At 43.2% G+C, this 57,671-nt stretch carries 46 protein-coding genes (1 of these 46 running past the window's edge); 22 read left to right on the top strand and 24 right to left on the bottom strand.

Annotated features, from left to right (window positions below):
• Window positions 1-723, bottom strand: the 5' portion of a protein-coding gene (locus ACMA1I_RS14160) for an acyloxyacyl hydrolase (protein WP_337069035.1). 489 nt of this gene lie to the left of the window's left edge; only the first 723 of its 1,212 coding nucleotides appear in the window; its start codon is at window positions 721-723; the stop codon falls past the left edge of the window.
• 680 nt (window positions 724-1,403) lie between these two features.
• On the opposite strand from ACMA1I_RS14160, the gene ACMA1I_RS14155 reads away from it, so the two are divergent.
• From ACMA1I_RS14155 to ACMA1I_RS14145, 3 genes are read left to right on the top strand one after another with little or no spacing between them, the layout of a single operon-like run.
• Window positions 1,404-2,660 carry a tyrosinase family protein gene (locus ACMA1I_RS14155; protein ID WP_337069034.1) on the top strand — a complete coding sequence of 419 codons (1,257 nt, stop codon included), beginning with the start codon at window positions 1,404-1,406 and terminating at the stop codon, window positions 2,658-2,660.
• A gap of 12 nt (window positions 2,661-2,672) precedes the next feature.
• Complete coding sequence (locus ACMA1I_RS14150) at window positions 2,673-3,713, top strand: hypothetical protein (RefSeq protein WP_337069033.1); 1,041 nt, start codon at window positions 2,673-2,675, stop codon at window positions 3,711-3,713.
• Window positions 3,697-5,361 (top strand): SCO family protein, encoded by a 1,665-nt coding sequence (locus ACMA1I_RS14145; RefSeq protein WP_337069032.1) that lies wholly within the window; start codon window positions 3,697-3,699, stop codon window positions 5,359-5,361. Before ACMA1I_RS14150 ends, ACMA1I_RS14145 begins: the two co-directional genes overlap by 17 nt.
• A gap of 194 nt (window positions 5,362-5,555) precedes the next feature.
• Here ACMA1I_RS14145 and ACMA1I_RS14140 read toward each other — a convergent pair whose 3' ends face one another.
• The 3 genes from ACMA1I_RS14140 to ACMA1I_RS14130 all read right to left on the bottom strand — a co-directional run bounded on the left by ACMA1I_RS14140 (window position 5,556) and on the right by ACMA1I_RS14130 (window position 9,595).
• Window positions 5,556-7,268, bottom strand: a complete 1,713-nt coding sequence (locus ACMA1I_RS14140) for a DUF5060 domain-containing protein (protein ID WP_337069031.1) — start codon at window positions 7,266-7,268, stop codon at window positions 5,556-5,558.
• A 152-nt stretch (window positions 7,269-7,420) separates the two neighbouring features.
• Window positions 7,421-8,689, bottom strand: coding sequence for a nucleoside hydrolase-like domain-containing protein (locus ACMA1I_RS14135; RefSeq protein WP_337069030.1), 1,269 nt, complete (start codon window positions 8,687-8,689; stop codon window positions 7,421-7,423).
• 72 nt (window positions 8,690-8,761) lie between these two features.
• Entirely contained in the window at window positions 8,762-9,595 is an 834-nt protein-coding gene (locus tag ACMA1I_RS14130) for a hypothetical protein (protein WP_337069029.1), read from the bottom strand.
• Between the two features lie 348 nt (window positions 9,596-9,943).
• On the opposite strand from ACMA1I_RS14130, the gene ACMA1I_RS14125 reads away from it, so the two are divergent.
• Complete coding sequence (locus ACMA1I_RS14125) at window positions 9,944-10,546, top strand: hypothetical protein (protein ID WP_337069028.1); 603 nt, start codon at window positions 9,944-9,946, stop codon at window positions 10,544-10,546.
• A 90-nt stretch (window positions 10,547-10,636) separates the two neighbouring features.
• On the opposite strand, the gene ACMA1I_RS14120 is transcribed toward ACMA1I_RS14125, so the two are convergent.
• From ACMA1I_RS14120 to ACMA1I_RS14095, 6 genes are all read right to left on the bottom strand, one after another.
• Window positions 10,637-10,864: a hypothetical protein gene (locus ACMA1I_RS14120; RefSeq protein WP_337069027.1), complete on the bottom strand. Its 228-nt coding sequence runs from the start codon at window positions 10,862-10,864 to the stop codon at window positions 10,637-10,639.
• 125 nt (window positions 10,865-10,989) lie between these two features.
• Entirely contained in the window at window positions 10,990-11,181 is a 192-nt protein-coding gene (locus tag ACMA1I_RS14115; RefSeq protein WP_337069026.1) for a cold shock domain-containing protein, read from the bottom strand.
• A 460-nt stretch (window positions 11,182-11,641) separates the two neighbouring features.
• Window positions 11,642-13,087: an NAD-dependent succinate-semialdehyde dehydrogenase gene (locus ACMA1I_RS14110; protein WP_337069025.1), complete on the bottom strand. Its 1,446-nt coding sequence runs from the start codon at window positions 13,085-13,087 to the stop codon at window positions 11,642-11,644.
• 294 nt (window positions 13,088-13,381) lie between these two features.
• Window positions 13,382-13,879 carry a VOC family protein gene (locus ACMA1I_RS14105; RefSeq protein WP_337069024.1) on the bottom strand — a complete coding sequence of 166 codons (498 nt, stop codon included), beginning with the start codon at window positions 13,877-13,879 and terminating at the stop codon, window positions 13,382-13,384.
• 269 nt (window positions 13,880-14,148) lie between these two features.
• Window positions 14,149-14,847, bottom strand: coding sequence for a DsbA family oxidoreductase (locus tag ACMA1I_RS14100; RefSeq protein ID WP_337069023.1), 699 nt, complete (start codon window positions 14,845-14,847; stop codon window positions 14,149-14,151).
• A gap of 41 nt (window positions 14,848-14,888) precedes the next feature.
• Window positions 14,889-15,521, bottom strand: a complete 633-nt coding sequence (locus ACMA1I_RS14095) for a nitroreductase family protein (protein ID WP_337069022.1) — start codon at window positions 15,519-15,521, stop codon at window positions 14,889-14,891.
• 115 nt (window positions 15,522-15,636) lie between these two features.
• Here ACMA1I_RS14095 and ACMA1I_RS14090 point away from each other — a divergent pair, with 115 nt between their 5' ends.
• A complete protein-coding gene (locus ACMA1I_RS14090) occupies window positions 15,637-16,056 on the top strand; it encodes a helix-turn-helix domain-containing protein (RefSeq protein ID WP_337069021.1) in 420 nt (139 codons plus the stop codon).
• 386 nt (window positions 16,057-16,442) lie between these two features.
• On the opposite strand, the gene ACMA1I_RS14085 is transcribed toward ACMA1I_RS14090, so the two are convergent.
• Together ACMA1I_RS14085 and ACMA1I_RS14080 are read right to left on the bottom strand one after the other, a co-directional pair.
• On the bottom strand, window positions 16,443-17,162 hold the full coding sequence (locus ACMA1I_RS14085) for a pseudouridine synthase (RefSeq protein ID WP_337069020.1): 720 nt from the start codon (window positions 17,160-17,162) through the stop codon (window positions 16,443-16,445).
• A 115-nt stretch (window positions 17,163-17,277) separates the two neighbouring features.
• Complete coding sequence (locus ACMA1I_RS14080) at window positions 17,278-17,736, bottom strand: cold shock domain-containing protein (RefSeq protein ID WP_337069019.1); 459 nt, start codon at window positions 17,734-17,736, stop codon at window positions 17,278-17,280.
• A gap of 700 nt (window positions 17,737-18,436) precedes the next feature.
• Between ACMA1I_RS14080 and ACMA1I_RS14075 the strand changes: the two genes are divergently transcribed.
• The gene (locus ACMA1I_RS14075) at window positions 18,437-18,820 is read left to right on the top strand and encodes a hypothetical protein (protein WP_337069018.1); all 384 of its coding nucleotides are present in this window, start codon (window positions 18,437-18,439) and stop codon (window positions 18,818-18,820) included.
• A 210-nt stretch (window positions 18,821-19,030) separates the two neighbouring features.
• Here the strand turns inward: ACMA1I_RS14075 and ACMA1I_RS14070 are convergent, their stop codons facing one another.
• The 4 genes from ACMA1I_RS14070 to ACMA1I_RS14055 form a co-directional block, all read right to left on the bottom strand.
• On the bottom strand, window positions 19,031-19,306 hold the full coding sequence (locus ACMA1I_RS14070; RefSeq protein ID WP_337069017.1) for a hypothetical protein: 276 nt from the start codon (window positions 19,304-19,306) through the stop codon (window positions 19,031-19,033).
• 217 nt (window positions 19,307-19,523) lie between these two features.
• Entirely contained in the window at window positions 19,524-19,904 is a 381-nt protein-coding gene (locus ACMA1I_RS14065) for an STAS domain-containing protein (protein ID WP_337069016.1), read from the bottom strand.
• A gap of 420 nt (window positions 19,905-20,324) precedes the next feature.
• The gene (locus ACMA1I_RS14060; protein ID WP_337069015.1) at window positions 20,325-21,761 is read right to left on the bottom strand and encodes an RtcB family protein; all 1,437 of its coding nucleotides are present in this window, start codon (window positions 21,759-21,761) and stop codon (window positions 20,325-20,327) included.
• 651 nt (window positions 21,762-22,412) lie between these two features.
• Entirely contained in the window at window positions 22,413-22,703 is a 291-nt protein-coding gene (locus ACMA1I_RS14055; RefSeq protein ID WP_337069014.1) for an isoamylase early set domain-containing protein, read from the bottom strand.
• A 522-nt stretch (window positions 22,704-23,225) separates the two neighbouring features.
• Between ACMA1I_RS14055 and ACMA1I_RS14050 the strand changes: the two genes are divergently transcribed.
• Together ACMA1I_RS14050 and ACMA1I_RS14045 are read left to right on the top strand one after the other, a co-directional pair.
• Window positions 23,226-24,050, top strand: a complete 825-nt coding sequence (locus tag ACMA1I_RS14050; protein WP_337069013.1) for a glycosyltransferase — start codon at window positions 23,226-23,228, stop codon at window positions 24,048-24,050.
• Between the two features lie 190 nt (window positions 24,051-24,240).
• Window positions 24,241-25,356 (top strand): glycosyltransferase, encoded by a 1,116-nt coding sequence (locus ACMA1I_RS14045; protein ID WP_337069012.1) that lies wholly within the window; start codon window positions 24,241-24,243, stop codon window positions 25,354-25,356.
• Between the two features lie 370 nt (window positions 25,357-25,726).
• On the opposite strand, the gene ACMA1I_RS14040 is transcribed toward ACMA1I_RS14045, so the two are convergent.
• Window positions 25,727-27,001: an O-antigen ligase family protein gene (locus ACMA1I_RS14040; protein WP_337069011.1), complete on the bottom strand. Its 1,275-nt coding sequence runs from the start codon at window positions 26,999-27,001 to the stop codon at window positions 25,727-25,729.
• A 400-nt stretch (window positions 27,002-27,401) separates the two neighbouring features.
• Between ACMA1I_RS14040 and ACMA1I_RS14035 the strand changes: the two genes are divergently transcribed.
• Entirely contained in the window at window positions 27,402-28,364 is a 963-nt protein-coding gene (locus ACMA1I_RS14035; RefSeq protein ID WP_337069010.1) for an NAD(P)-dependent oxidoreductase, read from the top strand.
• A 55-nt stretch (window positions 28,365-28,419) separates the two neighbouring features.
• Here the strand turns inward: ACMA1I_RS14035 and ACMA1I_RS14030 are convergent, their stop codons facing one another.
• On the bottom strand, window positions 28,420-29,127 hold the full coding sequence (locus ACMA1I_RS14030) for a pseudouridine synthase (RefSeq protein WP_337069009.1): 708 nt from the start codon (window positions 29,125-29,127) through the stop codon (window positions 28,420-28,422).
• 975 nt (window positions 29,128-30,102) lie between these two features.
• On the opposite strand from ACMA1I_RS14030, the gene ACMA1I_RS14025 reads away from it, so the two are divergent.
• From ACMA1I_RS14025 to ACMA1I_RS14000, 6 genes are all read left to right on the top strand, one after another.
• Window positions 30,103-31,152, top strand: a complete 1,050-nt coding sequence (locus tag ACMA1I_RS14025) for a M14 family metallopeptidase (protein WP_337069008.1) — start codon at window positions 30,103-30,105, stop codon at window positions 31,150-31,152.
• Between the two features lie 433 nt (window positions 31,153-31,585).
• Complete coding sequence (locus ACMA1I_RS14020; protein ID WP_337069007.1) at window positions 31,586-32,296, top strand: ABC transporter ATP-binding protein; 711 nt, start codon at window positions 31,586-31,588, stop codon at window positions 32,294-32,296.
• A gap of 1 nt (window position 32,297) precedes the next feature.
• Entirely contained in the window at window positions 32,298-33,719 is a 1,422-nt protein-coding gene (locus ACMA1I_RS14015) for an ABC transporter permease (protein ID WP_337069006.1), read from the top strand.
• Between the two features lie 3 nt (window positions 33,720-33,722).
• Entirely contained in the window at window positions 33,723-35,093 is a 1,371-nt protein-coding gene (locus ACMA1I_RS14010) for a DUF3526 domain-containing protein (protein WP_337069005.1), read from the top strand.
• Window positions 35,094-35,516: 423 nt separating this feature from the next.
• Window positions 35,517-36,569, top strand: coding sequence for a glycoside hydrolase family 43 protein (locus ACMA1I_RS14005; protein WP_337069004.1), 1,053 nt, complete (start codon window positions 35,517-35,519; stop codon window positions 36,567-36,569).
• Between the two features lie 1,046 nt (window positions 36,570-37,615).
• Window positions 37,616-40,165: a TonB-dependent receptor gene (locus tag ACMA1I_RS14000; protein WP_337069003.1), complete on the top strand. Its 2,550-nt coding sequence runs from the start codon at window positions 37,616-37,618 to the stop codon at window positions 40,163-40,165.
• Window positions 40,166-40,411: 246 nt separating this feature from the next.
• Here the strand turns inward: ACMA1I_RS14000 and ACMA1I_RS13995 are convergent, their stop codons facing one another.
• From ACMA1I_RS13995 to ACMA1I_RS13975, 5 genes are all read right to left on the bottom strand, one after another.
• On the bottom strand, window positions 40,412-40,600 hold the full coding sequence (locus ACMA1I_RS13995) for a hypothetical protein (protein WP_337069002.1): 189 nt from the start codon (window positions 40,598-40,600) through the stop codon (window positions 40,412-40,414).
• A 230-nt stretch (window positions 40,601-40,830) separates the two neighbouring features.
• Window positions 40,831-41,532, bottom strand: a complete 702-nt coding sequence (locus ACMA1I_RS13990; protein ID WP_337069001.1) for a hypothetical protein — start codon at window positions 41,530-41,532, stop codon at window positions 40,831-40,833.
• Window positions 41,420-41,935, bottom strand: coding sequence for an MFS transporter (locus tag ACMA1I_RS13985; RefSeq protein ID WP_337069000.1), 516 nt, complete (start codon window positions 41,933-41,935; stop codon window positions 41,420-41,422). Before ACMA1I_RS13985 ends, ACMA1I_RS13990 begins: the two co-directional genes overlap by 113 nt.
• A gap of 188 nt (window positions 41,936-42,123) precedes the next feature.
• A complete protein-coding gene (locus ACMA1I_RS13980; RefSeq protein WP_337068999.1) occupies window positions 42,124-42,570 on the bottom strand; it encodes a siderophore-interacting protein in 447 nt (148 codons plus the stop codon).
• A 351-nt stretch (window positions 42,571-42,921) separates the two neighbouring features.
• Window positions 42,922-43,734, bottom strand: a complete 813-nt coding sequence (locus ACMA1I_RS13975) for a helix-turn-helix domain-containing protein (RefSeq protein ID WP_337068997.1) — start codon at window positions 43,732-43,734, stop codon at window positions 42,922-42,924.
• A gap of 235 nt (window positions 43,735-43,969) precedes the next feature.
• Here ACMA1I_RS13975 and ACMA1I_RS13970 point away from each other — a divergent pair, with 235 nt between their 5' ends.
• Complete coding sequence (locus ACMA1I_RS13970; RefSeq protein WP_337068996.1) at window positions 43,970-45,328, top strand: glycoside hydrolase family 28 protein; 1,359 nt, start codon at window positions 43,970-43,972, stop codon at window positions 45,326-45,328.
• A gap of 288 nt (window positions 45,329-45,616) precedes the next feature.
• Here the strand turns inward: ACMA1I_RS13970 and ACMA1I_RS13965 are convergent, their stop codons facing one another.
• Entirely contained in the window at window positions 45,617-45,721 is a 105-nt protein-coding gene (locus tag ACMA1I_RS13965; RefSeq protein WP_414703919.1) for an integrase core domain-containing protein, read from the bottom strand.
• 896 nt (window positions 45,722-46,617) lie between these two features.
• On the opposite strand from ACMA1I_RS13965, the gene ACMA1I_RS13960 reads away from it, so the two are divergent.
• From ACMA1I_RS13960 to ACMA1I_RS13935, 6 genes are all read left to right on the top strand, one after another.
• The gene (locus tag ACMA1I_RS13960) at window positions 46,618-47,916 is read left to right on the top strand and encodes a CehA/McbA family metallohydrolase (protein WP_337068995.1); all 1,299 of its coding nucleotides are present in this window, start codon (window positions 46,618-46,620) and stop codon (window positions 47,914-47,916) included.
• Between the two features lie 593 nt (window positions 47,917-48,509).
• Window positions 48,510-51,590, top strand: a complete 3,081-nt coding sequence (locus ACMA1I_RS13955; RefSeq protein WP_337068994.1) for a TonB-dependent receptor — start codon at window positions 48,510-48,512, stop codon at window positions 51,588-51,590.
• Window positions 51,591-51,638: 48 nt separating this feature from the next.
• Window positions 51,639-53,387, top strand: coding sequence for a RagB/SusD family nutrient uptake outer membrane protein (locus tag ACMA1I_RS13950; RefSeq protein ID WP_337068993.1), 1,749 nt, complete (start codon window positions 51,639-51,641; stop codon window positions 53,385-53,387).
• A 10-nt stretch (window positions 53,388-53,397) separates the two neighbouring features.
• Window positions 53,398-54,516 carry a phosphatidylinositol-specific phospholipase C1-like protein gene (locus ACMA1I_RS13945; RefSeq protein WP_337068992.1) on the top strand — a complete coding sequence of 373 codons (1,119 nt, stop codon included), beginning with the start codon at window positions 53,398-53,400 and terminating at the stop codon, window positions 54,514-54,516.
• 108 nt (window positions 54,517-54,624) lie between these two features.
• Window positions 54,625-55,857, top strand: coding sequence for a CehA/McbA family metallohydrolase (locus ACMA1I_RS13940; protein ID WP_337068991.1), 1,233 nt, complete (start codon window positions 54,625-54,627; stop codon window positions 55,855-55,857).
• Window positions 55,858-56,022: 165 nt separating this feature from the next.
• Complete coding sequence (locus tag ACMA1I_RS13935) at window positions 56,023-56,889, top strand: metallophosphoesterase (protein WP_337068990.1); 867 nt, start codon at window positions 56,023-56,025, stop codon at window positions 56,887-56,889.
• The last annotated feature ends 782 nt before the right edge of the window (window positions 56,890-57,671 follow it).

The raw sequence follows: 57,671 nt of genomic DNA, 5'->3' as shown, positions 1-57,671 counted from the left end.
CCTTGATATGGGCTGGTAGCTTATGGCTACGCCTGCTGTGGGCCAGTTTATGCCTTTGTTAGGTTTGCTGAGACCTCCGTTAGAGATATGCTGATAATTAACCGAAGGATTTAGCCACCAATGCTCCCCTAACTGAAACCAAGCCCCCACACCTAACAATAAGTATGCGTTTAAATTGGTGCTGTACGACTGATTTGCCGGATTTGTAGCTTCATTGTGCGGGTTGTTTAAGTAACTGAATCCTGCCGACCCTTTAAATGAGAAAAATGCCTTGCCTGTAAGTTTATAAGTTGGCTCCAAAAAATAGGCTGCCGAAAAGCCTTTCCCCAGAATAGCATTATCGAAGTTATAGTAGTTGAGTAGTAACCCGTTGCGGGGAAAGCAATGGCATAGGTTCCAGGTATCGGGGTCGTTGCGTTGCCAGCTCAAAATGAGTTCGGTTCCAAAAGGGTTTGCACCTTGTGTATTTTGAACATCCTGAGAATGTGCAAATATGAACCCGTATTGGGTACCCAAGCCCACTGAAAATATACTCGGTAGCCTCCCATTTTCCTGGGTAGTATCAGTAGGTTCTGTCTGAGCAGAGGCTTTGGTTAAGGTAAAGATGAAAGTTAACAGGATCAGGTATGTTCTGTAATAGCTACAGAAGATTGAGAGGCCTCCTTTAGGAGAGTAAACACTAGCAAAAATCAGAAAACATACCAGGAATGCAAACAGAATCATAAGCCTTTAACTAGGTTTTGATACGGTAAAAATAGTGTTTACTAAGAACCTGAGCTTTTGATTTAGTTATTTTAGATTTTCTTTTAAGCCTATAGCTTCAGAAAGGTGCCAGCTTTAACTGAGGCAGCCTGCAGATGCCGAAGTCATAAATGCTGCAAATATGAGGCTGTTGCCAGAAAGGACCCTGTGATAGGCATAGCTGCCACAGCACGAGATGCATAAGTTGGCTTTGAAGTTCTAGCTACTAACCTCGAAATATGTTCTGCTTGGTAAGTTTACAACTTCTAAGTGTTTGTAAGTAGTAAAAGAATGCCTGCAAGTATTATTACATTTAAAAACAAATAATTATTATTAACGTAATTTTAATTGCATTTAAATAATTTTGTTTTTAAATTTTATGCTAATTGAGATAAAGCGAAGAAAAATGGTAACCATGCCATAAAACGATACTCAATCAGAGCCCCCTGCTGCCCCAAGATATTGATTTTGAAAAACGCTTAGAAGTAATTTGAAATTCTCAATAGTGCCCACAGCGCGTAAATGCCATTGTTCAACTTCAGATACCTGAAGAATAGATGGTTGCTCCCCAGTGTATTGATTTGCTTCCTGCTCACTTCATTAGGCTCCCCTTAATTTAAGTCACCTGCTATGTTAGTTTTATAAACCATAATTGAGGAATCATGGCTATAGAAATCCTTATCAACAATTCATTAAACTCAAGTGCCAATTTTATTTCTTGGAGCCCTGCTCCATGTCGTATTCGTGAGACGAACCCACCCGGTGGTACAACCCCTATTGCAGTTACCTTAAGAAACAGAACAACTACCAGTGGAGGTCAGATAGTTTTTTTACCCAGTATAACTGGCCCTGAACAGAACCAATTGCAGCTGAATTTGCCGGCTGATGGAAGCCCCGTTGAATTTTTTATTGCAGGGATGTTCGGAAGGCCCAGCGTAGCTAACAGAGACGCCATTATCCGGGTGGTGAACTCAGCAGGAAATACAGTAGGAGAGAAGCAACTCATGGTTCGCATCCGGAAAAATGCCAATAATTTGACAACCGGGGAACGAGACCGGTTTCTAAACGCCTTTGCCACCTTAAATAACCGCGGCATGGGGCGATTTAGAGATTTTAGGAACATGCACCTGTCCAACACAGAACAGGAGGGGCACCGGAATGTAGGTTTTCTTCCATGGCACAGAGCTTATCTGCTGGACCTGGAGAGAGAGTTACAACTGATCGATCCTAGTGTATCGTTGCCTTACTGGAAGTTTGACGCGCCAGCACCCAGGGTTTTTAGCAGAGAGTTTATGGGCACTACTGGATCGAATGGGCGTGTGGTTTTTAACTCCTCAAATCCCTTATCCGTTTGGGCTACTGACGGAGTGGTTGGCATTAACCGAAGTCCCCGGTTTAATACCTCTACTTCTGCGGCTCCTGTCATGACGGAGGTAAACACCATGAGACTTGGCACCAACTATGACCAATTCGATAACATGGAGACAAACCCGCATGGCTCAGCGCATACAAGTTTTAATGGCTATATCAGGGAAATTGGAGAGGCTGCCAGAGATCCTTTGTTCTTTATGCTGCACACCAACGCTGACCGTTTGTGGGCCAAGTGGCAATGGGCAAATAACCGGTTTAATTCATCAGCTTCTGCTACTTATCCCTTCTCCGGAAGCGCAGGAACCAGCGGAGCTACCAGGGTAGGGCATAACCTGCGTGACACCATGTGGCCCTGGAACCAAATTACAGCCTCACCGCGTCCGCCTGCAGCGCCTGGTGGTAATTTCCCATCATCTTCTCTAGTGAGTGCTCCCTCCCGAATGCCAATCGTTGGAGAAATGATTGATTTTCAGGGGAAATTAAATTCTACGTCCAAACTTGGGTTTGATTATGATGATGTTCCATTTGAGTTTGCTCCAGCAACTTAATTTCTAAACGATATGATAAACAAATCAGAGTACCGCAGAGAATACGAAGAACTTCTTAAAAGATCTGATGAGCAACAAAATGTTGCTAGCAGAATACTTGATCCTTCCACAAGTGTGGCAGAGAAAAAGACTGTAGTAAGTGGAGCAGCCTCTGTACGGGCAACCAGCGAGGTTGACCGACTGCTTAGTGTAGTCCGCGATAGGAAGGAGACTGGCGTTACAAGGGCAATGGCTCTGCAGAAGTTAGATATTGAGGTAAGTAACAGGGAAGACATCATTAATGAGGTTCTCGCTATTTTAGGCGACAAGAAAGAGCCTGTAGAACTCAGAAGGACCGCTTTAACGGTGCTTCAGCAAGCCAGCTTCAGTTCGGCCATTTTTATAACTAAAAGACCAGACTATTTTAATGTGCTTCGATCCATCATAGATGACAAAGACAAACAACTACGCTTCGACGCGCTGGAAACCTTAGCAGCCCATAAGGATGAATATGCGCAGAGACGTTTGCTGGATGGCTTAAAAGCTCCGGCAAAGGCATTGGTAGCACCAGAGAAAGCAATCCAGTTATTGGGGTATGATGTGCATGCCGAACTATTTACGACTCTGAGAGACATAGCCGAAAATTCTTCTCATTTGGAAAGCAAAGTAGAGGCTGTTCGCATTTTAGGCGCTGACCCTGAGTCAAAAGAGCTGTTGCAGAAAATGTTCCGGAATAAAAGTGAGAACAAGGAGGTTAGAGCAACTTGTGCGGTAGCTGTTCAGGCCATAGATCCGGAGGACTTTAGTACCTCTGCGAAGCAGACCGTTATGGATGAAGCAGAAGATAGCGATATCAGGGCTATCTGTTTAAATGCACTTGCTTTAGATGGAGAAATAGCCGATCGAAGGAAAAATGCCCCTAATGAGCGTTCGGCAATGGTTTCTGCCGTTGACACCAGTTTTGATGCCTACGTTCAGCAATTACAGGAGAAAGCTGCTTCAAAAGAGCTTGGAAAGGCTGCTACACAGTATCTACGGAACATGGATCTAAAGAAGAATGTCGACAAAAACTAGTTACCTGTCATCTATGGTAACGCGTACAGATGTAAAAGCATGGGCCGCAGGCATTACCAGAAATATCTCCGAAGATGAGATAGCAGAACTTATTGATGCTATAAAGGCATGCCCCGGCCATAAAGGAGCCCTGGTTGATTTGTTGCCGGAGCAAGCGCCGCTTTATGCTGGGAGAAGTGCCAATGAAGTAATGCGCATCAGGGGGTATATTCTGGCTGCATTCGAGCGTGTGGGTTTACACGATTTAGCTATCCCTTTTGTTTTAGAAGAGCTTGAAAGCGGAAGAGATGCCTATCTGGTAGCAGGTGCTGCAAAAGCAATCAGGGGCCTTCGCTCTCCTACCGCACAGGTGGTGCCTTATTTGTTTAAAGCTATTCAAAATATAAAATACGTAGACGATGCTCTAACCTTTGATTCTTATAAACCGCAATGGCCGTTAAAGCATTATACCACTGCCTTACAGGAAATTTTCCTAACATTTGCTTGGCTCGGTGCCTATGCCAGGCAGGCAGTTGACCAGCTAGAAACACTACATAAAGATGAATTTGCAGATTTTAGTAGCTCCACCAGGCGGGAAATAAGAAAGGCCATCGAACAGATTCAGGCAGACTCTAGAACCGTAAGTTTAGACTGCTGCAAGCTGCCCCTGGAGAACGTTATGGTGCCTGATCGTGCCCTGCAAAATTCTAACTACAGTAAAATGAAGCAGGTTGAACTGCAGGACCAGGACGGGAGTTACTTGACTTATAACCAGTTCTTTTGCGACAAGCCCACTATATTGGCGTTTTTCTATACCAGGTGCAGTAACCCCAATAAATGCTCTGCCACTATCACAAAACTAGCACACCTGCAAAAGTCGCTGCAGAATCAGGGGCTGGTTTCACAAATTAAGATTGCAGCCATAACCTACGATCCGGCCTTCGATCTGCCCCCGAGGTTAAAGGGGTACGGTGAAAACCGCGGCTTTAGCTTTGGGGAGGAAAATTGCTTATTCCGGGTCACTTCTGGTTTTGAGGATTTACAGGGATTCCTGGCCTTAGGGGTAAACTTTATAGGCTCGCTGGTTAACAAACACCGGATAGAACTTTTTGTGCTGGATAAGGATGGGAAGGTGGCTTATGCCTTTACAAGATTGCAATGGGATGTGGAGGAAGTTGTGGAACAGGCAAAACAACTAGTTTTACAGGAGAAAGCCGATCGAAAAGCCGAGGATAAACAGGTATTCCGTGGTAAAGCCGTGCTGAGCAGTTTTCAGGCTGTAGTAGTTCCAATGCTGGTAGCTCTTTTTCCTAAATGTCCTTACTGCTGGGCAGCATATATGAGTGTGTTTGGTGTTGCGGGCATTCAGGCCATTCCCTACAAACCTGAGTTATTATTTGTGCTAATTCTTGTAATGTTGGCAAACCTCTGGTGGATGTATAAGCTCGCTCTGAAACGAAATGGCCTTCTGCCTTTTTATTTATGTTGCATAGGTGCCCTTTGTGTTGTAGGAGGTTTTTATGCTGATTTCAGGATGATGCTCTTTATGGGTTTGGCGCTAAGTGTTGCAGGTACGATGTTAAATAATCTTCCGTTTGCTACTTATGCTAAAATACAGTACGTGTTCGGCAGCAAGTACAGGCGCATACTGAAATCACGCAGCATATAGTGCAGATAGCGGTTGCGTTGGGACCTCAGGCCTTTCAGACACTTAGCTTGATTCGATGAGTATGATTTTTTAACCTGGAGGCGCCAGGAAGGGGTAATAAAAACTTTAATTACTCCTTCCTGGCGCCTCCAGGTTACCATGTGAAATTAATGTACCTTCTGAAGCCATTAAGATTTGCTCCTTCCATAATTCCTTTAGTCTTTTTTCAGGATTAACACCCAATCAGTACTTTTAGATGGTGCTTTAAAGCGAATTGGAGTTTCTTCCCCTTTTCCACGTACGGCAGCTGCCTTTGATTTTTTTCCTGTTTTGGTATCGATCCAGGTGTTTTGGCTGTAATTTCCTTCTGAGAGCTTGAGCGCAAAGGATTCTCCATCCGGCGCAAATACAAGGTACTGCCGGCCCGGCTCAGCCAGGGCATACACCCGCATAGTCTGGTGTTCTGCCAGCAGATCGTCGTGGGGGCGCATTTTATAAAATTCCACCTCTTTACTAAACACCTGCGCCAGCACATCCATGTAACCAGCTGACGTTATAAAGGGGTTTTCTTTGCTGAAGGGTAAACCGGAGGGGCCTCCGGCGTAAAGTTCATATTCTTTTTCGTGGCCGTTCCAGGTAAATGAGGCTCCTGCTGTGGCGCATCCCCAGGCTGCGCGCCGAAGATCATCCTGCGTAGCCCCAACACGCTCGTGCCAGAACCTACGCCATAGCGCATTGCCCTCGCTCATAAACACGGGTTTGCCCGCGTACCCAAGCAGGCATGCCATGTGGTGTGTCCAGGCATCGCGCCAGAGCTGACGCTCCAAAGTTTTAGCAGGTGCGGCAATCTGATGGTTCTCAATTGCGGCAAAGGTGTACTCAGGCAGGTGGTAATGGTTCTCCTGCGGAAACTCGTCTTCGTAGGTGCGAAGGTGGTTAAAAACATCGTATTTGGCCACAAGTCGTGCAAAGCCCAATTCGTGGCTCTCACGGTCGCCAGGTACTTCCCACACAAAATTCCAGCCAGCGAGGTTCGCATAAGGAGCCAGGCGGGCTACCATATAACGTACCATAAAATCTTTTTCTTCAGGAGTCAGTTTGCTCCAGTCCGGGCCCTCGTTCTGGCTGCCATCTACTCCCAGAAACATATGCACGCCAATGTTGTTGTCGTTGAGCCAGCCCATGTGTTGTTCCATACGGCGCCACACATCCAGGTTCATGGTGCTGGATGCCTTGCCTTCCTCGTACAGGGCGAGGTTCAGTGTTTCGGGCTCAGGCCCATCGAGGTAGTATTGTTTAAAGCAGCAGATGGACAGCAGCCAGTTTACCTGCAGGTGATTATAGCCTTTCTCTACAAATTTGCTGTACACGTTCTTTACCACCCAATCAAAGTTCTGACCAATAGAGCCATGGCCGGTTTCGTAGTAAGATTTAAGCCACACCGGCTCCGTGCCATTGTAGGCAAACCAGTGCGGGTTTTGGGCATAAGGTTGTAATATGCCTTTGCCAGCTCCCTCGGCTGTGCAAGTAAAGCTGCCCTGGCCGCCTGTGCTGCCATCAGACCAAGAGTAGACATAACGCCAGGTACCTACTTCATCTGGCAGAAAGCGTATTTTCCAGACATTTCCGGTACTTGCATTTCCTTTTCCGGTGCCATCTCCATCGAAAAAACCTCTGAAGTTGATCAGCTTTCCGGAGGGTGCCTGATATTGAACCAGCAACTCCACTTCAGTGAATTTGTTGGCATAAGGTTTCTCGTTGATTATAGATGCCTCAAACAGTTTGTATTGCCCAACAGCAGCCGCAGCCTGTTGGGTGGTTTCGTTAAGGGCTGTATCGGCTGCGTTTGCACTGGCGACAGGTGGTTGCCAGAGTTGCATATAGCCAAGCACCAGGCATGTAAGCAAGTACTTCAGTGGTTGGGTCATGTGTATTTCGATGTGCTGTTGTTATGAAAAGTTAAGACAGTAGGTAATGTCTGTTATAGGCCTTAGCAGGGGAGGACTTTATAGAGTGTTTTTTCGCTCCGGAAGGCCATTTTCATTAGAATAATTTACCTTCTCGGATTCCTGGTCTCTTGTTACTCAGCCAGCCAGGCCCAGCGCTTGGCCCAGTCATCTAAAAACTCCTTTTGCCAGCGGTTTACGGTGGCGGCGCCCTGATGAGGACCAACATAACTGGCAGGGTCGGGGCTGTCGCTCCACCAACCTGTAAGAGGGGCTAAGTTTTGCGGATGCTGCTTTCCGGGCCAGGGATCTGTGCTGGTAAATTGCCCCTGTTGGCCATCCAGCTCTTTTATGGAGCTGCTGATTTTGTAGCTCCATTCGCCAACTGCCTTCGGAACAAAACGGGCACGGTAGCGGCCATTGCCCTCGTAGTAACCTTCAAAGCGCTGGCCATCCACCTCGAGCCATAGGCTAGGTTCTTCGTTGGCAGCTCCCTTATCCGGGCCTTGCATTACCCATTCTAGCACTCCAAAAACAGGAACCTGATCGGCCAGAGTAGTGGCCCGGTTAAATATACGCCTCGCGCTAAAGTGTAGCGGCACAAAGCTTCCGCCCCAGCTTGGCTCCTCCGGCTTTTCCGGATTACCATGCAGCAGGTAAGCGACAGAAGGCGTGTCGCCCATTTTTATTACTCCTTTGTAGTAGTTACTAAAGTCGCGGCCCATGGCCCCATGGTTTTTTATATGCTGGTCGTGGTAATTGCTGTTATCGAAGACTTTTCCTGTTGAGATGTCCTGGAACCAGCCTCTGTAGGTAGCATTTGCTTCTATCATCCAAAGCTCCGGAAAGTTGCTGACCAGGTAGTGATAGGCCTCGGCTCCCCATTTTTTGTTTGGGCCGCCAATCCAATACACCCTTAGCTTCGGCGCAATTTCAGGTGCATCGTGCAGGGCTTGGGCAAGATCTTCTATGCCTCCCCAAACCAGTACCCACAAAGGCTGGCTACTTTCGCGTTTAGCGCAAGAAATAATCCATTCAGATCCTTCGGTGGGAGTAGTCCAGCCTTTTGCCGGTGCCCGTTCGGTGGCTCCCTGCTTTACCACGGCGCGTAACACATTGGCAGTAGGAAAGCCTTTGGCATTTGCTTTTAGTTTGGGATAATCTTTTTCGTACAAGTCGATGATGCGCAAGATGTCTTCTTTACGCCCATCACCATAGGGTGAGGAGATGAGCCCTTCTGTTTTAAACTGGTTGGCATACATCAGGTAGTGGATCATCGACTGAAAGTCATCATCGTCGGTGCCGCCAATATCGGTACTCACAATAACACGCGGCTGGGCCATGTGCTGCCCGGCAAGCAGCAGGAGACAGAGTAGGAGCAGGGGTTTTACTAATCTGAGCATGGATGCTGATTTTGAGGGCTTCAACTTTCAGGTTAAGAAGTGTGCACGGTATAGCCTGCTACCAGCGCTTCTCTATGACTTAAATGGGTTTTTCAGAAACTTCTGGATCATCTTTGTCATCTGTTTATGGCTTTTGGAGGTGTCGGCAAACCCGATGATGCAGACATGTTCATTGCCGCTCATACCGTACACTTTATGGCCGTTTTCGGGGCCGGATCGACCAAAACTGTAGAGATCCATGTTGTGCACATTGCCTTTCCGAATCTGGCGGTGGTTCTCGTTCGGCGCATCATCATCGGGCGTTTTGGCCAGGAAAAGATAACTTTTGGCTTTCGGGTCGCCCAGGTAAAACCACTCAGGGGAAAAATCCTGGAAAGTGCCGTTGGGGATGTGCTTTTTACCATCGGCGGTTACAAAATAATCTTCAGCATCTGCGGTTCCACCTGCCACGCCTTCATAAAGAAATGCATATTCCCCTTTCGATTTAAGTACTTTTATGGCCACACGATCCGGGAAGAACCAGTACTGAAAAGTAAAATCGGGGTTCGACGATTCCAGAATAACCAGGTTACCTTCTGTTTTGCCATCTACCACGGTTGTAGTGGAGTTGCTGTTCCGGCCTGCATGGCCAAAGTTGCCCGTGCTATTCGGGAAGCCCCTGAAATCGCCGTTAGGTCCGGGTTCCATGTACGAGGCAATCCAGTCGTTGCCCTCTTTGTCTATAAAGCTCTTAAAGCCAGATACGCCATTATCTTTTTCAAAATAAACTGTTCCCATGGGCATGTCTATTCTGAAGCAGCCGGTGCCGTGCCAGTTTACTTCGGTGAGTTTTACTTTTTGTGAAAAGGCAGCTTGAGATGAGACAAAAAGTAGCAGTAAAAAAAATAATTGTTTGATGGAAATCATGTATTTAAGAATAATTTTAGTAAGAACAATACCTTATGCTGTCGCATTTGTAGAGGCAGCAAAAGGTAAACTGTGTATTTATATATGCATAACCTATTTATTGATGGATTGAAGTTAAACAATTCTTTAGATGTTGCAAGAAAAAAACTACCAATCGTTAGAGCATACTTGATTTGCGCTGGTTTGGCTGGCGCTATGGCACAAGCACAGGTGACAGATAGCCCCCTTGTGCTTTCATAAAATTAAAATAGTATGGTAGGAGTTTGTACCGACTTTTAAATGAATGCGTAAAAATAGAAATCAAGTATAACTACTTTCAGTCCCTTAGTAAACACGATCAGCAGCCTTATGAAAAAGATCTCTCTCAGTTTAGTACTGGCACTCGGAGCAGCCTGCTCTATAGCGCAAGCACAGGTAGTTGCAACAGATATACAGATAAAGGGGGCGCTAATGGCGGCACCATCGGAGAAAAGAGAGGGGGCAGCGGTACTGGGCTACAACCAGGAAGGGGAACTGGTGCAGCTCCGAAAGGGCGCCAACGAATTGATTTGCCTGGCAGATGACCCGGCCCAGAAAGGGTTTTCGGTTTCGTGCTACCACCAGGACCTGGAGCCCTTTATGGCACGGGGAAGGGAGCTTAGAAAAGCCGGAAAAAGTACACAGGAAATTTTTGATATGCGCGAGAAAGAAGCCGTAGCCGGTACGCTGAAATTGCCCAGGCAACCCACTACTTTATTTGTTTATACCGCAGCCGAAGGCAACTTTGATACCGGTACAGGTGCTGTAAAGGAGGGATACCTGCGATATGTGGTTTATATCCCGTTTGCCACTTCAGAGAGTACAGGGCTGCCGCTGAAGCCAGAGGGGCCTGCCATGCCCTGGATTATGCACCCCGGAACTCATGGCGCGCACATTATGATAAGTCCGCCTAAAGGAGGTGGCAGCCAGTAAGGCAAACTTAAAATAAAAAGGTCCACAACCGACGGGAGGATGTGGACCTTTTAGGTTAACAAGCGTTAACTGCTCATTTAAGAGCCTGATTTAGTATCGGAACAAGAAATTAGTACCGTTACGAATCCACTTTTCAAAGAAAGAGTTGTCGTTATATTCGCCTGAAAGAAGCTCAAAGTCAGCTCTGTCTTTGTTGGAGCGCGAGTTCATAAAGTTTGGAAGCGAATCCTGGTTATTAGGTTCCCACTCCTGACCTTTTTGTAGAGCAATACAAATGTATTCCCTCGTAGTGCTATCAACTAAGTATTTTCTGTTCATTTTAGTAAGGTACGCTTTATTATTTGTTATTACTAATGAAAAGTCTGTTTCAATATGAAAATATAAATAAAAAAAGCCTTACAGGTCATGTAAGGCTTTTTTCTGGATGACTTATATGAATTTAACTAAACCAGCTGTACGTTTACAGCGTTTAGTCCTCTTTTTCCTTCTTGCAGATCAAAAGTCACTTCGTCGTTCTGTCTGATGTCATTCATAAGTCCAGATACGTGCACAAAGTACTCTTGCTCTGAATTTGTTTCTTTAATAAATCCAAATCCTTTCAGATCATTAAAGAATTTTACTGTTCCTTGATTCATAATAATTGTTTGTTATACTATTAAGACATGAAGATATGAAAAAATGTTCATTTATTTTTTAACTTCTTGAAATAAAAGGCACAATAGTGGTTCTGAAGGCTCTCAGGGTATATAATATTTTTGTAAATTTTATAGGAAGACCTAGTGAGAGGGGGCAGCTAAATTTTTTAATTAGATTTAAAACTGTTTGTTCACTATCAGTTGCGCTCAGCTCGTACCTCGCTGCTTTTTAAAAATAGCTTCAGGGAAAGAAGCACGAGGAATGGTAACTGGTATTGCAGAAGGGTTAAAAGATGATTCCTCAACAAGCATGAAAGAACGTTCTCTTTAAGTACTCCTGGCAACGAGCTTCTGAGGAAATTATTCAAATGAAAAAGGCCTTCCAGAGGCTTTTATGCTACTGGAAGGCCTTGGGTAGCTTAAATGTAGCTAATAAACTACATCTAATTGCTCTTGTCTTTTATTCAATTCCGCCGAAGCACATGTACTTTATTTCCATAAAATAGTCCAGGCCGTATTTGGAGCCTTCGCGGCCAAAGCCAGACTCCTTTATGCCTCCAAAAGGAGCCACTTCAGTTGAAATCATACCTTCGTTTATGCCAACCATACCATACTCCAGGGCCTCGGACACCCGCCAGCAACGGGCCACGTCTTTGCTGTAGAAATAGGAAGCCAGGCCGTAATCTGTGTCGTTTGCCATTTCAATGGCTTCTTGTTCAGTACTGAACTTAAATACAGGAGCCACAGGACCAAAAACTTCCTCGCGGGCAATTAACATCTCAGGACTGGCATTTGCCAAAACAGTTGGCTGGTAAAACAGTCCTTCCAGGTGTTTTCCTCCTGTGGTTACCGTAGCTCCTTTCTCCACGGCATCCTGCACGTGCTGCTGCACTTTCTCCAGCCCTTTCTTGTTAATCAGAGGCCCCACCTGCACGTCTTTTTGCAAGCCGTTGCCCACTTTAAGATCTGCTACAGCCTGGGTGAATTTTTCTACAAAGGCATCGTACACGCTTTCCTGCACCAGCACACGATTTACGCAAACACAGGTTTGCCCATTGTTTCGGAACTTGGAGAGAATGGCTCCTTTTACAGCGGCATCAAGATCGGCATCGTCGAAAACGATAAAAGGCGCGTTGCCGCCTAACTCCAGCGATAGCTTTTTAAGGGTAGAAGCACTTTGGGTCATCAGTATTTTACCAACCGGGGTGGAGCCTGTAAAAGATAGCTTCCTTACTTTGGTGTTTTCGCAAAGTTCTTTTCCTATTTCGCTGCTGTTGCTGGAGGTGATGGTGTTGTAGACTCCTGGCGGGAAACCGGCTTTTTGGGCCAGATACGAAATAGCCAGTGCCGTAAGCGGTGTTTCGGAAGGCGGTTTTACCACCACCGTGCTGCCTGCTGCCAAGGCCGGACCAACTTTGCGTGTAATCATGGCAAGCGGAAAATTCCATGGCGTTATGGCTGCTGCCACACCTACCGACTGTTTTATAACCACCAGCCGCCTGTCTTTGGAATAGGCCGGAATAACATCGCCATAGGCTCTTTTGGCTTCCTCGGCGAACCATTCTATAAAAGAGGCTCCGTACTCTACTTCGCCTAAACTCTCCTGCAGCACTTTGCCACATTCCAGGGTCATGAGCTCGGCAAGCTCCTGTTTGTGCTCCAGCATGAGGTTAAACCATTTTCTCAGGAGGTTAGCACGCTCCTTGGCTGTTGTATCGCGGTAAGAAGGCCAGGCTTTATGTGCGGCGTCTATGGCCTGTTGTACATCGGCTCGGTCCATGTCTGTTACCTGGGCCAGTACCTCGCCTGTGGCAGGGTTGGTGACCTCAAATGTTTTGCTGCTGGCGGCCTTTACCCACTGGCCATTTACGAAGGCTTCGGTTCGTATCAGACTGTTTTTTTCCATTTGTTTAAATAGGTTTTTGGAATCTGGCCGGTAAATTATAAAATATTTGCCAGCCTTCAGTTTGTACGGATTATTTAAGCATGCGACCGGTTGCTCCTGAAAAGCAGCTGTTCATGCTACCTGACCAATTTACTTTTGGCTAACAGCTTAACCTGGTAGATTTTGCCTGCCTTTTTATAACCTTCCGAAAAAGTACCACCTTTGCCCCTGAAAAGCACTGTGCTATTGCCTAACAGGTAAAGACCACAAAGAGCCTCCGGAAGGGCATTTTCATTAGAAGAATTTAATGGTCAGTTAAGCTTTCTCCAACTCCTTCAGTAGTCCGTGGAGGTCGAGAGGCCGTGTATACATCAGCAGCGAACCATCCGGGTTGGCAGGCCAGTCTTCTTTGGGGCGGTCCCAGTAGAGCTCTACACCATTCTGATCCGGGTCGTTGAGGTAAATCGCTTCCGACACGCCATGGTCGGAGGCACCTGTCAGAGGATAACCGGCATCCATTAACCTGCGCACAATGGTGGCCAGGTCTTTGCGGGTAGGGTACAGAATGGCAGTGTGAAATAGACCGGTAGCGCGCGGAGGAGGAGGGGGGCCATCTTTGCTGTACCAGGTGTTGAGGCCGATATGGTGATGGTAGCCACCTGCGGATATAAATGCCGCTTCTTTGCCGTACATGGTGGTGACGGAGAAACCCAGCAGGTCGCAATAGAACTGCATGGCGCGATCGAGGTTTGCCACCTTCAGGTGCACATGCCCTATCTGGGTTTGTGCCGGAACAGTATAACTTTTTTCCATTGTATAGGTTTAAAGGCTAGATCGAAGTTTAGAAAACAACCTGTTGATTTACAGCTGATGATAGTATAAATCTACGTGTAGCTTTTGCAGCAGCAAGCTAAAACTAATTTTAATTAGGTAGAATAGAAAAAGTGTGCTAGAGTTTTCGTACTTCAGCACACTTTGGAGGGAAGGGAGCCGCTGCTGGCAGCAATTCTGTCTTCAGCGGAAAGTTATTCTTGCTTTACCTGGTCTAATCTCAGGTTAACCTATTTAAGGCCAGTAATTTATTAACAGCCGTCTATACCGCAGCTATCACCTGATAGCGTAATTTTTTCCAAGGCAGGAGCTACCTGTGCAAACACCTGGTGGAAAGCTTCTGGTGGCTGTGCACCGCTAATCAGGTATTTGTTGTTTATAATAAAGGCAGGCACGCCGGTAATACCAGAAGACTGTGCCCATTGCTCCAGCTGGCGCACTTCTGCTTTTCCTTGCTCACTTTCAAAAAATCCTTCAAGTCGAGCTGCCGGTATGCCATTAGCTAAACCAATTTCTGTCAGAATGCCGGTATCGTTCATGTTCAGACCTTCGGTGAAGTAGCTGTAGAAAAGCGCCTCAGCTACTTGCTGTTGTACTCCACATTCGCCAGCCAGCCAGATAAGGCGGTGGCCATTGAAGGTGTTGTTTACCATGGTCTGCTTGTCGAACTTAAAGTCGATTCCTTCTGATGCGCCAGCTTCTGTTAATCGCTTGTTCATGGCACCTATCTGCGACAAAATCTGTGGGCCATAATTTTTGACAAAATACTCGGACCGGTCCATGCCTTGCTGCGGAATGTTTGGGTTGAGCTCAAACGGTTTAAATGTTATATCGAACTCAAAGGTATCAGCTGCCTCCGCCATAGCTTTTTTAAGGCGATAGTCGCCCACATAGCACCAGGGGCAGTTGATGTCTGATACAATATCTATTTTTAATTTTTGCTTTTCCATAGGAATTCAGTTGTTGTTAAAGCTAATAAGCCTGAAAGAGCTTACTGCACAATGAACAGCTTTTCTTTCTGCCGTCTTACCTTCGGGAGCTTTGCCAGCCAGTCATTTTCGGTGTCGCGGTAGCCAAGTGGCATAATGGTGACACTTCGCAAGCCTTTGGCTTTTAATTGAAGCAGTTCGTCTAATTTCTCGCTATCGAAGCCTTCCATAGGAGTTGCGTCCACTTGTTCGGCAGCGGCTGCCACCAGGGCTGTCCCAAAAGCGATGTACGCCTGCTTAGCTGCCCAGGTAAAGTTTTGCTCCTGAGTGTTCTTTTCGGCTATGCCCAGCAGCGTGGACTTAAATCCAGCCAATGCTTCTTCGGGCTGGTTGCGCGTAGCTGCTGTGTGGCTGATGAACTCCTCTATGTGCGCTGGCGTAATATCAGACCAGGCGGCAAATACCAGCAGGTGCGAGCTCTCCACAATTTGCGGCTGGCCCATGGCAATAGGCTGTATCTGCTTCTTCAGCTCTGGATCTTCAATTACCAGAACGGTGTATGGCTGCAGACCCATAGAAGAGGGGGCCAACCGAATGGCCTCCAAAATATTGTTCACTTTACCAGCAGGCACTTTCTGGCCGGTCATTCTTTTTGAGGCATATCGCCAATTTAGAGATTCTATTATCTTGCTCATGCTACTTTAACGTATATACAATAGTAATGATTCAGTACTTAGTTACTTTTAGTAACTTAAAATTATTTTATTAATTTTGTTAAAGCAAGAAGGCACCCACTACATACTAAGTAACATGGAAGTAACTAATATTGAGAATCAGCGGGTTAAGGTCCAGGAAAAAATAAATAATATTTTCGATGATAAGCATTCTCTGTCGGCATGTTGCCCCATAAAAGACATTTTAGGCAGGTTTGGAGACAAGTGGTCCATTTATACCATCCTGATGTTGGGGCGGGAGGAGAAGCTGCGATTCAACGAGCTGAAAGGATTAATATCAGGCATATCGCAACGGATGCTGACCGTTACGCTGCGCTCGCTGGAAGAAGATGGGCTGGTGACACGCAGAATCTATTCTGAAATTCCACCGAAAGTAGAATACAGCTTGACAGAACTGGGCCAGGGCCTATTGCTCCAACTGCTGCAGCTAGCCGATTGGGCTAAGCTGAACCTAAATGAAATTCTGGATGCCCGGAAAAAATATGCAAAACAGTAGCCGCCTGAGAAGGCCTTTTGAAAATCTTTCTAATGAAAATACCCTTCCGGAGCTAAAAACAGGTTGATGAGAACCAGTCTCATGTCTGGCAGCCTAATGTCCTTAACGGCAAATATACCTCTGGAAGGTCAATTTCATTAGAAAGATTAAATGGCTTATTGTAGATTGATGATTGTTAATGTAGTCCGAGCGGCTACCAATACATTTTAGTTTCGTATGGTAGCTACTAAGAGAGCACCTTTTCTGCAGGATTTTGCCTACAACATCGTTACAAGAGGACATAGATAGGGAGAGGAGGCAGGAATAGTAAGCAGTTGTCTGCCGCTACATGCCATGGCTGTTCGGAAGTCATGGCACTTCCAATTTGCTAGAGATACTCCTGCAACTTAAGAAATAGTCTCCTGCTCGGGCACCTGAAGAGAGGCTCCAATGGCATCAGCAAAGTTCTCGGCTTCCTGTACGCCACCTGGCGGCAGGTCGTGCAACTGTATACCACCAATCCGGACACGTACCAGCCGCAGTGTCGGGAAACCAACCGCTGCTGTCATTTTCCGGACTTGCCTGTATTTACCTTCCGTTACCGTGATCGAAACCCAACTGGTAGGGCCGTGCCGATCGTCGCGTATTTTGCGGCCCCGCGCCGGAAGGTCCGGGGCAGTTTCCAATTTAAAGGCCTGGCAGGGGAGGGTGCAGTATGTTTCTTTGCTCACACTAATCTCCACACCCTGCTGCAACTGTACGATGGCCTCCGGGCTAATAAGCCCATCTACCTGCGCGTAATATTCCTTCTCAATGTGCTTGCTACGCACCTGTTCGCTTATTTTTCCATCTGTGGTAAGCAACAGCAGGCCTTCACTATCCTGGTCGAGGCGGCCTATGGCCATCGTGCCTTCCGGAAAGGTATGGAGATCGCCTAACAGTTTCTTGTTTTTATGGTTTGTAACAAACTGGCTGATGTAGCCAAACGGCTTGTTGATAATGAAATGACGGTGTTGCATGATGATGAAAGGGCCTGCTCCTGTAGCAAAAAGGCAACCGCTGGAAGTGTACTGCGCAACGGCAAACCTTCTCCTGCTGCTTCCTATAAAACAAGAGCCGATTCGCATGAAACGGCTCAGGGTGTGGTACTGGTGAAGCGGCGGACTTTGTTAAAATTACGTGCTTCACCACGCCAAAAAATCAAATAAAAGTATTCTTAATAAAATAGTCTGATGGAGACTGTTAACTCGCCGTTTTAACTCTTACAGCGTTAGGCCCCTTAGGTCCCATTTCGACTTCGAAAGTTACACGGTCGTTCTCCTTTATAGTATTCTGCAGGCCGTTTACGTGCACAAACACACTTTCCTGCGTCTCCTGGTCTTTGATAAAACCATAGCCCTTCGACTCGTTAAAGAAAGCTACAATACCTTTTCTCACGGTATCAGCAGGGTCAGCGGCTTCCTGTTTAGAAACTCCGATTTGAATGTCTTCCTGCTTTATAATTTTCTTTTTCTTTGTAGGATCGGGAGGAGTAGATGAAATGTTGCCATTTTCGTCTACATAAGCCATCATGTCGTCTAAGCTCTGCCCTTTAGTTGCATTTGCTTTACGCTCTTCTTTCTTCTGCTCTTTGTCCTGTTTCTTTTTATGACGTTTTTTCTCGTTTTCTTTTTTACTAAAAGTTTCCTGTGATCTACCCATGATGCTTATTACTGCTAACTGCTTTTTTTGTTTAAGTTATGAAAATGCTGCACGTTTAAGCAGCTGCGATTCCTCTTCTTATATACGTACAAGCTTACTAGATAGTAACTTGAACGTAGTACTGTTTCAGGAAATCTCTGATTGTATACAATATTACGAATTTAATAAGACTTATTAGTTAATCTTCTGTTCATATATACTCTAAAAAGTAGGTTTTCCTTAATTATAGCACCACTTTACTGCGCTTCTCAAGCTAGGCCACTGCCTATTTGTTACAAGCAATAGGGGTAACCAATAATCTAACTTACCAAATAGGAACTGCGGAACCAGCCAGTTGTGGCTTGCGAAAGGTTTGACTCTGGTAGGGCAATGCTGTGGCTGCTGGCTTATAAAGCATATTTAAATAATTCTGGTTCCATTTTAGTTGTTCTAGGCAGAGTTGCGTAAAAGCCTTCTGGAACTAGGTTCCCAGCACTCAAAAGAACCGTTAGGCTAGCGGAATAAGAGTTAAATTATTAAGTATGAGCCTAGTTAATTGGTGCTTATAGTATATTGACTTGTTTTTATCCGTATTTCAACTGATTTTAGTGCAATTTATTAATTTCATGGCACTAAACTCATATATCTATTGTACTTTGGTTGGTCAGGCAAATGTTAGGTTTGGCAAACTCGTACTTAAGTGACTAATAAACAAACTGTAATGAATTTTTTTGAATTAAAAACGGGCTATAGTGTAGCTGCATTCTCAAACTTTGAAGCTGCCTTAACAGCCACCGAAGATTTTTGGAGCCGAGGATACAAAGTCGTATATCTTAATGAAGTGAGCCATGTGCAGGAGGCTGAGGTAATGGAATATCTGCTGAAATATAAATCACAACAAAAGTTTTACTATCATAACTACCATACCTGCAAGGCCAATGATTTAAAATTGAGAGCTACCGAAAGCTTGCAAACGGTACTCGAAATTTTAGAAAAGAAAAATGCCGATAAGGCAAAATTTGTGATGGTGCTGGCATCCAGAAAAATGGTGAAGGCGCCTGCTCCGGCCCATTTAGAACTGGAAGCATTACCTGCCTCAACTTAAGTTGAGGCAGGTAATGCCAGACCGCTTTACAATATCCAGAAGCGCAGTTATTAATTTTCAGAAAATTTAATAACTGAAATGCCGCAAGCTATCAGGCTTGTGCAATAAGTGGTGTAAGCCCATCTTGTAACCCTTGATAATTGTATTGCCCGTACAGGCTGCTTTAAAAGACACGTATATTCTAGCCCTGGTGCGACTGGTGGAGGATATCTATAACGGTTCCACGCTGAAACTCGCGTTAATAAAGCTTTGTAAGGTATTGTATTCAATGGAGCCATAATCTATGGTAGCCTCCCCGTAAAAGTAAGCTTTTAAAGATTGTTGCATCTCCTCAATTAACGGTACCTGCACCAGTTCGGTGCTCTCCCTGCTACTTGTATAAATAATTACACCATTGCTGGATAGCTGTATCGAAAAGGATGTTAGCTGACCGGCATCCACCTGTCTTTCAAATTTATTGATGGTTGCAGTCAGCGTACGTAGCATATCAGTTTGTTTTGTATAAAAGTGTGCAGCTTTCAAAGCGCAAATAAATTTATTTTTCCTTAATGCGTGTAAGTAGATATACCTAGTTTAACTTGCTATACTACTGATTGTAATGCGTGGCAGGGTTTTCAGGACCAAGTAAACTAAAAAATTAGCCCCCTTCGATTAGACAAATCGGAGGGGGCTAAGTGAGAATAGTTGCGTGAGCGACGCTGAATTAAGATGACGTTTCAGAGAGTGCACCTGGCTTCTTAATTTTAGTCAGGTTAAGGTGGGCCTCCTCCATGGTAGGCGAGAATGTGAATATATTCTCTAACTTCAGAAGCTTCAGTAAAGTATACATCTGCTGACTGCAGCCTATTAGGGTTAATTGGGTATTGAATTTTCTGAGTAAAAGTAAATAGCTTACAAACCCACTCACACCAATGTTTTTTAGAATTGATTTTCTTATGCCGGTACAGTCCAGTAACAGATACTTGTCTTCATTGCTCGGCATTTTTTGAAGTTCATTAGTTATTTGCTTCAATCCCGCTTCCTCTATTGTTCCTTCTACTATCATGAGGATTAAGCCTTTGTAGTTATCGATGATCAGGTTCATTTTGTAGTATAGTTTAAATAAGGCAGGTGCTTCTGCCTTATACAGGCACCTGTAACTGGTACTAATATTTTAAACTATAAGTTCATAAAATGTCTGATAATGAGATAGTTTAGTAGTTTTGTCTTGCTTTTTGTGGTGACTACTTAGACATGGTTTTTGTACGGAACAGGTATCTGTGTTTAGTAGAGGGAGGCTGAGCAAATAGCACAATTTACTCTATAAAGCAGGCATGAGTAGGCTTGTAGCAAAAAAGGGTATTTTGTCTCTGGAAGCCTATTTTGATTAGAATAATTGCTAATACCCCCAATAGCTTGAAAATAGATAAAGCCTAACTATTTCTCACTCGCCGTAAGCTCAAAAAGTCTTCCTTAGTTTTACATGGTAAATGCGTTAAGTTGAGTAATACACTTTGCCAAAGCCTTAATCCACCTCCACGTATTTTTTATCCTGATTCATGCGTACGATCTTAGGGTAGAAGGTTCCAATAACCTCCACCAACTCCTGCTGGTAAGCCATAACCTGATGAATGTCTTTGTAAGCCATTGGAGCTTCGTCCAGGCCAGAGCCAATTACATCCACGCCAGCTTTGTGTAAGAACTTTTGCATCTGGGGCTGAGAGAGTGTTTTTATGGCCTGCGTTCTCGACATAGTGCGTCCGGCCCCATGAGAAGCAGAATTTAGAGCTTTGGTTTCTCCTTTTCCTCTTACGATAAAACCAGGAGTGGCCATAGTCCCCGGTATAATTCCCAGCACTCCTTTACCTGCCGGTGTTGCGCCTTTACGATGAACAATCACTTCCTGGCCAGACTTATCTTTTTCCTTCCAAGCAAAATTGTGATGGTTTTCTACCTTTGCCAAAGGAGCCTCTCCTAATGCTGCTGCCAGTCTTTCATGAATCTGGTGGTGGCAGGCAGAGGCATAATCACCAGCCAGGTTCATGGCCAGCCAGTATTCTTGTCCGGCTTCTGAAGCAAGGCCAAGCCACGCCAGGTGCTTTGCTTCGTTTGGTAGGCGACAGGAATCCATGGCTACTTTGGTGTAATAGCCAGCAATGTTTGCTCCCAATCTTCTGGAGCCTGAATGGGATAAAATAGCGAGATATTTACCTACTGGAAGGCTAAACTCGTTCTCAGGCGCCTGAATTTCAGCAATTCCAAATTCAACGAAATGATTGCCGCCTCCCGATGTTCCTAATTGCTGGTATGCACGATCTTTAAGTTCGCGCACCACAGGAATCTCAGAAAACTCCGGCCGATCCATTATATCGTGATACATGGGCCTTTTAAAGGCAGAGTTACCAAAACGAGTGTTATCGAGTAACATTTTCTGCAGTTTTTCTCTGTTTTTGTCAAGATATGCTGCATGTATATCAAAAAGGCTCATGCTCATGCGACAGCCAATATCTACGCCAACTCCATATGGAATTACCGCATTGTGTGTCGCAAGTACGCCTCCTACCGGCAGGCCATAACCCTGGTGGGCATCCGGCATTAAAGCGCCGCCGGCTGTTACAGGTAATCGCATGGCAATCTCCATTTGGTCTAAAGCTCCCTGTTCTATTCCTTCTCCACCGTACACGGTGTATTTTTGTTTTTCTGGCTTTAAGGAAATAGGAGCGGCCTCTTTTTGCGAAAGTATTGCTTGTGCCAAAGGACCTAACGTAGTATGCAACTGGTACTGATCAGGAGCAGCTAACACATCCTGCAGCAGCTCAATCTGATGGTTTTTTCCTAGCTCGTTGTAGTAGGTGTGTATGATATTAAGAGCGGTACCCAAGGGTTTACCAGAAGGAAACCCTAATTTTATTAAATCGCTGGAAGAAAGCTTAAGAGTTGCCTTGCTTTTATCTTTTTTCATAGGTTATAGCAGCTTCTGAACTACCCTTTTACGACCTAATAAGATAAGCAGGTTATAATTTGAAGGCTTAGCTATTTACCAATAGTAGCAAACCAGTTTGGAAAAGCCATTTAGACCGTGTAATCGGGGTTGAGAAAAGCTTATATATCTAAAAAAATAGAAGCAAATGCCAAGGTGAAATTTCGTTGCATGCGTAATGCAAGGCTCCAAAACAGTCTTATCCGGAATCCTTGTTGCCTAATGGCTTCAAGTGTCTACGATGCTGAAAAGATAAGAAAGTAGGCTGTTTGTAAAAGAGAAAAGGAAACCAGCCGGAACTGTTAATGGGTTTAACACTAGCTGGTTTCCTTATAAATTTCGTCCTTTCTACTGCGAATCTGGGACTACAGTATCCGCTTAATTACACTGCAGGTGAACTACTCTGCTTATCCTCAGACCTTTAGGAGGGAAGAATGGAACGTGCATTTAACTAATACCAGCAGCTGCAGTTATCTAATGTCGCAGCCCTGTTACAGTATTAAATATATTAATGAACTTCCAGAAGAAAGTTAGGCCGTTGCCCATTTAACCAGCACCACTTGGTGGTGCTGCGGAAAATATAAGCACCTGGAAGTTGAAGGGTAGAGTAGTAGTATTTTCTATAAAACCAACTTACAATGTGATCACACTGTTGCTGGTGCCAAACTCATTCGGCTTCTGGTCATCTGCCTCTGGCTCGTTTAACCAAACAGTTTTATTAACAAGGTACTTAAATTCGTGCTGCGTATTTTTAGGAAGAGAGGTATCATAGGTAAAAGAGCCACCCTTTTTCTTGCTCATTGGAGTTGGGTTTTCCCAATCATTGTTGAGACCTAATATTTCTACTGTTTCAGCATTTTCAGGGGCTATGCTGAACTTAACTTTGCACTGATCTTTCGTTTTTAGGTAGGTTTTCTGTATCATAATAATTCTTTTTATTGGGGAAATTAAATATTTCCTTTTATACATACAACCTTTTAAGGTAACCTAAACAAAAAAATAATATTTTAGATTTACTTGTTAATGGTTTTGAATTGCTCTGGTGATTTATGAATATGTTTTTTAAGATACGGAAAAAGTAGGCAATACCGGAGTAGCATTACTCTGCAGCTATTTGAGAACGAATCAGCGCTGAGTGAAAGAGCCATCTTTTAGCTTCTAGTAAAATGCGGTACAGTATAAATTCACTGGTAGTTTCACCTAAGAATTCCTTAAAGGCTTCGTTAGGAGCTTCGCCATGCCATGTAGTTGGTATACTTAATGCACTATTGGCTTGTGCGGTGTACAAAGGATGTCATTTACTTGTCCCAAGGCAAGAGATGGGAGGGAGAGGGTATTTATGTGCTATAGAGATTGGTAATTATTTAGTAATCCTAAAGGTGAACTTGCTTATAAAATACGATGTCTATACCTTGGCTGCATAATTACGCTACTTTATTAAACTGCATGAAAGAGGAAATAACACAGGAGGTACGTGAAGTTTGTGTATTAATTCCTTACTTCAATAATTTAGAGGGTTTAATAAAGTCCATACAAAGTGTTAATTATGATAAGGATAAGAGCTTTATTGTTATCGTAGATGATGGTAGTAGAGAGAGATTGACCTCAGAAATTCTGGAAACAGCTCAAGTAACTGCTATACCATTTCAGGTACTTACATTAACCAGAAATAGTGGTATAATTACTGCACTAAATACGGGCTTAAAATGGATAAGTAGAAATTTATCAGTCGCGTTTATAGCTCGGTTAGATTGTGGAGACATTTGCCATCCAAATCGTTTTCATAAACAAATTAACTATTTGCACGATCATCCTGATACAGCTTTATTAGGAAGTTGGTGTATTTTTAAAACTTCAAATACAGATCAGCAATACAAGTACATTACACCCACATCACATCTTAAAATAAAACGGGAAATGTATTTCAGAAATGTTTTTATACATCCAACAGTTATTTTTAGAACCTCCTGCCTTACAAAGATGGGTTTATATGCGGATGAATATAAGCTAGTTGAGGATTATGCCTTGTTCTGGACCTTTTTAAACTCTTCTGAGACCGCAGTAATACCTGATTTCTTAGTAACGTGCGAAATTAATCCGACTGGTATTTCAATATCGCAAAGGAAAAACCAGATTTTAGCAAGGAAGAGGATAGTGCGTGAATTTGGTACTAATCTTGCTTTAAAGAGCCTTGGTATTTTCAAGCTAAATTTACTTCTCGTAATACCATATTCTTTTATATTAAAAATTAAATATCTAATCTCTTCTTAAAGAAAGGTGTTATAGATTTTCAGTATTGGATTGTGCCTAACTAACACAATTATTTTACAAAATGGCTAAAAGAATATAATAATCCTACGACTAATATGTTTACTTTTGTGAAGACTACTGAATTTTTGCCATAGAGGACCTTATAAGGTTGCTCTATATAAGAAACTAACTCTACAAGAACAAACTAATAATGATAATTGTACACGTTGTTGAACCTTTTGCCGCAGGAGTATCTGTTTTTGTAAGATCGCTTACGGAAACAATGCCAGATGACATGCATATTGTTGTTCATGGCGAGCGGAAGCATGTATTGTCTGCAGCGGAAGTTAAAAATTCTTTCCCTAAGAAGAACGTAAGGTTCATCAAATGGAGGTCTGCTCAACGTTCCATTCATCCTCTTAAAGATTTTTACGCTCTTTCCGAGCTATATAAAATATTAAGAAGGCTTAAAAGAAAGAACTTAGTGGATGCAGTTCATTTGCATTCATCAAAAAGCGGTCTTTTAGGCAGGCTAGCCTGTCGAATGGCTGGCATTGAAAAATGTGTATACACTCCTAATGGCGCCCCTTTCCTTTCTGGTGGAAGTGCTGTAAGCAACTTTATTTATCAACAAATTGAAAAAATAGGAAGCAGGATAGGTGGGGAGATAGTTTGTTGTTCTGCTTCAGAGCAAAGTGCATACAAAAAAATAGGTATCAGATCTATCTACATCAATAATGGTATTTCTTTGACTGGTTTCAATGAGCCTGTAAAGAAAATAAACCATGAAAAATTCACTGTTATAACAACAGGCCGAATAGAAGCACAAAAGAATCCACAGTTGTTTAATGAGATTGCCTCTTATTTTGAGGAGTTTCCCCAGTTTGAATTCATATGGGCAGGTGATGGGCAGGACCGAGCTGCTATTACAGCCAGTAACATAAAGGTCACAGGTTGGGTACCAGCAAATGAAATTAAGACCTTAGTCTCCCAAGCGGACTTATACCTTTCTACCTCTATTTTTGAAGGACTTTCTTTTGGAGTACTGGAGGCATTGGCCTTAAAGAAGCCTGTATTGTTAAGTAAATGCGTAGGAAATCAGGATGTTGTTAAAAATGGTCTAAATGGTGACACTTTTAACAATAAGACGGAAGCAGTAGTCAGAATCTTGAATTACTTCAACAACCGGGAAATGATAGAAATTATGGGGCAACATTCCTTAGATTTGTGCACCAGCAAATTTGATGTAAACCAAAATTTTCTTGGGTATAAGAAGGTTTATCAGAGCAGGAAGCCTGCCATCAGAGATCGGTCTTCCAAAGTTTAGACTAACCCAATAGAATTTTAGAGTTTCTTTAAGAATGAGAGCGTATCTCTTAAGCAAGTTACCCTCAAAACCTTAGTTATAATCAATAGTAAAGTTGTCGTTTTCTTGCTGCTATAATATTCTGATTTCTTGGCGGTTCACCTGCTTCTTGCTTTCTGACGATCAGTAAAAGAAATTCTGCTGCCTTCTTACTCTGAAGCACAATACCATCTTATCTTCTGAATAGTAGCGTGTTGAGGAATACTGATGCAGGTTTTAAATTTTTAGATTAAATTCTAGCTGTGAGAGTTGCAATGCCCCTGGATAAAGCTATTCAAGTTTTTGAAGGCTTATATATCTAAGGTAAAACTAAAAAATCTCTATTTCCTCTTTACGAAACAGGCTTAATTTTAACTTTAGCCTCACCCTTGGCAGTGGTGGCAAGGATTAATGGAATAAACAGTCCTGATACTATTCCACCTAAACTTCTATCAAAATAAATTTCTGTTATCCAAGCACAAGCAAAGGTTATAATAAAGAGAATTGATAACCCATCTTTCTGTTGAACAGCATATTTGAATGGTAATAAAAGCCACCCGACAAAAAAGACAATAATTCCGATAATGCCCAGACTGTATAAAATATCCAGATAGTTGTTGTGGACATTTTTGTTTGTTTCTATGGCAAACTTGAAATCTTTCTGCTTGTAATTCTCCATTAGTTGATCATACTTATCACCAAGACCTACACCAATTAATGGGTTCTCCTGAAACAATTCCCAACCGCAATTCCATGCTGCTAGTCTAAAGTTGGTTCCATTCCATTGGTCCTGTGTGAGTTCCATATTATAGTGGCTTTCTCTTCCTTCATGAGAGTATTCAAATTTGTTGTAGGCTAATTCTTTATACCTGTTCAGCATTTTAGGCTGTACTTTATAAAGTGCCATGCCTGCCAGTAACAGACCTAAACAAAGCGTAGTGGTTTCTAAATATTTTTTGTTAGAGATTAAATAGTAAAAGCCAAAACCAACCATAGTCACTGCCAGCAGGGCCATATTTATTCTACTGCCCAGTAAGTAACTAAATACAATTAAAAAAAGAATGGACAAGGTTAGTAAAGCTTTATAGCGGGTCCTTTTATAAAGCAAGAAATAGCTGAAAATATATATAGCCAGACTAACTAAAAGAGCGACATAAACAGATTGTTGTTCTATAAACAGAACCAGGTTATCGTTGTAAATAGCGTCGGTTCTTTGTGTTTGGTAATGAAGCTTTAAGCTTGTCAGGAAGCAGATAGTGCAAATTGCTAGAGTAACCAATGCAAATCCCATCAGGATCCTGTCTCTGTAATTTTTCCTTAGATTAAGCAAGCCTAAGCTTATTGGAAAAAGGAGCAAGGGTAAACGTATTTTTAAATAATTAAAACCCTGCTGGAGGTTATCAGAAAATAGAGCGCTGAAAACTAATAATACGAAAAATAACACCATGCCAGTTATGTAACTGCGCTGCTTTAGGAGGTATACCTTTTCTTTGAAAGTAGAACAAGAGAGGCTATAGATAAATAAAACCCCAATCAGGATTACATTAATAGAATTTATCGGCCTGTAGTAAAGCGTAATAAAGAAAAGGATAAAAAGTATATAAAGTACGCGCTCTTGCTTTGTCATGATAAAATTTATTCTACATCAAATTTAGAGCTAATTTCTAAAAATTGATTAATCGTATATTTATTATGTCCTTATTTTTTAAGAGTTTTAAGGATAATAAATCATGTAAATAGTAGTTGAGTTATAGTCTTCAAAATCAAAGAAGAAGGTGCCAAAGAAGGGAATGTGTGTGAGGTTAACTTCATTTTGGAATTGCGGGCATCGAGATAACCTAAGCGCAAATACAACGATATTGCCTCTGGAAGGCCATTTTCATTAGAATAATTTATCAGTCAGCATTTTACTAGCATAACGGCGAAAAGGCTGTTTTGAAATAATACAAATTACTTTCTAAATCTATTATCTTTCCGGAAATATTATAATATCAGTATCTTTGACTTCCAATTCAGTTAGGAGCTACATGGCATTATGTGTAATTTTTGGTGGTGCAGGTTTTGTTGGAACTCATCTTGCTACCCATTTTCTTAAAAGTAAGCGCTTTACAAAAGTGCATATCGCAGATCTCAGAGAAACTGCGCTTCAGGACCTCCCTGGCATTACCAGCTCTATCACTGATGTTCGGCTTCCCATTAGTTTAGACTTGCCAGAAAAGCCGGAATGGATATTTAACTTAGCCGCCATACACCGGGAGCCGGGGCATGAACCTGAAGAGTTTTACCACACCAATATCAAAGGAGCAGAGCAGGTATGTGATTTCGCAGAGAGGGTTGGCTGTTCTAAAATATATTTTACCAGTAGCATAGCGGTATACGGCTATTGCCTCACCAAAACTGACGAAAATAAAGAGAAAAACCCTGTTACGCCTTATGGCTCTTCTAAAATAGCGGCTGAACAGATTCATCAGAATTGGGCCAGTAAAGATACCAGCAGAAGATTGATTATAAGCCGGCCGGGGGTAATTTATGGTCCTGGAGACCCAGGAAACATCATGCGCATGATCAAAGCAATCAGGAAGGGTTATTTTGCCATTCCTGGTTCAAAGCATATACACAAATCATATGCTTATATCTATGGCTTTTTAGAGAGCATTGATTACACGATGGCACGAGCAGAGCAACTCATAAGCTATAATTATGTAGAAACACCTACAGAAACGCTGGACGATGTAACCAGAAGTGTAAAAAATATCTTCAAAAGCAATGCGCCTATTGTCGCCATTCCCTTACCCATATTAGTTTCCGGAGCGCGGGTACTGCAAATCTTCCTTGGGAAAAGTAACCCTATTCACCCGGTGCGGGTGCGAAAAGCCGCCACACCGACTTATATTGTTCCCCAGGTGCTCCTTGATCTGGGTTTTCAATTTAAATATGATTTTACCAGTTCAATAAAGCATTGGTTAAGTGTTGCACCCGAAGACTTTTAATTAGCTCTAGAAGGTTAAGAGGCCCTGAATTGTCAGAAGCCAATGGGTGCTATATTTATTCATGAACCTTTTCAAAAAGTTTGTCAATTTCAGCTGGCTGTAAGTATCGCCATTGCCCAACAGGCAAATTTTCTAACTGAAGCGTTATGATGCGGGTACGGATAAGCCTGGTGACCTGATATCCTAACTTGTAGCACATTCTTCTTATTTGCCTGTTAAGACCTTGTGTTAGCGTAATACGGAAAGTTCTTGAGCTTACCTGCGTTACCAGGGCCGGACGAGTTCTTTTTCCCATGATCTCAACTCCGGCGGCTAGACTTTCTAGTACCAGCTCCGTTAGAGGCTGGTCTACGGTTACTTCATATTCTTTTTCCTGATGGCTTTGAGAATGTAGAATCTTATCAAAAATTTTACCGTTGTTGGTCAGCAACATAAGTCCTTCAGAGTCCTTGTCAAGTCTCCCTACAGGAAAGACAGTTTGCTTAAATTTTAAAGCTTCGAGGAGATTGTTTTCTATCTGAGGGTTAAGAGTAGATTCTATTCCACGAGGTTTATGGAAGGCAAGGTAAATCAGTTTGGTTGGCTGTTTAAGAACCTGACCATCTAGTTGTATCTTATCTGTTGGTAGAATGGGCGTATCCAGTGGAGCTTTACTGCCATTTACTAGCACTCTTCCAGATAAAATGCATTGTACTGCCTCTTTATTCGAAATCCGGGCTTTCTGAACTACAAAATGCTTTAACGAAGAGGTCAGTGATTTCATTTAAATAGAAATGTGTGAGTATTTATCTAATAAAAATTCATGTTGTAAAGTTAACTAAATAAGAAACACTGCCATAAAGGCTTCGCCATGGTTCTTTAATTTTTGCAGCCACTGGCTATAGGTTGTTCACATCATGCAGCGCCAGCTTCTGTGTAGTTTTGCAATTTAGTTGCAAAAGAAAAGTCTTATGGCTAATTTTGCAGTACATATACCATTAGTAAAAGCTCCCTGCTGTCGGAACAGACTGGTTACGATAAACATTCGGTACGGGTAGCCTGTAGTATACATGCGAAATGCACAGTTAAATATTGCCTACTTGCTTTTAGTGCTCCTCCTGCGAGGAGTAATTCCAGCAGATGCGGTATTATTTTTACATGCGCATGAGCACACAGAGGATAAATTATCGTCTATTGTAACAGTTGACGAAGTACATGTACATTGTGAGGAGCATGATTTCTATAACATCTCATTTCTTCCTTCTGACTTTGCTGTTAATCTGGCTTTAGCAAACCCAGTTGGTTGTTATATAGAACCTTGCAGCTTTGCCTCGAGCTTTACTTTTCCGGATAAAACTTACCTTCGAGGACCTCCCTGCGCCTAAGGTTCTCCCTTAGCATCTTTCAGTTGTAATTTCTGCAACTGCCTCGAAAGATTCGATTAGTATGCAAGATGGTGTACTACTACAAGAAGATTGTTTTTGGTTTAAGCCAATGGAATAATCTATTTGTAAAGCTTTATGTTGCTTTACCTGATTAGTACGAGGCAACAAGTTATATACTACCAACAGCATAAGCACGCAGCTATTCTTTGTTTCTGAAAGCTACCGTAATCAAGTGTTTTCTATACTTCAAGTTTTTAGAGCTGCTTATCATACTTTCTGCTCAGCAGGAAACGTAGCCCTATAAGATTTGAAATAGCTTTCAGGGAGTTGCTGGCTCATCTATAAATATAATCCTACATCTACCTCAAATTAAGATGAAAACCCTACATCTATCCGTTTTTCTATTTATCTCCTTCTTCAGTATTATGACCGCGCAGGCAAATGTAAAGCCCTTTTTATTTGTGGGTGAAAAAATCAAAGCAGGCACAAAAAAGTCTGTTCTCTTACCTGTAGTAAGTGGCCAAGACAGTACAGTTATTCCTATTACCGTATTTCATGGTTCAAAAAAAGGACCTGTATTAGGCATTACCGCAGGTGTGCACGGTTTGGAGTATGCACCTATTATGGCCGCTCAGGCATTACCAAAGCACCTGGATCCAACCCAAATGAGCGGTACAGTTTTATTGGTGCATCTGGCCAATGTACCTGCTTTTCTGCAGAGGTCTCTCATGGTAAACCCGGTGGATGGTAAAAATTTGAACCGCGTTTTTCCAGGCAAGTCAGATGGTACCCTAACGGAGAAAATTGCTTTTGTAATATCTACTGAGGTGATTGCCCGCTGCGACAATTTTATAGATGTACATGCGGGAGATGCAAATAATGACTTACGGCCTTATGCTGGTTACTACAACTACTTCGATATGCCAGAAGTCTCTGAAAAGGCCCGGCAAATGGCCGTTTCATTGGGTTTTGATTTTATTGTGCAGTTTGGGAACGAAAAAAGTCTGACAGAAGAATCTATTTACTGCTCCCGTGAGGCCACAAAAAGGAACATTCCAGCAGTGGATATAGAATGTGGCAGAATGGGCATTGTGGAAGAAAAGTCTGTGCTGCAGATTCAACAAGCTTTGCTAAGCCTGATGCGCCATCTTCAGATATTAGAAGGAGAGCCCGCCTCAGTTAGAAATCCTGTCATGATTGCGAAGCGCACCTCTGTTTCCAGCAAATATGAAGGGTTCTTTTACAGCGACCTTACCAGTGGTGATTATGTAAAAAAAGATATGAAGCTCGGCTACATAACAGATCTCTTTGGTAATCACCTGGCGGATGTGATATGTCCAACAGATGGAGTTATTCTCTACAAAACGTTTAACCCTCCCATCAAACAAGGTGACGGATTATTTAACATCGGGCATACCAACTAAGATTTTGTTATAGTTAGTTTAAACTTAGACGCTACTTTTTTTACATGCAGCTAGGCTGCCTCATGTCTGCTTAAAAACTAAATGAAAAGGATGTAGAGCTGTTGGCCGTGATTTAAAGCTGCCGAAGAAAAGAAATTCAGGTAAAGTCGCCTACGCTGGTAAAACGACATGGGACATTGACTCTCCTATACTATTACCATGCGCCTCTTTTCTAAAGTGTGAACAAGCTCAAGTTTAATTTGAACAGCGTGTTCAACGGTGGGTGCTATGTTGGAGGGTAAGGTAATTTCGCGCCAGCCCAGGAGCTTCCAGAAATCATCTGGCAACTGTGGAAAAATCCTTTCTTGCACTTTGCAGAGCTATCTGCACTCATCAACCAACTTAAAAGTTACATCAAGAAGATTATAATTTATAAGATCTATAAAAACCACATATGGATATTGTATTAGAAGCAAAACAGCTTAAAAAGCAGTACCAGGATAAGCTAGCGCTAAAGGGACTGGACCTCCAAATAAAGGCAGGAGAGATATTTTGCCTCCTTGGTCAGAATGGCGCAGGCAAATCGACAACTATAAACTTGTTCCTGGGCTTTATAAAGCCAACTTCAGGAGCAGCCTACATAAATGGTTTAGAAGTAGCCGCTAACATAACCAAAATTAAAGAGTACCTGGCTTACATACCAGAAAATGTTATGTTATACCCTAACCTGACAGGGCTGGAAAACCTGGCTCTGTTCAGTAGCCTGGCCGGTTTTGATTATGACAAGGTCCAGCTAATGCATTACCTGATAAGTGCTGGCTTGCCGGCAGAAGCCGCCAGCCGCCGGGTGGGAGGATACTCTAAAGGCATGCGTCAGAAGGTGGGTATTGCCATTGCCGTAGCCAAACACGCTAAAGTATTGCTGTTGGATGAGCCAACTTCTGGCCTTGACCCGAAAGCCAGTAATGAGTTTTCAGAATTACTGCTGAAATTAAGCGAGGCTGGTACTGCCATCTTTATGGCAACACATGATATTTTTAGATCAAAGGAAGTTGGAACGCGGGTAGGCATCATGCGTGAGGGAGAACTGGTTGATGTTTTGTCTGCAGCAGAGCTCGATGCAAATGAACTAGAAAAACTGTACTTAAACTACATGCACGTTTAACATGGTTAAGAGTATAGCAAAAAAAGAGTTTATCAGCACCTTGCGCGATAGTCGCTTTGTGGCTTTAAGCGTAATTGTGCTGCTATTGTTGCTGGCAGCTACCATGGTGGGGCTACATAGCTACCAGACACTGCAAGAGGAGCGTGAAGTGGCACAGCAAACTGTTAATGAACAATTTGCTAATTCTGCAGACCGCCACCCGCACCGCATGGCGCATTATGGATCTTATGCCTTTCGCCCCAAGTCAAGCATTAGTTTCCTCGATTTTGGTATGGATTCGTATACGGGAGCCTCTGTATACATGGAGGCGCATCGTCAGAATAGTGCCAATTTCAGTCAGGCACAACAATCCTCTTCTCTCATCCGATTTGGCGAAATGACAGTAGCTTTTGTGCTGCAGATGCTCATTCCCCTGCTTATTATTTTTCTTTGCTTTGGAGCTTTTACGCAGGAAAAGGAAACAGGAACCTTAACAATTTTACTGAGTCAGGGTGTGTCGCTGCAGCAGGTGGCTTGGGCTAAAATTGCCGGCTACAGTAAAGTAGTTTTATTAGTAGTAGCACCTGCTTTAGTACTGGCAAGTTTGCTGTTGTTTGGCAGAGGCGGTTTTGAGTTGAATGGAGATTTGTACTCAAGGCTGCTGTTATTCATGCTTTTTTACCTGCTGTACTTTTTTATTTTTATAGTACTTTCAGTAGTGCTGTCGGCATTGCACCAGCGCTCCAGTACAGCCTTGGTAACCTTACTGGGAATCTGGATTCTTTTCTGTGTTATTACACCTAAAGCAACTGCCAACCTTGGTGCCACTTTGTATACTACCCCAACCAAAGCGCAGATGGATGTGGAGGTACACGAGGAGGTAGCCAAAGGTGTGGATGGGCATAATTCTGGAGATGAACGTGCTGAGGCTATAAAGCAGGAACTGTTGCAAACTTATGGCGTGGCTACTTTGGAAGAACTACCTATTAACTTTGATGGTGTTTTAATGGCAGTAGGAGAAGAACACAGTAGCAAGGTTTACCAAGAGCATTTTGACGAGTTGACAGCTATATTCCAGAAGCAGAACAACATCTCTGTCTTTGCAGGTCTGCTAAATCCTTACTTAGCCGTGCGGCATTTGTCTATGGGTATGGCTGGGTCTGACTTCAGTCACTACATTCACTTTCAGAACAAGGCCGAGCAATACCGTTATAACCAGTCTCAGGAGCTAAATCATATCCAAGCTACTAAACTAAAATACGGAGATAAAGAAACACGATTGAGCGGCGATACCTGGAAAAATTTGAAACCTTTTCAGTATGAGGCACCGGGTGCAGGCTGGGCATTAAGCAACCATAGCATTTCCCTTGTCGCCCTACTATTATGGCTTGGTCTGGTGTGTACATTAGGTATTAGGCTGATTGGTTATTCTAAAATTGCTTAAGTAATGCGAAATTTCAGGATACTTATAAAATTTGAATGGTTCAACTTTAGGGCCGACAAAGGACTTTTGATACTTACAATGCTAACCCTGTTTGCTGGCATATATGGTATATATTACGGAACTACCGAAATAGAGAGGCAGCGCGAAAACATAAAAACGCTCGACGTGCTGACAGCACAAAATGTGGAGGAGATGAAACAAAAGTTCCCCGGTGATGCGGATGCCGGAGATATTGGCTATTACCACTCCACCTATGCCATTCACAACCCCGACTCCTGGGCGAGCCTCTCCTTAGGGCAGCGCGATATAAACCCCTACTATATAAAGCTGCGCCTGCTGAACCTGCAATCACAGCTATACGATACAGATAATATCAATCCGTTGAAGGTATTATCTGGTAATTTCGACCTGGCCTTTGTACTGGTGTACCTGTTTCCTTTACTCATTATTGGGCTATGTTTTAACATTCTTTCGGTAGAGAAAGAGCAGGGTACGTTGCCCCTGTTATTATCACAACCTATTAGTTTACCCCTGATAGTAGGAGCCAAGCTCACCTTCCGAATAATGATTGTGTTGGGGCTGGCGCTCATACTTTGTTTAGTAGCCATGCTGTGGGGGCAGGTAACGCCTGACATACGAATACTGTTGTGGTTGAGTGTTGTGCTATTTTATTCTCTCTTTTGGTTTAGTGTCGCTTTTTTAGTTGCAGCATGGCAGAAAAACTCTGCTTTTAACGCGGTTACTCTGCTGGGAGTGTGGCTGATGCTGACTGTTATAATACCTGCGCTGCTGAACGTTTACGTTGCAGTAAAACAGCCTGTACCGCAGGCGCTGGACCTTACAATAAAGCAGCGGGAGGTAGTGCATGGGGGATGGGACAAGCCAAAGCAAGAAACAATGGAAAAATTCTTTGCCCTCTATCCGCAATGGACCGATACAGTCGAGATTCAGGGAAGGTTTGCCTGGCGATGGTATTATGCTTTTCATCATTTAGGAGATGTCGCCGTGGCCGATTTGGCAGGCGAATACCAGCAGCGCCTGCATGCACGGCATGAACTGGTGGAAGAACTAAACTTTTTATCAGTCCCTGTAAATGTGCAGGGAATCTTTAACGCCATGGCTGGTTCTGATTTGCCTTCGCATCTTAGTTTCCTGCAAAGTGCAACACAGTACCACGATTCGTTACGGGGTTTTTATTATCCGTTCTTGTTCAAGCAGGTGTCTTTCACGCACGCAGATTACGATAAGGAACCAAGGCACTCTTTCTCTAGTACTCCAGACTTTACCTCAACGTACACCGGATTGTATAAGCTGGTGATAAGCGTGTTGCTGGTGTTTTTCATAGGGCTACTCGTGTTTAGGATAAAGCAGTAAGCAGGGAAAAACTTAAAATTGCGGCGGAGCAGGATTTTAGCCAGCGAAGGCGGAATTAAAATTTATCCCTGTTGACACAAATCAGACTTTTAACAGAAGTAATGAACTGAAGGATGTAGTAGTTTGAGGCTACCAACAGAAAATCTATATAAACAAAAAAGAACGGCTCCTATAACTACATGAGCCGTTCTTTTTTGTTTATAGCGTAGCAATGGTTGGTATGGGCCGTTTTGCCTGAACCAAATTCGGAATGATTCTTGTTTTCACAGTAGATTCTGAGTTCTATCTTATAAAACGATGGTTAGATTTTTTAGTAGAACCATAAACTATTAACTTTTGTGAATAAATGTAGTTTTTACATTTATATTTGGTAAATTAAATTTTGTAAGACGATTCTTTACAGAAATTATCAGTACACATAGTATGAACTTTATGAAACTCTTTAAACTTATTCTTGCAGTGACGCTTATTTTCAGCGGATTAGCTGTTAACGCACAAAAGTTGAACAAGAACCAGTTCAACAACCCTATAGCCTTGCAAAGGGCAGACCCGCATGTATGGAAGGCTACCGATGGTACTTATTATTTTATTGCCACAGTGCCTGAGTATGATCGTATTGAAATACGCAGTTCAAAAACTATCAACGGCATAAAAGAAGCCCAGCCCGTAGTAGTTTGGCGCAAGCATAAAGAAGGTCCTATGGGTAATCATATTTGGGCGCCTGAATTGCATCAGATAGACGGAAAATGGTACATCTATTTTGCAGCTGGCTCGGCCGAGGATAAATGGAAAATCCGCAAATATGTATTGTCTAATCCGTCGGTTGACCCTACTAAAGGTGAATGGGCAGAGGAAGGTGAAATGGTTAGTAAAAGAAATGAGTTTACTCTCGATGCCACCACCTTTGTTCATAAAGGTCAACGTTATCATGTTTGGGTAGATAGAGCATCTGACAAAGTGCCAAATACTGGGTTGTATATAGCTAAAATGACCAGCCCTACCACCTTAGATGAAAAACAAGTTGTAATATCTCAGCCGGAATATGAGTGGGAAATAAAGGGGCATAGGGTGAATGAAGGTCCAGCTGTGCTTATTCGTAATGGCAAAGTGTTTATGACTTTTTCAGCCAGTGCCACTGATGCTAATTATTGCATAGGCCTGTTATGGGCAGACGAGAACGCGGATCTATTAGATCCTGCTTCCTGGCACAAATTACCGGAGCCTGTTTTTTACTCCAACGAAGCCTTGAAACGATTTGGACCTGGTCACAACAGCTTTACTGTAGCTGAGGATGGCAAAACCGATGTTATGATTTATCATGCCCGTGACTATAAAGAAATTGAGGGCGAACCATTGTACGACCCAAACCGCCATGCGCGTGCCAGAGTACTGAGATGGACAAAAGATGGTATGCCTGATTTTGGTCAGGACTTGGATGACAATGAAATGGCCTTAAAAAAGGCAAAGAAAAAATAGTGTACTTAATAGCCTATCATCTAAACTAGGCAGAAGAGAGGCTAGAGCGATGTGACTTTTGAATTCTAGCTATTTTCTAGATTAAGTAAGCTTCTGAAGTAATGTTTTGATTAGTCATAAGGGTAGGAGATACCTCTTATAAAACAGCTAATTGATTTTTAAATATTTGAGCTACCATGTTAAAAGGAATATCATTCTTCTAACATGGTAGCTTTTTAGCTATTGGCCCTCCCGCTATTTTACACGCAATCTTCCAAAGAGAGCAGACTCTACTAAGAACACATGGCCTCGCCGGATTACAGAGGTTTGTACTAGTACATACTGTAATTAGCGACCATTAATTCTAATTTTAATTTCTGATTTTTAGTTTGAAAGGGCACAAGTCTAGCCGAAGAAAATTGATGCTATTGGTAATGATACTGTTAGCCTGTAGTTTGAAGAGTGTAGCAATACAACCCTGCTCCAGGTGGTGAGTTAAGAGCTTCAGTAAGAATTCGCCATTCATTTTTCTTAGCTACCGCAGGAGAAGACTGGAAGCTTTTGGGTGGCAGACACTAACCTTTAGTTAAGTGTTATCATGTTCCTAACTTAGGACTAGGTAAAATAAAGACACTCCAGAGATATCAACTTCCAATTCAAATTTGATAAGTGATTAGTTTACTGCCACAAGTAAATTAATGAAAAGAGGTAGGATGCATGAAGGAAAAGTTTCAAGTAAGTTTAATTGGCTGCAGCTGTTTTAATTAATCATGTCTTTGTGTGCTTTGTACAATTCGATACGTTAAGATTTTCAATAAAAGCAATTTGATATAAAAATTTTACTGTATTTTTTAATGTAGCCATCAGGTAATAATTATCTAATATTTAAATTTTAAGAAAATTTTAAACCTAATTATTTGGCAGGAAGAAAATTTATAATTCTATTTGTCTACTTAATCTATAGACTTTGTATAAAATCAACTTTTGATAAGCTCTAATACTATGACTTGTTGTAGCCGGCCGAGAATTTACTACTAGTTCTTCTAACCTTTTAACTGATTAAAAACATGAAAAAATACTTATACATCCTTATACCTATCATTCTCTTTAGCCATGTAGCTATAGGGCAAACTACTATCACTGGCAATGTTAACGATGGGGAGGGGCTATCCCTTATAGCTGCTACCATTCTTGTAAAAGGCACTAATGTGCACACTATTGCTGATGCAAATGGCCAGTTTAAATTAGAATCAAAGAAAGAGCCGCCATTTACCTTAAGGGTAAGCGCAGTGGGATACAAACCTCAGGATGTTCTGGTGGAAAGCTTACCGACTGCAGCCTTACAAATTACGTTGTTGCGCGATAATTTACTTGAAGAAGTAGTTGTTACTGCCCGGCGACGCAGCGAATCGGCTCAGGAGGTTCCCATTCCGATTTCAGTAATTGGTGGATCCCTTGTAGAAGAAGCGGGTGCTTTTAACGTGAACCGTGTAAAAGAACTCGTACCTACAGTGCAGCTGTATTCCTCTAACCCAAGAAACACCACTTTAAACATTCGCGGCCTCGGGTCTACGTTCGGACTTACCAACGATGGTATTGATCCGGGAGTAGGCTTTTATGTAGATGGTGTATATTACGCCCGCCCTGCCGCTACAACCTTAGATTTTGTAGATATAGATCAGATTGAGGTGCTACGTGGGCCTCAGGGCACGCTCTTTGGTAAAAACACTACTGCCGGAGCATTTAACGTAACCACCAGAGCTGCCAGCTTTACGCCCGGGGCCAACTTTGAGATTAGCTATGGAAACTACGGCTTTATTCAGGCCAAAAGTTCAATAACTGGACCTATCAGCAATAAACTTGCCGGGCGCCTCTCCTTTTCCGGAACGCAACGCGACGGAATTTTATATAATGTTGCCACCGAAAAACCACTAAACGACTTAAACAACCTGGGTTTCAGAGCTCAATTGTTGTATAAGCCAGGCGAAAATTTGAAAATCACCCTGGCTGGCGATGCATCGAGTCAGAACCCGGATGGTTATGCACAGGTAGTGGCAGGAGTTGCGCCGACGCAGCGCCCGGCGTATCGGCAGTTCGAGCAAATTATTGCCGACCTGAATTACGACTTGCCTAGCAGAAATCCATTTGACCGTGTAGTGGACCACGATTCTCCCTGGAGGTCAGGTAACGACTTGGGTGGCGTGTCTGTTAACGTAGATGTTAACATAGGGCAAGGCACCTTAACCTCTACTACAGCCTGGCGCTACTGGAATTGGGACCCCTCAAACGACCGAGATTTTACAGGCCTTCCGGTGCTTGCTAAATCTGCTGCTACTTCCACGCATCAGCAATGGACACAGGAAATTCGCTATGCCGGTAATTTATCGACCAGCTTAAGTGGCGTAATCGGTGTATTTGCGATTGGGCAGGACCTGAAGACAGACCCCTTCCATACCGAAGAATCCGGAGCAGCACAATGGCGCTTCTCGCAAAACTCTACAAGTGAGCTTTGGCGAACACCTGGCTTGTTCGATGGCTACGGCATTAAAACCACTTCCAGGCTAAAGTCTTTTGGAGGGGCCGTATTTGGGCAGCTCGACTGGGCTATCAGCGATCGCCTTCGCCTTTTGCCCGGCATCAGGTTCAACTACGACCAGAAAGAAGTCGACTTTGATCGCCAAACTTATGGCGGGTTGCAAACAGACAACCCAGAGCTTATTGCCTTGAAACGTGCTGTCTACACCGACCAGGCCTTTCAGGCAGATGCTCAGGAGAATAATTTCTCAGGTCAGTTAACAGTAGCTTACAAAGCTTCTAACTTAGTAAACACATTTGCCACTTACTCTACCAGCTACAAGCCTGTTGGGGTGAACTTGGGCGGTTTGCCTACTGCAAATGGCGAAATTCTAACTGATCTGGCCCGGATTAAGCCTGAGTATGTAAGCCACGTAGAAGTAGGAATTAAGACTACTCCAACGCCAAGCTCCACCTTAAACTTAGTAATTCATACTACAGACATCAAAGATTACCAGGCACAGGTTCAAACAGCTGAGGTAGGGGTAAACCGCGGGTACCTTGCCAATGCGGAGAGGGTACGTGTTGTTGGGGCTGAACTTGACGGGAATTTTAAGTTCAACCGTAATTTCTCCTTGTATGGAGCAGTAGCCTATACAGATGGCAAATACGTTTCTTTCAAAAATGCACCAGTACCTCTCGAGGAAACCGGAGGAACTTCTGCCTTCAAAGACATTTCGGGAGGAGAGTTGCCTGGCATATCTAAGTGGGCTGGCTCATTAGGTGGAGAGGCTGTGTCAGGCACCGGAAAGGTTCTTGGCCAGAGCGGTAAATTCTTTGTTGCTTTCGATACCTACTACCGGTCATCATTTTCTTCCAGTTCCTCACCTTCGCAATACCTCAACATAGATGGGTATGCCTTGCTCAACGGCAGAATCGGCTTCAGAGCGGCAGATGGTCTGTCTGTTTTCTTCTGGGGACGAAACCTGCTGAACAAAAATTATTTTGAGCAGTTGCTTCCGGCTGCGGGTAACGCCGGGCATTATGCAGGTGTTCTGGGCGATCCTCGCACCTATGGTATAACTTTGCGCTACGCCTTGTAACAGAACAATTAGCCAGATGGGGGCCTTGACAGAAAGTACATCTGGCTAACTGTTCTGTCAGGGTAAAGTCCACCATATGCTAAATAAGTTAAGCAGGTGCTGGTAAGTTGTAAGGCAATTATTCTAATAAAAATGGCCTTCCGGAGGTATTTTAATCTTCTCATGGGATAGGCTTCTAATCTTTGGGTTACTTGCCAAATTGCTGCTGATGCAGGTAGAACATCCTACAGCACATTTTATCCTTGCTTATTCAAAAATAGGATCAGAAACCACCGAAGAAAAAACTTTCTGCTTTTCTGAGGCTTTTAATTCCAACACATACATTCTTATGAAAATATCTTCTCGCAGCTGCCATCGGTGTTGGTGTGACTGCTGATTCTCTTTCAGTTTTTCTTTTGGTAAAACAGCAATTATAACGTATTCCTTATGCTTCATCAGATTTCAATACTCGAAATACAATCCGCAAGCCTCGATACCACCCGACTTATTTTGCTACACGGGCTGTTTGGCAGCCTGAGTAACTGGCAGAAGGTGGAGTCTGAATTTTCAGGACGCCGGCGCGTACGGCATAACAGCTATAATCAGACGTCACATGCAATTTTAGGTCTTTATCGAATTGTAGTTCAGGCTTGATTTGTTATACAGGCTTAAAATATGTTTTCCCTTTATACTTTTAAATAGTTAGGTACTTCCATAGAATTTTTGACCGATTGTTTAGCTGCAGGAAAGATCGAGAAAACCAGCGCTGCCAAAGCACAGCAAAACAAGGCCATGGCCATGGGGGTAACCGAGCCGCCTTGAATTAACCCTATAATAGCAGAGACAATAAACGTAACAGCCAGTTGTGAAAACCCGAATACCGCCGATGCTGTTCCGCTGTCCTTGTGAAAGGACAGCGGAACAGCATCGGCGGTATTCGGGAACAACACCCCGGTGGGCAACAGGTATAGGAAGATCAGCACCAGCATAAAGTTCACGGGTAGGTTGGCCCAAACGACCACCACCAGCAGGAGCCCGATCAGCACTTGGACGATGGAAAAGTATTTCACGATCTGCCGCAGACTCAGGAGTTTCATCAGGTAGTTTACGGCATACGTCCCGATCAACATTCCCACGGCATTAGCTCCGAAAATAAGGCTGTATTGCGTTCCTGTAAAACCACCTTTCTCCATCACCAGGAAAGGCGAATTGGAAATGTACACCATCAGCCCGCTGTATGCCATGCTGCCGATCAAGGTATAGATCACGAACAGCTTATTGCGGAAAACATGGAGATAGGAACCCACCACAGAGCGTTTTTTTACCTGATGTGTCATATCGGTCTGGGTCCTGTTCAGCGTTTCGGGCAGTATAAAGATTATCGACAATGTGGCGACTGCACCCAGCAAGGTCATAGCGATAAACACGTTGTGCCCGGGCGATCACCACGCCAGCTGAGCCGCTAAAGGCCTGCATGAACCTGCACAGCCAGAGCTCCTCGATGCTACTGACAGCCAGAACCAAAACCGATGACACCGTGTAAATAGCAATTGCAATAATAAGCGGCCATTTTCTGCCGAACCTGTCTGAAAGCGGCCCCCACAGGAGCTGCCCGACAGCAAAACCGCCCAAAAACACAGACAGCGAGATTTGCACTTTCTCGATATCGGTCTTCAGGTCCTCTGATATGGCTTGAAAAGCCGGCAGATACAGATCGATGCTTAACGCCTCCAAAGCGGTAAGCAAAGCCAGGATCACAACAATGATTAATTCTTTTCTGGTTAATTTCATGGATATAGCTTTAGCGGTAAGGAAGCGGCCTGCTTCCTCTCGACCAGTAGTATATATTTGTGTTAATGATGCTTATGAAAAAAACACGGCGCTGCCAAGCCACAGTATGAAGCAGCCTGCGTAGTACCAGAAGTTAAAGGGAATTTAGTGACTTAGCTTAGAAAGAGGCTAAGCATTCTGGCAGATCATCATGTTATTGAATTCTTCTCTTCTTGCCTGTCAGGTTTGGATTTATCTTCTGCTACACCGGCTTTCCAATAAGAGTAGGCGTACAACTCTTTTTGCTCCCATCGCATTTTCTTGCGTAAATAATAACGGACTGCCTTTACCGTGGAAAACTCAGCTGCCACATAAGCAAATTTGGAGGTTTCAGGCAGTACTACGCCTCTTACCACTTCAGCCAGCGTACTACCTTTTTCGGGCGTTTGGTTATGTAACCATATAAAATCAATGGCAGCATCGGTCTGCAGTACCTGCTCATCTGCTTTCTCAGGAACTTCTATGATACACACACCTTTTGCAGAGGAAGGCAACGATTCCAGAATAGCACTTATCACAGGAATTGCCGTGGCATCGCCCACAAACAGGTACCAATCAGCTTCCGGGTAAAGCTCCTTGGGCTCGGTGCGCATCATCACGCCTAATTTATCACCCGGCTTTGCCTGCAGTGCCCATCTAGAGGCCGGTCCTGTATCACCATGGTTTACAAAATTTTACCTCAACAACGGCAAAGACTTAAACAAAGTCTTGACCTGGATGAATGAAGCCGAGAAAGAAGTGAACGATCAGCCTTATATCTATTACTGGAAAGCAGCGGTAGAGCATGGTTTGGGTAAGAAATCTGAAGCCGTGGCATCTGTTACAAAAGGCCTGGCGTTGGCAGAAGAAGTGGGCAACCATGACTACATCAGAATGAGCAAAGCCTTGATCAAAAAGCTGAAATAAATGATGCTGCAATCCCCACTAAGCTGCGTGTTTGGTGGGGATTATTTCTTTAGATCCCTGAATTGCTCCGGTGTTATCCCCGTTTTTTGCTTAAAAATTCTTGAAAAATAAGCCGGATCGCTAAAGCCTAACTGGTAAGATATTTCTTTTAAGGACATGGTATTATAGGCAATGTATCGTTTCGCCTCTGTAATGCTTCTGTTGATGATGAGCTGCTTAACCGTCATACCTGTAGAGGCCACCACGATCTCATTGGTCCGCCGGATGCTCAAACTGATAGCATTGGCATAAAAGGCCACCTCTTTCTGCTCGACAAAATTCTTTTCTATTAACTCCAACACTTGGCTTACTTTCGTGTCCTTACTGCCAAGTTGCGTTATACCTGTAGCAATATGAATAAAGAAGGCCGCCAAATAAGCTTCCAGAAGGTTTGGTCTCTTACTGCCGCGATATTCCTTTTCAATAAGATACATAATTCTCTCAAGATCCTGTGAAACACCTTCTGATAGGGTCTGCACAGCAAAATAAGGACTTACAAGCAGAAACTTAGAAAGGTGGAAAAAGCGGTTGAAGAAATCAGGAGAGACGGCTATTAGGAAACCTTTTTTTGTTCCAATTTCCATAGTATGTACCTGATTGGGAGTCAGGATGTAGATCTGGTTAGTGGAAATGGCATAATCCTCAAAATCAATGGAGTGTTTCTCCTCCTTACCTACAGCTGTAAACCAGAGGATTTCATAAAAGTGATGCCGGTGATAACCAGTATAATTACTTTCATCAGACGTTTCAATTTTCTCCAGAATAAAAAACTCATTTGTAGGTAAACTATGAAAAGGAATCACATCGATATTCATAAACAGGTGGTTTAAAAAAAATTAAAGGAACACCTTGTTATCTTTCAAGATGCATTTAAGTTCTAATTTTAATATATCCGGAGCACGCGGATTTCCAGAAGATACATTTTCATCTATCGCAGAAAAGTTCTATGGAAGGAAGCTTAGAATAATTAGCTGGTTTGATAATTTGTTTAATAACGGTTGATAGTATAACTTTCCTCAATCAATTTAAAACCAGAAGAATATAAACTTGATGATTAGACGAAATATCAGACCCGCATTGCTTCTCATTTTTTTTATAACACTTAATATTACTGCCTTTGCAAAAGATGTTTTTCCGGACGGAACGCCAATACCCGAATGGTTCCGGCAAAACAAGCCTACAGATATAAGTAAATTAGGAAAGAAATACCGCCTGACCGACTTTAACGTTACTAACGACAGTGCGGTCATCCAAACAAAACTCATACAAGCAGTTATAGACAAAGCTCATGAGAATGGCGGCGGTGTTGTAATCATTCCTAAAGGTACTTTCCTGAGTGGCTCGCTTTTTTTTAAAAAGGGCACGCACCTGCATCTGGAAGAAGGCGGTAAGCTAAAAGGTAGCGACGACATTAGCAATTTCCCTGTGGTTATGACCCGTATGGAAGGACAAACACTGAAATATTTTGCTGCTTTGGTTAATGCCGACGGCCTAGACGGATTTACTATTTCTGGTAAAGGAACTATCGATGGAAACGGACTGCGTTATTGGAGATCCTTCTGGTTAAGGCGTGAATTCAATCCAAAGACTACTAATATGGATGAAATGAGACCGCGGCTGGTATACATCTCCAACAGCAAGAACGTACAGCTGTCGGGTGTAAAGTTGATAAACTCACCCTTTTGGACGACTCACTTATATAATAGCGAAAATGTAAAGCTGCTCGACCTGTATATATACTCCCCCAAAGAGCCTGTAAAAGCGCCTAGTACGGATGCGGTAGATATAGATGCCTGTAAAAACGTACTCATTAAAAACTGCTATATGTCGGTGAATGATGATGCCGTAGCACTTAAGGGCGGCAAAGGTCCGCGTGCAGACAAGGATCCAAATAACGGAAGCAACCAAAACATAATTATTGAAGACTGCACTTATGGGTTCTGTCACGGCGCCTTAACATTCGGAAGCGAGTCAGTGCATGACCGCAACATCATTTTACGCCGGATTAAGGTTAATCATGCAGAGCGTTTGCTTTGGTTCAAGATGCGCCCAGACACCCCCCAGAATTATGAATATGTGCTGGTAGAAGACATTGAGGGGCAGGATATAGGTAATTTTATATTCATACAACCCTGGACTCAGTTCTTCGACCTTAAAGGGGAGCAGGTTTCAGGTACCTCTAAAATCCATCACATTACCATGCGCAATATAAACCTAGACTGCAATAATTTTTTCAACGTGGGAGCGGCCAAAGAAATTAATCCTTCTCAAGGTTTCGGCTATAAGATGTCAGACTTCAGGTTTGAAAATATTAATGTAACTGCAAGGAATCACCTTGAGATAAATACTGCTATTATAGATAACTTTAAACTGAAGAATGTAACAGTTAATAAGAAAAAACTTTTCTAAAAAAGTTGCACCAAAAGAAAAGCCGGCTGAAGGAACCCCATGTCCTTTCAGCCGGCTTTTCTTTCTACCTATCAGGTCTTGTCGTTTACTCAAAATTCTTCCTTTATACTTTATAGTGCCCGACAATCAGGGGGGGGCGCTTTTGTAAATTCCTTGTCCAAATTCTAAATTTTAGTACTACTAACAGCATAGTACATGAGCTGAGACTTTGCCGCAGCTTTTTATTAACTTGAGTTCCCCCTAATTTTAGGAACGGTCAATAGTAAATAATTTGGGTTTTAGTATGTTTCATTTCACCCACTCTTCCGGTGTTCTGTTCCCCAATGAACTGTGTGGCCGGACGCTGTTATACTCCTGCCGCCAGTCTTCAATTTTCACTTCAGCATCCTTCAGTGAAGGAACTAGTTGACGTTCAGGTCCTCATCTTGGATGCTATCGTTGCAGAATTCAATATAGGCATTTTCCACAGGGGTTTGGGAGCTTTGGTCGGTTACCTGCAGCTGGACTATCGACTTTTAAAACTTATAATATTTTATGAAACATGTTATCGACTCGTTAGTGCTTCTATAGTTTAATAATCGGTTGACTATAGCGTCCTCTCTTACGCCTGCTTTGCTGGGGCCTATGGCCGGGATAAAGTTTAAATTCGCAAGCATACCACCTATACAAATTAATTTGGAGGAGCACTGGTGGCTGTAACATAATTGCATCCGCATCTACTTGAACACCCGACTTTCTGACATAGACTTCTTGGTGATCTAATGAAATGGTAAGCAAGGTAGGAGGCAGGCACTGCTCAGCGGAAAGATCATTTTAATAATTGGATGGCGTTATCAGGAGCAGGGATCTTTTAACCTTAACTTAAAGAGGCTTTAATCAGCACATAACATAGAGGCAGTAGCTTTGGACCAAATTAACTGCGAGGATGATTTTAAATCCAGGAAATACAAAAGACAGGAGAAGCCTGTACAGCCGCGGTGCCTGAACTTATGCTGCTGTATAGGCTCCTTCCTGGTAGGTGGGTGCACCTTTTTCTCTAGATTGAAGCAGTTCTTAAAAGGGGCCTAATAGCAAAACCAAAACTACCAGTACGTTTTAAAAAGATGGGCTTTCACTGCATTTCGAAAAACATCCTGCTTTAGCTTCTCTCTATGAATTTGAAAAATTTAAGGTTTCGTATCGCCCTACTATATCTTCTGCTGAGCATTACAACTTTAAATGCTCAGGATACATTAAAGGTATCCTCCTCAGGTTTTATTCCCGCAGAAAATCTTTTCGAGCTAGTATACGTGCCTTTTACTGTTCCTGAAGGCGTTACTGAAATCAGGGTGAAAGAATCGTACTCTGATCAGGGCAAGAATGTGCTAAACTTGGGTATTTACGGCCCGGAAGGATATAAGCCGGGAGGCACAACAGGTTTTAGAGGCTGGTCGGGTGGTGCCAAAACGGAATTCTTCCTGAACGCAGCAGAGGCCTCTACTGGTTATATACCGGGTAAGATAAAAGCCGGCACCTGGAACATCCTCATTTATCCCTCAACCATTACTGCAGAAGGAATATCCTGGCAACTGGACGTTGTGCTTATTAAAGGAGTTGAAAAAGCTCCCTTCAAAATCTCACCTGCACCTGAAGTGGTCAACAACAAACCGGGCTGGTACCGCGGTGACCTGCACATGCATACCTATCACTCCGATGGCAAACGCACCCAGCAGGAACTACTTCAGGAAGCAAAAGCGAATGGCCTGGACTTTATTGTTTCTACGGAGCATAATACCAACAGCGCCAACCTCAGCTGGGGACTGTTTAATACCAATAGATTATTGGTAATTAACGGTGAAGAAATAACTACTACGGCCTTTGGTCACTGGAATGCCATTGGGCTGAACCCTGAAACCTTGATTGATTGGCGATATACTCCTGAAGACAACGTGATTGCCACTTACATAAACCAGGTAAAAGCTGCTGATGGACTGGCTATCATAAACCATCCCTTTTACAACGACGAGCGTGTGAACAACTTTGGTTTTGATGTAAATTTATTTGATGGTATTGAGGTGTGGAATGGGCATGCCAAATGGAACCAGCTAGATGAACTGGCGGTGAAATGGTGGGACAGCCTTTTGCGGCAGGGAATCAGAAAAATCGCCGTTGCTGCCAGTGATTCGCACACACCAAATTCATCAGATAACCCGGTAGGCTCACCGCAAACAGTAGTGCAAGCGCATGCTTTATCCAGAAAGGAGATCATGGCAGGCCTTCGTGTGGGGAAAGCCTATCTTGCCCAAGGAAACAATATCGCTTTGACCCTAACTGCCAAATCAGGCGCTGCAACGGCAGGTATTGGCGAAACACTGGCCGCTTCGCAAGGTGAGGAAGTGCAGGTTTTGTTAGCTTTAAAAGGCACACCTGACGCTTTTATAGCAACGCTGGTAGGTGATGAGGGAGTGTTGGCTACCGAAAAGGCCACAGGCGGTAACCTGAAGTTTAGCTGGCGAGTTGCATCTGGATCAACAAAGTATCTTCGTGTAGAAGTCCGGACTTTGCAAGGGGACATGGTGGCTTTAACGAACCCCATCTGGCTGCTTTAGCCAAGCTAAAAGTAATTAAGGAACAACTTGTCCTAAACAATAAGTTAAATCATTTTTCTCATCCCTCATTCCCCTTTCAAAAGGGATGCTTAAGTAAGTTTATTTAAAGTTCCTATTCCTTGGTCCCTCCATTTTTTACTTCTCCAATTCTTCATTATGTGGTCTTAAGGCGTGTGTTTGTTAATACTTTATTTACAGGAAAGAAATTACCAGATAATCTTACGAAGCTTATTTTGTATTTAAAATAAAAAAATAAAAGAGACAATATAGTTGGAATAGATCGTCGGTCATGCCAATAACATAACGCTATTCGCGCCATGACTATGTTTCATTTTTATGAATAATCCTGGACTATAGGAACGTTGGATTCCAGCCTTGATAGCTGTAATACGTCTTGCTGCTCATTTAAAAAAGATAGTGGTGGTAAGTATTGCAATGGTTTCCTAATGATAAAGTTGGTTTCAGCTTCCATCATGCAGCAGATAACACACTACAAATTGAATAAAGAGTGATGTAAATAATGCCTCTTGGCTACATGTACTATTTGTAAAGATAGAGCAGAAAAGCCCTAAATATGAAATTATATAAGCTATATGAAAAAACGATCTATCACACCTATTAAATTTAGCCCCCTTTTCCTTGCAACATTACTCTGTGGATCGACTCTCTCATTTCCGAATCATGTGTATGCAACTGATTATGGGAGAGGCATAACGGGACGGCCTGTTAACCAAACAGTTGTTCAGGATAATGAAATTACAGTTTCAGGAACTGTTCGGGATGAAAAAGGGCCTTTGCCTGGCGTGACTGTAAGGGTTAAGAATTCTTCAAACGGTATTTCAACTGATATAAGTGGGAACTTTACCATTAAGGTTAATCGTAACGAGACACTGATTTTTTCTATGCTTGGTTTCCAAACGCAAGAGGTAGTTGTAACCAATGCTAACATTGACATTACGTTGGCAGTTGACTCTAGGCAGCTGGAAGAAGTTGTGGTGGTTGGTTACGGTACCCAAAAAAGGTCAGACGTTACTGGTGCCATCGCTTCTGTTACTAGTGAAAATTTTAATAGGGGTGTGGTAACGAACCCAGGTGAACTTTTGCAAGGCAAATTGGCTGGTGTCTCCATTGCCGCAAACAGTGGTGAACCAGGGGCCGCACAAGATATAATTATAAGGGGCATCGGTAGTTTGCGTTCCGGAACACAGCCGCTTTATGTGGTCGATGGGTTTTTGCTAGATAATTCTTCTACTGGCGTTCCCACCAATCCCCTTAATTTTATCAACCCTAACGATATTGAAAGTATCGATGTGCTGAAGGATGCCAGTGCTACAGCAGTATATGGTTCCAGGGCAGCTAATGGGGTGGTAGTAATTACCACAAAAAAAGGAAAGGGAAAACCTCAGATTTCTTTCTCGGCATCCACTGCTGTGTCGACGATGGCCAATCAAATAAATGTTTTGGATGCCGACGCATTTCGTAGACAAGTGGTGGCCGTAGGTGGTACTTTACAGGACTTTGGTGCCAATACAAACTGGCAAGATGAATTGACTCAAAGGGGGATCTCAAATAATCTCAATCTGTCTATGAGCGGAGCCAGCAGTGACAATTTTTCCTACTTCACCTCGGTAGGTTATCAAGATCAGGAAGGAATCCTGAAGAATAGCAGGCTGAAACGCTATTCGGGAAAATTGAATATGAATCAAAGAGCATTCAATGGCAGGTTAAACATTGATTATAATCTTACGGCCTCCCGCACCGAAAATTTACGCCCGAGTATTACTTCGACCATAAGTGATATGCTTAGTTTAAACCCGACGGTTCCTGCCTATACAGACGGAGCGCCTACATTATTAAATACTAACGCTTTGAATCCATTAGCCAGGTATGATTTATTTAGTGACAATGCCATTAATAATCGCATTTTGGCCAACATTTCACCCTCACTAGAAATAGTAAAAGGCTTGGTTTATAAAATGAATTTTGGGGTTGATTATTCCACTACTAACAGGAATCAGCAGTACAAACCTTTTCCGGCAGTTATAAACGAATCAGATATTTCTAATGGGGTATTGGATGCTGCCGTAAGCGGGAATACAAATAAACTTGTTGAGAACACACTTACCTATAATTGGAACCAAGATGTTCACAACGTTACTGTACTGGCTGGACATTCTTTCCAGGAATTTTTGGATGAAACCAGATTAACTACATACCGGGGCTTTGCCAACAATAATGTTGAACCCAAGTACCAAGACCATACCAGTACAACGGTATTTCCTACTTCGGTAACATCGGAAGCCATCAAAAACGAGCTGCAATCTTTCTTCGGTAGAGTGAACTACATTTATGCCAATAAATACATGTTTACTGGTACGGTTCGTGCCGATGGATCCTCCAAATTTGGAGAAAATAACCGGTATGGTTATTTCCCTTCTTTTGCATTAGGATGGAACATTAGCAACGAAGAATTTATGGCTAATTCGGTTTTCAACAACTTAAAGTTGCGCGCAAGTTGGGGCCGAACAGGTAACCAAGAGATTCCTTCCAAAATCACAAAAGCCAGTTATTTAGAACAGAGATTGCTAACAGGTGCCGGAAGTACGAGCACATATCCCATTGATACCGATGCTACTTCCTTGGAAGGTTATCCATACGGGATAATATTTACACGCTTGGCAAACCCCAATCTGCAATGGGAGGTGTCTACTCAGATAGATTTAGGAATTGATTTTGCCTTCTTTAATCACCGGTTGACAGGTACATTGGATTACTTCAACAAAGAATCTTCTAATATACTTTTAGAAGTAGTTCCTGCCGACCCGGTACAGCCCACCTCTACCTACTGGAACAATATTCCGAATATGATCATCAAGAACAATGGCATTGAACTGACTTTGAATTACGCTAGCGCCGACAAAGGTGACTTCTCCTATAACATCGGTGGCAATATTACCTATATTCAAAATAAAGTGCAAAACTCACCGTATGCGGTTCTGGCAACAGGGGCAGCCCAGGGTTCTGGCCAATCAGGTGCTACCATTAATGGCTACATTAACAATGAGCCGTTAGGTGCATTCTATATGTACCAGTTTGATGGCATTGATCCTGAAAGTGGCCAGAACATATTCAGGGACACCAATGGAGATGGTGAAATATTAGACAACGACCGTCAGGTAGTGGGCAGTGCGATTCCTAAATTCATCTATGGGTATAATCTAAACTTTAAGTACAAGGCTTTTAATCTGGGTTTGAATTTTAATGGTGTTGCAGGAAATAAGGTTTACAATCATACAACGATGACACTGTTCAATAAAGCACAATTGGCCAAGTCTAATAATACAACTGATTTTGCCGTTCAGTACCCCAACGAAATACTGAGCAATGCCAATATTGTGTCGACACGTTACCTGGAGAATGGCTCTTTCTTAAGGTTGAATAACGCTACACTGGCTTATAACATGAATTTAGCAGGAACCAGATTAGAGAATTCTTTTCAGCGTATCAGCCTTACATTAACAGGTCAAAATCTTTTTGTCATAACAGATTACTCAGGATTTGACCCTGAAGTCAACACTGGATCAGCTTCTGGTGGAATCCAAACATTTGGTATAGATCGGTTTACATATCCTAGGGCAAGAACATTTCTGCTCGGTCTTCATGTAACATTCTAATAAGAAACTAAAAGGTTCTTCCCATTTCACTTAGAGAATTAAAATAAGATGAAACATATAAGATTTAATCATACCCTACCAATAGTTCTATTTTTATTCGCGTTTTTAGGTTGTACCACCTTAGAAGAAGATGTTCTTGATGAATCTCTGACAGGAGCTGGCCAAGCAGAAACTGTAAGTGGGGCTATAGCCCCGGTATATGGTCTTCTCCGCAATGGTGTATGGCTGCATACGGTTAATTTTGGACTCCAGGAGGTTGCTTCTGATGAAGGCATACTGCCCTACCGTGGGGGTACAGACTGGTATGATGGTGGCAAGTTCATTGCGATTCACCAACATCTTATGACCCCTAGTAATAGCCTGGTAGGAGATACCTGGACACAAATAACCTTAACTTTATCAAGAGCGGTTATCGCTGCAGAAAGATTAAGCCAGGAAGCTAAAATTGGCAATTCAAGTGCCCAGGATGGTTATTATGAAATGGTAGCCATGAAAGCATACCTCAATATGTTAGCACTTGATAATTGGGGCTTAGTTTTCAAGAAAGAGCGTTCGAACGAAAGATCTGAAATTCTAAGGAGGCAAGAGGCAATTGATTATATTGAAAGTGAACTTTTGTCAGTTGTTAATATGATGAACAACGATAAAGGTCCGGGTAGAATAACTAAAGATGCTGTAAAGGCTTTGTTGGCACGTTTGTATTTAAATGCTGCCGTTTATCGCAATCCATATGGTACACCTGACTTTAGGAGAGAAGATATGAATAAAGTGATACAATATACCAGCGATATTATTTCTGGACCTTATTCTTTATCTCCTGAATATTTTGATTTGTTTAGTGATGATAACCATACTAATCGTGAACTAATATTTGCACTTGACCAAAGAGGAGTACTTGAAACCGACCACCAACGTTGGGCCTATTGGTCCATATCCGGCGACCAGATTCCAAGACCTGAATTCCCGAACACACGTGGTACGGATGCGGTAGCAGTCACCCCTGATTTTTACCAGACCTGGGTAGATGCCTACGGCAATGTAGATCCTGCGAATGCCGATGCCCGCTTCTTTAAAGAAAATACAGTTATACCTCAGGAACTTAAAGATCTTACCGGGGTAACTCCAATGAATGATTCGGAGCATTATTATTGTGTGGAGGCTAAAAACTTTGAAATAGACAGAGGTATACTTCGAGGTATTATTTGGGGCCCCAGAAAAGATGAAGGAGGCAATATTCTGACTTGCGGCGACGGTAAGGTAAGGATATATCCTGTAATCAACAGAAGGACTAGTGGTGCAAACTTAACCTATGTTGACCATACACGCAATGTCGATTTTACCGGCCCGGGAAGTTTACATAACACAGGTTATCGGTTTTCAAAATATCAGTTTAGTCATACCGCTCCCAATTGCTGTAGCTATAGTAGTGTTGATCTGGTTTTGATCCGCCTGGGAGAGATTTATTTAATGCGTGCCGAGGCCAGGTTGAGAAGTGGTGACAATGCTGGGGCTTTGGCCGATATTAATACCTTAAGAACTTCTAGAAACGCCCGACCTGATCAGACTCCTGCTGCCTTGAGTAATATTGACCTTGATATATTGTTCCGTGAGTCAGGATTTGAGCTGTATTGGGAAGGGTTTAGAAGGAATTACCAGATACGATTTGGCAAATATGAAGATAATTGGACTGGGAAGACCGATAGCGATGTCAACAAAAGATTATTCCCGATTCCTCAACGAGCAATTGATGGAGCTTCTAGCGAAGAAGGGTTTTTAGTGCAAAACCAAGGTTACTAAAGCTAAAACAATGAAAGGAATTATTATCTTATTATCGAGTATTTTATTGTCGGGTGCTGTTGCAGCCCAGGGACCTAATGTCAGGAAAGAGGAGCTAGCGGGTAAAATTAAGAAAGAAGTAGCGCAAATGCCCCTTAATCATATACAGGTAATAGGGTCTCATAACAGTTATAAGCAAGCTATTGATCCCGCCTTGCTTCAGATGCTGAAGCAAACCAACAAAGACCTGGCGTATGGCATAGACTACAGCCACGTTAGTATAATAGAGCAACTGAACATGGGCTTGGCAAACCTGGAGATTGATATCTATGCAGATGCGGAAGGGGGAAGGTATGCACACCCAAAGGGGCTGGATTGGGTGAAGGACCAGGCAAAGGAGTATGACCCTGAAAAGCAGATGATGGAGCCTGGCTTTAAAGTATTTCATATCCAGGAAATAGATTTCAGGAGCCATTACCTGACGCTGAAGAACTGCCTGCAGGATCTGAAGAAATGGTCTGACCAACACCCCGGTCATCAGCCTGTCTTCATCACCATGAATGCTAAAGACCAGGCTATTGAAAAAGAGGGTTTTACTGTTCCGGAGAGGTTTAATGCTACTGTGTTTGACCAGCTTGACCGCGTGATACTGGATGAATTGGGGAAAGATAAACTGATAATGCCAGATCAGGTAAGAGGCAAGTACAGCACCTTGGAAAAAGCAGTGCTTCAGGGGAACTGGCCTACTTTACAAGAGGCAAAAGGCAAGTTTATTTTTGTGCTGGATGAGCAGGATGAAAAAAGGACCACTTACATACAGGGCCATCCATCACTGAAAGGACGTGTATTATTTGCAAATGCCGAACCTGGAACACCAGAAGCCGCTATATTAATTCTAAATGACCCTTATAAGGAAGCAACCAGAATACAAGAGCTGGTGAAGAAAGGTTACATTGTTCGTACACGGGCAGACGCGAATACAACCCAAGCCCGAGAGAATGATAGAAGCCAGTTTGAAGCTGCCTGTAAATCAGGAGCACAGATTATTACAACAGATTATTACCAAAAAAGCACCCATTTTGCTTCGGATTATGAAGTGAGTTTCGAAGGGAATACTTATCTAAGACCTAACCCCTTGTTCAAAAAATAATATTTACTAAAGCCTGCCGAAAAGCTGTCCTTCATTACTTGGAGGAAAGCTTTTCGGCAGGCTTTTAAGCTACTATAGGTTTGATTTTAATTCTATTGTTTACGTATCATGTTATTCATGAGTAACAGAATAAAGACCCTACTCCTGGGCGTTGCCTGTACTTCATTACTAGGGAGCACATTAGGCTGCGTCAGCAGTGCTGCACCAGAGCAGGCAAGCTATAGCAACCCTTATGCAACTAAAGACGTGGGTACGCTGCCGCCCATCGCCAGCCTTACCGACGGCGTGTGGCTAAAGGGGGACCTTCACGTGCATTCCAGGCACAGCAAGGAGTCCACGAACAACCCCGTTGCAAAAATCATTGCCTTTTCCACGGCTGTCGGCATGGACTATATCTGCATTACCGACCATGATAACCACGTAAATGGCGATGTTGCAAATAATACCTGGGCAGATCCCGATTTCAAGTCAGATTCTGTGCTGCTGCTGTATGGTGCGGAATGGACCACTACACGCGGCCACGGCAATCCGTTCTCGGCCAAACCTTATGATCACCAGCGGCTATACGACGTGCGCGATCAGCGCGACACGGTCGTAGGGGCGGTGAAAAAGGAACTGGGGGTTCATCTGTCGGCTAACCACCCTAGTGGAAAAGACCATTTCGGATACTCCTATGATATACTCGAATCCATCGAGGTCTGGAATTCTGTTCTTTGGTCTAAAAATGCCAATGCGATTATGATTTGGGATGACATGCTCTCGTCGGGGCGTAAACTGACGGGCCGGGGTGGAAGCGACGCGCACCATGGTGTGCCGGATACGCCTGAACAGGCAACGGAAAACAGCAAGCAGGCAACGGCCAATTACGTCGGTACCCCCACAACCTGGGTTTTTGCCACAGCACGGACTGCGGAGGCAGTGATAGAGGCTCTCACAAACGGGCGGGTATCCATCAGCAACAACCCCTATGCACCGCGTGTTGAATTCTTTGCCGACCTCGACCAGGACGGCAAGCAAGATATGATGATGGGCGACAATGCCAATTCAACGGGCAAGCCTGTTAAATTCCGCGTGCAGCTAACAGGGAATTCCGTTCTGGGAGCGTCTTACACTATAAACGTAGTGAAGAACGGCAACAAGTTCGGCACTTACCAAGCAACAGGTACAACCCCGATTGTGGAGTTCACCGACACGCCGGAAATGCTTGGCCGGAGTTACTACCGTGTGGTGGTTGAGGGCCCGCCGACGGACTATCCGGAGGTACCCAATTCTATGCAGCTAAGTGAGAACATGGTAGGCTTATCTAACCCTATCTTCTTCAATTTCGACCCGAACTTCTGATTTCGGCTGACCAGCTATTGCTCTTAAGTAGATGAATATGATATATGTTTTATTCAATCGGCTTTGCTTTGCCCTTGTATTTTTTGCCTCTTATAGCCTACAGGCACAAACCAAAGACTATGAGGCAGAATATGCCAAAGGATACCGCGGCGGCTATATAAGAAGTTGGAGTCAGTAGACGGTGCGCTGGAGTTCGCCGCTGTAGGAGACTTTGGCAGGGGAGGGGAGTATTTTCAGAAAGATATAGCCGAACAGTTGGCGAAAGCCGTGACAGGCATTAATGCGAGCTTTATTATATCCACGGGCGATAACATTTATCCGCACGGGGTGGCGAGTGTACAGGATCCTCTGTGGCAGTTGTCGTTTGAAAATGTCTTTTACCAGTACCCCCTGCATCGCGACTGGTATGCTGTGCTGGGCAACCACGACTATGCCGGCAATGCGCAGGCTCAGATTGATTATACCTACATCAGCCAGCGATGGAATATGCCTGCCCGCTACTATGTTTTTAAACGAAATATAGGGAAAGATGCTAAAGCGCTGTTCGTTTACCTGGATACCAATACCTTTGACAAAGCCGCCTATCAGAGTACTTATGGGGTGGAGTTGGTGCAGCAGGACAGTACGGCTCAAAAGAAGTGGCTGGAACAGGTATTGGCTGATGACGACCCAACCGTGAAATGGAAAATAGTCGTAGGACACCACCCGATGTATACTGCTGGCAACAGGGCTTTGCAGGAGCCACACTTCCGACACTCTCTGGAGCCGATCTTTGAGAAGTATAAAGTGGATGTTTACCTGAGCGGCCATGAGCACCATTTGCAGTATTATCATCCAAAGGACAAAGTAACCCATCATTTTATTTCCGGTGCAGGATCAGAGGCGAACGAAAGCTTAAAGCCAAGGGCCCCGCACGATTTCTTTGCGCCCATACAGGGCTTTATGACCTTTGCTGTTACGGAAGATATGCTCCTGATGCAGGCAATTAATCGGAAAGGTAAAATCCTGAAGAGGGTAAGAATAGAAAAATAAAGGAAGAGACAAAATGGCCGTTATGAAATGGTCTTTTCCCCACGTATATGAGTAGAGCGAACCCGGTTAAATAAGCATGCTACCTGAGGTGCCTTAGCAAACTAACTACTAATATCTTACTTATCCTAGAAAAAGCACCTCACGTAATTAAACATCAATAGTCCTTGCTGAAATTTGGACTGGATTGTGTAGGTCCTTGCTATGCATAGACATTAATATAATTAAGGAGTAATTTCGACTTAGAATCCTGTACAAAATAAATGTAATCCTAATAAATCTGCTCAAAGAACAGTGCTAATCTCCTGGTTTCAACTATCACGAATTTGAGATTCTGTCAGCAAATATTAATATCATATGCCCATTTTATAATGCCCTGGAGAAAAACTAGCTGCCGTTGTTTAATTGTATACGTTTGGATTGACCTAGTGAAAAGAAGATAAATCAATAAGTGTCCGAAGTACCGCCAATGGTCATAAAAATGCCGCTCCATTTTATGTGAAGCGGCATTTTTGCTGTAGTAGACCGTGGGAGTGAATTATCGGACTATATCCACAGAGAAATAGAGGCTTGGGTCAGTTACCTGCAGCTAGGGTAACCACCTTCAAACCTCCTCTATTGTATATGACAAGTGTTAAAGTCTCTCACAAAGGTCAATACTTTAACGTGAACTCGGGAATTAAGCCAATGTTCTGGCGAGGTTAAACTTTTTGTTTTTGTGGTCGAGAAAGGTGTAGGCGGTCAGACCTGAGAGGATGTGGACCAGGGCGTTGATGGGGTTTCGG

The sequence above is a fragment of the Pontibacter sp. 13R65 genome, from assembly GCF_047525655.1.
Taxonomy (GTDB): Bacteria; Bacteroidota; Bacteroidia; order Cytophagales; family Hymenobacteraceae; genus Pontibacter.
The sequence above is the reverse complement of the archived record's forward strand: the minus strand, read 5'-3'. Positions and strand labels throughout refer to the sequence as shown.

Excerpts from the sequence above, each read along its gene's own strand:
- ACMA1I_RS14155 (WP_337069034.1), top strand. The coding sequence starts at position 1,404 with ATGGCTATAGAAATCCTTATCAACAATTCATTAAACTCAAGTGCCAAT.
- ACMA1I_RS14150 (WP_337069033.1), top strand. The coding sequence starts at position 2,673 with ATGATAAACAAATCAGAGTACCGCAGAGAATACGAAGAACTTCTTAAA.
- ACMA1I_RS14145 (WP_337069032.1), top strand. The coding sequence starts at position 3,697 with ATGTCGACAAAAACTAGTTACCTGTCATCTATGGTAACGCGTACAGAT.
- ACMA1I_RS14140 (WP_337069031.1), bottom strand. The coding sequence starts at position 7,268 with ATGACCCAACCACTGAAGTACTTGCTTACATGCCTGGTGCTTGGCTAT.
- ACMA1I_RS14135 (WP_337069030.1), bottom strand. The coding sequence starts at position 8,689 with ATGCTCAGATTAGTAAAACCCCTGCTCCTACTCTGTCTCCTGCTGCTT.
- ACMA1I_RS14130 (WP_337069029.1), bottom strand. The coding sequence starts at position 9,595 with ATGATTTCCATCAAACAATTATTTTTTTTACTGCTACTTTTTGTCTCA.
- ACMA1I_RS14125 (WP_337069028.1), top strand. The coding sequence starts at position 9,944 with ATGAAAAAGATCTCTCTCAGTTTAGTACTGGCACTCGGAGCAGCCTGC.
- ACMA1I_RS14120 (WP_337069027.1), bottom strand. The coding sequence starts at position 10,864 with ATGAACAGAAAATACTTAGTTGATAGCACTACGAGGGAATACATTTGT.
- ACMA1I_RS14115 (WP_337069026.1), bottom strand. The coding sequence starts at position 11,181 with ATGAATCAAGGAACAGTAAAATTCTTTAATGATCTGAAAGGATTTGGA.
- ACMA1I_RS14110 (WP_337069025.1), bottom strand. The coding sequence starts at position 13,087 with ATGGAAAAAAACAGTCTGATACGAACCGAAGCCTTCGTAAATGGCCAG.
- ACMA1I_RS14105 (WP_337069024.1), bottom strand. The coding sequence starts at position 13,879 with ATGGAAAAAAGTTATACTGTTCCGGCACAAACCCAGATAGGGCATGTG.
- ACMA1I_RS14100 (WP_337069023.1), bottom strand. The coding sequence starts at position 14,847 with ATGGAAAAGCAAAAATTAAAAATAGATATTGTATCAGACATCAACTGC.
- ACMA1I_RS14095 (WP_337069022.1), bottom strand. The coding sequence starts at position 15,521 with ATGAGCAAGATAATAGAATCTCTAAATTGGCGATATGCCTCAAAAAGA.
- ACMA1I_RS14090 (WP_337069021.1), top strand. The coding sequence starts at position 15,637 with ATGGAAGTAACTAATATTGAGAATCAGCGGGTTAAGGTCCAGGAAAAA.
- ACMA1I_RS14085 (WP_337069020.1), bottom strand. The coding sequence starts at position 17,162 with ATGCGAATCGGCTCTTGTTTTATAGGAAGCAGCAGGAGAAGGTTTGCC.
- ACMA1I_RS14080 (WP_337069019.1), bottom strand. The coding sequence starts at position 17,736 with ATGGGTAGATCACAGGAAACTTTTAGTAAAAAAGAAAACGAGAAAAAA.
- ACMA1I_RS14075 (WP_337069018.1), top strand. The coding sequence starts at position 18,437 with ATGAATTTTTTTGAATTAAAAACGGGCTATAGTGTAGCTGCATTCTCA.
- ACMA1I_RS14070 (WP_337069017.1), bottom strand. The coding sequence starts at position 19,306 with ATGCTACGTACGCTGACTGCAACCATCAATAAATTTGAAAGACAGGTG.
- ACMA1I_RS14065 (WP_337069016.1), bottom strand. The coding sequence starts at position 19,904 with ATGAACCTGATCATCGATAACTACAAAGGCTTAATCCTCATGATAGTA.
- ACMA1I_RS14060 (WP_337069015.1), bottom strand. The coding sequence starts at position 21,761 with ATGAAAAAAGATAAAAGCAAGGCAACTCTTAAGCTTTCTTCCAGCGAT.
- ACMA1I_RS14055 (WP_337069014.1), bottom strand. The coding sequence starts at position 22,703 with ATGATACAGAAAACCTACCTAAAAACGAAAGATCAGTGCAAAGTTAAG.
- ACMA1I_RS14050 (WP_337069013.1), top strand. The coding sequence starts at position 23,226 with ATGAAAGAGGAAATAACACAGGAGGTACGTGAAGTTTGTGTATTAATT.
- ACMA1I_RS14045 (WP_337069012.1), top strand. The coding sequence starts at position 24,241 with ATGATAATTGTACACGTTGTTGAACCTTTTGCCGCAGGAGTATCTGTT.
- ACMA1I_RS14040 (WP_337069011.1), bottom strand. The coding sequence starts at position 27,001 with ATGACAAAGCAAGAGCGCGTACTTTATATACTTTTTATCCTTTTCTTT.
- ACMA1I_RS14035 (WP_337069010.1), top strand. The coding sequence starts at position 27,402 with ATGGCATTATGTGTAATTTTTGGTGGTGCAGGTTTTGTTGGAACTCAT.
- ACMA1I_RS14030 (WP_337069009.1), bottom strand. The coding sequence starts at position 29,127 with ATGAAATCACTGACCTCTTCGTTAAAGCATTTTGTAGTTCAGAAAGCC.
- ACMA1I_RS14025 (WP_337069008.1), top strand. The coding sequence starts at position 30,103 with ATGAAAACCCTACATCTATCCGTTTTTCTATTTATCTCCTTCTTCAGT.
- ACMA1I_RS14020 (WP_337069007.1), top strand. The coding sequence starts at position 31,586 with ATGGATATTGTATTAGAAGCAAAACAGCTTAAAAAGCAGTACCAGGAT.
- ACMA1I_RS14015 (WP_337069006.1), top strand. The coding sequence starts at position 32,298 with ATGGTTAAGAGTATAGCAAAAAAAGAGTTTATCAGCACCTTGCGCGAT.
- ACMA1I_RS14010 (WP_337069005.1), top strand. The coding sequence starts at position 33,723 with ATGCGAAATTTCAGGATACTTATAAAATTTGAATGGTTCAACTTTAGG.
- ACMA1I_RS14005 (WP_337069004.1), top strand. The coding sequence starts at position 35,517 with ATGAACTTTATGAAACTCTTTAAACTTATTCTTGCAGTGACGCTTATT.
- ACMA1I_RS14000 (WP_337069003.1), top strand. The coding sequence starts at position 37,616 with ATGAAAAAATACTTATACATCCTTATACCTATCATTCTCTTTAGCCAT.
- ACMA1I_RS13995 (WP_337069002.1), bottom strand. The coding sequence starts at position 40,600 with ATGAAGCATAAGGAATACGTTATAATTGCTGTTTTACCAAAAGAAAAA.
- ACMA1I_RS13985 (WP_337069000.1), bottom strand. The coding sequence starts at position 41,935 with ATGAAATTAACCAGAAAAGAATTAATCATTGTTGTGATCCTGGCTTTG.
- ACMA1I_RS13980 (WP_337068999.1), bottom strand. The coding sequence starts at position 42,570 with ATGATGCGCACCGAGCCCAAGGAGCTTTACCCGGAAGCTGATTGGTAC.
- ACMA1I_RS13975 (WP_337068997.1), bottom strand. The coding sequence starts at position 43,734 with ATGAATATCGATGTGATTCCTTTTCATAGTTTACCTACAAATGAGTTT.
- ACMA1I_RS13970 (WP_337068996.1), top strand. The coding sequence starts at position 43,970 with ATGATTAGACGAAATATCAGACCCGCATTGCTTCTCATTTTTTTTATA.
- ACMA1I_RS13955 (WP_337068994.1), top strand. The coding sequence starts at position 48,510 with ATGAAAAAACGATCTATCACACCTATTAAATTTAGCCCCCTTTTCCTT.
- ACMA1I_RS13950 (WP_337068993.1), top strand. The coding sequence starts at position 51,639 with ATGAAACATATAAGATTTAATCATACCCTACCAATAGTTCTATTTTTA.
- ACMA1I_RS13945 (WP_337068992.1), top strand. The coding sequence starts at position 53,398 with ATGAAAGGAATTATTATCTTATTATCGAGTATTTTATTGTCGGGTGCT.
- ACMA1I_RS13940 (WP_337068991.1), top strand. The coding sequence starts at position 54,625 with ATGTTATTCATGAGTAACAGAATAAAGACCCTACTCCTGGGCGTTGCC.